This is a genomic window from Deinococcus sp. (assembly GCF_018260555.1).
In the GTDB taxonomy this organism is placed as follows: Bacteria; Deinococcota; Deinococci; order Deinococcales; family Deinococcaceae; genus Deinococcus.
Genome location: NZ_JAGLBB010000014.1, coordinates 1 through 49,756 on the forward strand (window position 1 = coordinate 1; position 49,756 = coordinate 49,756).

Here is a 49,756-nt window from a genome sequence, read left to right on the forward strand (position 1 = left end):
ATCGCGTTTGGACGCTGCGAGCGTGGCTGTCACGGCCTCAAGGCGTTTCCTGTCGGGCATAGTTCCAGCCAACTACCGGCGGTCAGGTCCAGCCCGCAGGTGTACCCGGCCACGTACGTCAGCGCGTCCGCCGGAGTCAGGTGGCGGGCCTGCTTGCCGATCACCAGGGCCAGCTCGCCCTCGTAATGAAAGTTCTGCGTCCATTCGGGGCGCTGCACGGTCCCGCCGGGTTCCGCCAGGGCGTTCGGGCCTTTCAGGAAGATGCCGGGCTCCTTGGGAAGATCACCGTGGTCGTTGCCCAGTTCGCGGATGTGATCCAGGTAATTGCGGCCCACGCAGACGATCTTGCTGGGTTCTGCCGGGGCCAGCAGCGCCGCGCGGTCCAGCGGCACCTGCTCGCCCGTGCGTGGGCCGCCCATGCCGCCCGTGAGGCGCAGCGTGTCGCCGTCCAGTTCGCCCCAGCGGGCCTGATCGCCGTGCATCATGCGTGCCAGTTTCATGCGCGCAGCATAGAGCAGGCGGCTTGCAGGCCGCGCACAGCCGGTGGAGGGCGGGCCGGGTACGGGCACGGGACGGGGCGGCCGTCATTCGGACTGCGCTCCATTCCGTCACAGTCGGAAAGGCATGGTCTGCGGCTCCGCACCGGGAAGGTTCGTACGTTACTCCCAGTCGCGTCCGCTCGGATTGAGTCAGGATTGCACCGGATCAACCGGAATCCGGATCAGTCAAGACTGTCAGGGTCGTCACGGGCCAGGTCGTCCAGACCGTCCGGGTCGATCAGGGTCACCTGCGCGCTGGTGTACGTCAGCAGGCCAGCCGTGTCGAGCTTCCGCATGACGCGTGACACGGTCTCGCGGCTGCTGGAGATGCGGGCCATGATGTCCTGCGTGGACAGCGGCAGCACTTGCGGCTCGGGCACGCCCGCCTGCACGCGCTGACGGTACAGGCTGGTGAACACGTGACTGAGGGCCGACTCGGTGGTCAGGCCGAAGGCGATCAGCTCATCGTTCAGGAACGTGACGCGCTGGACCAGCATGCTGCTGAGGTTCCACAGGACCTGCGGGTGCCGTTTGAGAAGCTGCTTGAAGTGGGAGCGGTACAGCATCAGGGTCGTGACGTCCGTCTGGGCGCGCACGGTGGCGCTGCGTTCACCGCCGCCCAGCACGGCGGTCTCGCCGATCACGCCCGGGGCGTACACGTCGCCCAGAACGCGTTCGCGTCTGCCCAGGCTGATGCGCGAGACGCGCACAACCCCGCCCGTGATCAGGTGCAGGGCCTCACCCTCGGCGTCCTGTTCGAGGATGACCTGACCGGCGCGGTAACGGCGTTCGGTGATGACCTGCATCGCCTCGTGCAGGGCCTCTGTGGGGACGTCGTGAAAAAGCGGAGAGCGTCTGAGGTCATCCATCCGGGCCATATGCCTCTCATCCTAGCCTGACACCCAACCGGATGACACGAACGCGAATGGCGCGGATGTTGCAGGCCCGTCAGACGGGGCTGACCTCCACAATGCCTCTTCCTGGTCACTATCTTCGGAGAAACGCTCTAGCATGCTCGCGTGACGACCCAGCCGCCCGCAGCCGATTCCCCCGCAGCCCCGGCCCCGGCGAATGAGCCTGCCCAGCCTAACGGGCCCGCCTCCGACGTGCCGGCCCTCGAAGCCCGCGATCTGCGCCAGACGTACGGCAGCCTGAAGGCCTTGCAGGGGGTTTCGCTGCGGGTCGTTCCGGGCGAGGTGGTCGCCGTGACCGGCCCGTCAGGCAGCGGCAAGAGCACGCTCCTGCACCTGCTGGGCGGCCTGGATGTCCCGCAGAGCGGCGAGGTCTGGTGGGCCGGGGAGCGCATCGATACCCTGAACACGCAGGTGCGGGCCACGCGCCGCGCCGGACGGGTCGGATTGGTGTTCCAGCATCACTACCTGCTCGACGACCTGACCGTCCTGGAGAACGTCCTGATTCCGTCCAGGCTGGCGGGCGCGCGCGACGAAGCCCGCGCCCGTGACCTGCTGGGCCGCGTGGGCCTGGGCGGCCGCGAGAACGACCTGCCCGGCGTCCTGAGCGGCGGCGAGCGTCAGCGGGTGGCCGTGGCCCGCGCCCTGGCGACCCGGCCCGCCGTGGTCCTGGCGGACGAACCCACCGGCAGCCTGGACCGCAGCAACGCGCACGCCGTGGCCGGACTGCTGGTCGGTCTGGCCCGCCAGGAACACTCGGGGGTTCTGTTCGTCACGCACGACGACCGCCTCGCTACCTTCGCGGACCGCACGCTGCACCTGCTGGACGGGCAGTTCACGGACCGTGTCCCGGCGTTCCTGTAATGGGTATGACAGACGCGTGGGGTCCGGTCAGGCACCGCGCCTGATCCGGTCTGTTGACTTGACAAGCTGGAATTGCACGGGCCGACCAACTCCGCGCCCGGACCCCGCCGTGCTCGGTTCGAGCGGTTTTGCAGCCCTTCCAACCGGGGTCAGTACGGTTCCCAGGTGCGGCCTTCGCAGTTGACCGGAGTTGTGGGGTTCAGCTGCTCGCGCTCGTGTAACTGCCGACCGCGCGCAGCCAGAATAGGCGGGTCGCCACGAACAATGCAGCGGCCACGACCGGCGAGGCCAGCGCCACACCCCAGGCCAGTTGGCCCGTCATGGCCTGCGCGGGGACGGTCGTGATGAACGCCACCGGCACCACGAAGGTCAGGAACGCCCGCACGGGCAGCGGGAAGGCGGACACCGGAAAGCGGGCCGCGCCGAACACGCTGTTGAAGAGTTCCGCGACGTTCTGCGTCTTGACGAACCAGAACGCCGTGGTGCTCAGGGCCAGCCAGATGCAGTACACGATCACGACCGCCGAGGCGTACAGGAGCGCCGCGCCCAGCACCCCCAGCAGCGTGACGCTCAGCCCCGACGCGGCGGACGTGATCAGGCCCAGGCCGATCAGCAGGTCCGGGACGCGCAGCACGTTCAGGTACCGGGTACTCACCCCGAACTGGGCGTCGATGGGCTTGAGCAACGTGAAGTCCATGCTGCCGGTGCGGATGGCGTCGGCGATTTTACTCATGTTCGGCTCGATGAACACATTGATGACGCCCTCGGTCAGCATGAAAAAGCCAGTGACCAGCAGCGCCTCCCGGAACGACCAGCCGCCCACACTGCTCATACCGGGCTGACCGAACACGATTCCCAGGCCCAGAAGCGCCACGCCCACCGCGCCCAGGCTGGCCAGCAGCGCCCCCACGAAGTTCGCGCGGTACTCCAGTTGCGCCGACAGGGTCGCGCCCGTGAAGATCCGCAGCAGCCGCAGGTACCGCGTCACGCGGCCCCCCAGAAGGCGGATGGTCGGTGGCTGAAGGCTGATGGAAGAACGCACCAGCCTCTTTCAACCATCAACCGTTCACCGTCAACCCTCATGCTCCCACCGCGCCGTACTTTTTCAGGCCGGCGCGCCAGACGGCCAGCCGCAGGAACCAGAACACGACCAGCCAGCCCAGCATGATGAGTGCGCCGCGCAGGGCGTCCTTGGGTCCGGCCTTGCCCGCCAGGAGTTGCGCCGGAAGGCCCAGCATGTACGGGAAGGGTGTCCAGACGGCCACGCTCTGCACCCAGGCGGGGTAGAAGTTCAGCGGGGCGAACATGCCGCCCAGCGCGGCGTACACCAGCCACGCGAGTTCCTGAAAACTGGTGCTGCTCTCGGTCCAGAAGGCCAGCAGGCCGATGGCGTACTCGTACAGGAACCGCGCCGTGAACCCCAGTGCCGCGAGGCCCAGCGCCGCCGGGTACGCCCACCACTGGGTCGTGAAGCGCGCGCCGGACAGCAGCGCGAAGATCGTGACCAGCACCAGCATGGGCACGATCCTGACCAGCCGCTCGGCGACGTGCGACGCGTAATGGGTCCACATGGGGTCGAGCGGGCGCAGCAGCTTGGCGGACAGGGTGCCCTGCCGGATCTCGAAGTCCAGTTCCCACGCCACCCACACGACCAGCAGTTGCGACACCAGCCAGGTACTCAGAAAGTATGTGGCGAACCCGGCGGCGTCGTAGCCGCGAATCTGCCCGCCGGGCGCCCCCTGCGCCTGCGCCATCCAGACCAGCATCATAACCAGGGACAGCGTGCCGGACAGCATCCAGATGACGACTTCGGCGCGGTACTCGGCCATCTCCGCCAGGCGCGTGGCGAACAGTACCCGCGCGGTATTCAGGGGGCCAGGACGGCTCATGCGCGCTCCAGTGTGGTCGGTGCGGGCGCGGGCGGGGTGCGGTGCCCGAACAGGTCGGCCATGACCGCCTCGATACTGGGGTCCTCGACCGTCAGGTCGGCCACGTCCAGGTCGGCCAGCAGGCGCGCGGCGCGTTCGCTGACCTGGGCGCGCGGCACGCTCAGCTGGGCGCTCAGGCCGTCCACGCTCACGTCCTGACCGTACCCGGCGAGCGCCTGCGCGGTCACGGGGGACCGCAGTTGCAGCCGGATGGTCTTCCCTGCCCGCGCCTGCCCGGCGAGGCTGCCCAGGTCGCCGTCGAACACCAGCGCGCCCTGATCGATCACCAGAATGCGGCGCGCCAGGGCCGTCACGTCCGCCATGTAGTGGCTCGTGAGGATCACGGTCGCGCCGTGGCGTTCGTTGTAGTCACGCACAAAGGCCCGCACGCTCTCCTGCATGTTCACGTCCAGCCCGATGGTCGGTTCGTCCAGGAACAGCACCCTGGGTCGGTGCAGCAGCGCGGCGGCCAGTTCGCACTTCATGCGTTCCCCCAGCGACAGCTTGCGCACCTGCTTTTTCAGGATGCCGTCCAGGCCCAGCACGTCCGTGTATTCACGCATGGTCGCGCGGTACTGATCGTCCGGGATCTCGTAGATCGCCTGGTTGACCAGAAACGAATCCAGCGCCGGGAGGTCCCAGATCAGCTGCTGCTTTTGCCCCATCACAAGCGTGATCTGGCGCAGGAACGCCGCCTCGCGCCGCCGGGGCTCGAAGCCCGCCACGCGCGCCTCGCCGCCCGAAGGGTGCAGCAGGCCCGAGAGCATCTTGAGGGTGGTGGTTTTTCCCGCCCCGTTCGGCCCGAGGAATCCCACGATCTCGCCGGGATGCAGGTCGAAGCTCACGCCGCGCACCGCCTCGACCAGCCGGGTCTGACGGCTCACGAAGGACCGCACGCTCCCCAGAAAGCCGGGTTCCTTCTCGTGGACGGCGTAGGCTTTGCGCAGGTCGCGAACGTGCACAGCGGCGTCCGGGGGTGAGGGGGTCATCGTGCCTGCCAGGATAAGCCACGAATGAATGCGGACAGAATCAGCCAGTTGGCGTAGTGCGGCACTATGTAGTGCGGCTCGGCGCAGCGCGGCTTGGTGCAGCGCGGCTCGGCGCAGTGTGGCTCGGCGCAGCGCGGCTCGGTGCAGTGTGGATTGGCACAGTGTGGATTGGCACAGAGGGGCTGGTCAGCAGGCGGCTCAGTACAACGCGGCGTGCGCGTTCCCCCGTCAGTGACGCCCGCTCGGCAGGGCCGGGAGTAGCCTCGGGCCATGGAACGGATTCCGACTGGTGCGCCCTTCCCCCGGCACCGCACCGGGGTGCCGACGCCACGCCCGGAATTCGCTCCTCTTCAGGGTGCGCAGCCCGGAGCCACTGCTCCCCACACCGCTCAGCCGGAGCTCGGGTGAGCGCCCCAGCCCCACCGCCCGCCCCGCACCTGCCTTCGCCGGTTGCGGTCACGCACACGGACCTGCTGCGCGTGTTCGCGGGCGTGGCGATGGCCGGGATCGGCGGTGGCCTGCCCGCCCACATGCGCCGCGCGGCGCTGGAACGCGCGTGGATGACCGAACTGGACTTTGCGGAATCGTTTACGCTGGCGCAACTGACACCCGGACCGAACGCCGTGAACCTGGCGGCCATGATCGGCGCGCGCCTGCGGGGCTGGACCGGCGCGCTTGCCACGGTCGTGGGCGTCCTGACACCCGGCCTGATCGCCATGCTGGGCATGACGGTCGTCACATTGGGCCTGCCCGGCGGGCTGCCCGCACCGCTCCAGAGTGGCCTGCGCGGCGCGGCCTGCGCGGCCCTGGCTGTCATGCTGACGGCGGCGCTGCCAGTTCTGCGGGTCGTGGGCGACCTGCGCGGCGGGTGGGTGCTGGCCCTGGCGACCTTCGCCGGGATTGGTCTGCTGCGCCTGAACCTGCTGCCGGTCGTGGCGGTCGTGGTGGGCGCGGGCCTGATCCTGCACCGCCCGGGACCGCAGGAGCGCCCGTGACCGATCCGGGCGCCAGCTGGCCGGAGATCCTGCTGACCTTCACGCGGCTGGGCCTGATCAGTTTCGGCGGCGCGAACCTCGCCGAGATCGAGCGTGTGCTCGTCGGGCAGCGGCACTGGATCACGTCTGAGACCCTGGCCAGCGGCTTTGCACTCGGGCAGATCATGCCGGGACCGAACATGCTGGCCATGACCCACTACGGCTTCGCGGCCGGCGGGTGGGCCGGAGCGGCGGCCGCCACGTTGGGCTTCTACGGCCCCACCGCCCTGCTGAGTGCCGCCGCCGCCCTCGCCTGGAGGGGGCTGCTGCGCTGGAAGCGGCTGCCCTCTATCCGCAGCGCCCTGCTGCCGTTAGGCGGGGGCGTGCTGCTGGCCGGGGTGCTGGTCCTGTCGCGCGGCAGCGTGCAGAACGTGACGGGGGCCGTCATCGGCGCGGCCGTGCTGGGCGCCCTGATCGGCCTGTAGGCGGGTACAGTTGCAGGCGGGTACACTGGCCGGATGCCGCACGCCCACCTTCCCTCCCGCCCAGATTCCCCCGGCCCAGATTCCCCCCGCCCAGGTTCCCCCCGCCCGGTGCGCGCTTGAAAGCCTGGGTGCCGCTGGGCTGCGCGCCGATTCCTGGCAGTCCCGATCAGCTGGAACTGTGGCAGCGGGAGAACGAGTTCAGCATCCGCATCAGCGGGTACGTGAGCGAACTCATGAACAGCCGCCAGCACGCCAGCGAGGAGGCGCTGGCCGGGTACGCCGTGCCGCAGGTGGCGGGCCGCGCCGCCGCGCACGTCCTGGTGGGCGGGCTGGGCATGGGGTTCACGCTGGCCGCCGCGCTGCGCAGCGCCGGGCCGGACGCGACCGTCACCGTCGCGGAACTCGTGGGGGCCGTCGTGGACTGGAACCGCGGGCCGCTCGGGCAGGCGGCCGGGTACCCGCTGACCGACCCTCGCACCCGGGTGCATGTGGGCGACGTGGCCGACCTGATCCGCGCTTCCAGGCGCACCTTCGACGCGGTCCTGCTCGACGTGGATAACGGCCCGGAAGGCATGACGCAACACGGCAACGACTGGCTGTACTCCCCGCGCGGGCTGGCCGCCATCCGCGCCGCCCTGACACCCGGCGGGCTGCTGGCCGTCTGGAGCGTGGAGGCCGTGCCGCGCTTCACGGCCGCGCTGGAAAGGGCCGGGTATCACACCGAGGTGCGCCGCGCCCGCGCCCGCGAGGGCCGGGGCGCGTGGCACACCATCTGGGTCGCCCGCTCGGACGGATAGGCCGTGGCTCGGGGGCATGGAGGTGAGCGGGAATGGGCTGCGCCTTCCCCGCTCCACGCGTACCGCCTCCCGCCTCTCCTTCACCCCCCGGTGAGGAAGCGTGCCGTTTCGCGGTAGAGCATATCCACGTGTTCCAGCGAGTCGAAGGTGTGGCCCGCGCCGGGAATGGCGACGGCCTCGCAGCGCAGCGCCAGGGCGTAGCGCACGCCGAATTCCGGGGGGCAGGTCTGGTCGGCGTCTCCGTGAAAGATGCGGGCCTCACCCTGCCACGCGGCGGCGGCTTCCAGGGGGCGCAGGCGGGTCATTTCCTGCAGGAACTCGCGGCCCAGCGGCCAGCCGCCGTAATCGGTGACGGTGGCGGGCAGAACGCCGCCGCGCAGGAACGGCAGCCACAGCTCCGGCAGGGCGGGAGCCCACAGCGCGAGGCGGTGCGGGCGCACCAGGGGCGCGCTGAGCGCAGCGACCAGCCCGCCCATGCTGAAGCCCAGCAGCATCACGCGTTCCGGGTCGATGCCGGTCTGGCGGCGCAGGTACTCGAAGGCGGCCTGCGTGTCCTGCACCTCGCGGCTGACGGTCATCTCACTGAAGTCACCGTGGCTCTCGCCGCTGCCCCGGAAGTCGAAGCGCAGGCTGGCCACGCCGCGCGCCGCGAGGAAGCGGGACAGCAGCGGCAGCAGGCGGTGGTCGCCGCCACGGTTGCCGGTGAAGCCGTGCAGGATGACCACGCTGGGCCAGCCCTGCGCGGGCGCGTCGCCCGTGGGGCGGTGCACCAGACCGTACAGGCGTTGCCCGTCCACGCTGAACCGCGCAAATTCCTCGTTCAGGGCCTGTTCGTTGCTACCTCGGGTGGGGTCGGTCATGCCGGGAATGGTAGCCCAGTCGCGGCGGGGACGCGTCAGCGGGTGTACTTCGTGAGGATCAGGGTGTACTGCGCGGACGGAATGGTCTGTTTGACCAGTCCGACGCCGCGCACGTACCACGCGGTGCTGCGGGTGTCGCCGCCCATCAGTTTGTTCAGGTCCATGCCGGGCGGCAGGTCCGTCCCGGCGGGCGGGGTCATGCTGGTGGTTGTGGTCGTCTCGACGCGCAGGGCGGTGAACGTCCCGGCGGGCGTGGTGACCTTCTCCTGCGCGGCGACGCGGCTGCGGGTGCGGCTCTGCATGCTCACGCCGCCGACGGCCTGCATCTTCCCGTCGCTGGTCCAGGCGTACCCGACCTTCCAGGCAGAGGTGGGCGGGTAGAACCCGGCGTCCAGCCGCAGGTCGCCCCGGCCCGCGCCGATGGTGGCGGTCATGCCCTTGCCCGTGCAGGTCCAGGTGCTGGGGGTGGTCTGGCCGCCCGTCGTGGTCTGGACGGTCACGGTGTTGCCCTTCACCTGGGTGCGGGAGGTGAAGGTGCTGCTCTGGCCCTGCGTGGTCGTGCGGTAGGCGCGGGTGCCGGGCGGCATGAAGCCGGCGGGGTCGCAGGCGGCCAGCGCGGAGGGGACGGCACTGCCCAGCAGCGCGGCGCCCAGGATCAGGGCGGGTCGGATGGCGGGTACACGCATGGGGGTTCCTCCAGGGCCGGGGGGCTGGGTGGATACCGGTCCATAGTAGACGCGCCCGGAAGGTGAAAACAAGCCCACCTGTCAAGGGGCGAGCCTGCTTATCAGCCATCAGCCATCGGCCATCGACCATCAGCCACGCCCCTCAGGGCGTCAGCCGGTGGCGGTCGCGGGGGAAGGCGCGGGCGTAGCGGACGTTGCTGATGCCCAGCAGTTTGGCGGTCAGGCGTTCCGCGCCGATGGCGAAGCCGCCGTGGGGGGGCATGCCGTACTTGAAGACCTCGGTGTAGCCTTCAAGCGACTCGGGTTTCAGTTTGTACGCGGCGATGGAGTCCATCAGCATGGCGTGATCGTGGATGCGCTGGCCGCCCGACGTGATCTCGATGCCACGGAACAGCAGATCGAAGCCGCGCGTGATGTCGCTGCTGAGACTGCCGTCGGGGTTGCTGTCCGGGTGCGCGTAGAAGGGCCGGGCGGCGCGCGGGTACTTGGTGACGAACACGAAGTCGCTGCCCTGGGTTTCAGCGTAGTGCTGGCATAGCAGGCGCTCGGCTTCCGGGTCGAGGTCCTTGCCGCCCACCGCGTGCCCGTACTTCTCGGTGACCAGGGCGCGGGCGTCGAACAGGGTGATGCGCGGAATGTGGGCGGGCACGTCTGGAATGGTGGCGCCCAGCAGGTCGAACTCGGCTTGCGAGGTGGCGCTCAGGCGGGTCATGATGCTCGCCAGCAGGCGGTTTTCCAGGCCCATGACGTCTTCTTCATCCTCGATGAAGCCCATCTCGACGTCCAGGCTCAGGTACTCGTTCAGGTGACGACTCGTGGCGTGCTCCTCGGCGCGGTACACGGGCGCGACCTCGAACACGCGCTCGAACACGCCGACCATGATCTGCTTGTACAGCTGCGGGCTCTGCGCGAGGAACGCGCCCTGCCCGAAGTAATCGATGGGGAACAGGTTCGCGCCGCCCTCGGCGCCCGCCGAGACGATTTTGGGTGTGCTGATCTCGGTGAAGCCCTCGGTCATCAGGTGGTCCCGGAAGGCCGCGACGAGTTCGGCCTGCACCTTCAGCGCGGCGCGTTCCTTCAGGCCGCGCACGGTCACGACGCGGTAGTCCAGCATGGTTTCCGGGTTGACGTTCCATTCCATCTTGGGAATCTCGACGGGGCTGGCCTCCACGGCGGCGCTGATCACGCGGAAGTCAGTGATCTGCACCTCGAACCCGCCGGGCGCCTTGGGGTGCGCCTTCACGGTGCCCGTGACCTCCACGCTGCTCTCCGGGAGCGGCAGGGTCAGGCCCTTGCCGACGCACTGCGTGACGCCGCTCACGTCGCGCAGCACCACGAACTGCACGCCGCCCAGATCGCGGCGGGCGTGCACGAAGCCCTGCAGGCGCACGGTCTGACCGTCGTGGGCGTTCAGGTCGCGGGTGAGGGTGCGGGGCAGGCGTTGCTGGGCGGTTTCCGGGGTGTGGGCTTCGGTGGTCATGGGCTCTCGTCTCCTTGTTCATGAAGAAGCCCCCGACTCCGGGGTGGGGTCGGGGGCGCGGTATGCGGCGTGACGGCCCCTAGCGGGGATCATCATTCACGTTGTTGCTCGCCGCGATCATGCCGGGAAGTGTACGCGCCGCGCCTGCACCCGGTCAATGCCGGAAACTAGGCAGGCACGGCCGGACGGAACCGCAGGATTCCGCCGGGAACCGCAGTCCGGATCAGCTGGCCCGGCGTCGGGTCGGAATGAACGTGAACAGCATCAGCAGGCTCAGCAGGGTCTGGGCAACGGTGATGAGGACCTTCACCCATAGGGCGGCTGGGCGGTCTCCTTCTGTAATGTACAGGACGTCGTCACTCACCCGGTAATCGCCACCCTCATTCTGAAAAAATAAAAAATAGAGCGGGAGACTATTTCTTAGTCTCCCGCTCTATTTAATCTAGTGAGTTGAGTCTTTCGTAGATATCTATGCTGTTAAAGTGTCTGCTATATAGCTGATTGCCGCCATCGTATTCGTTGATATCCTGTATTTTTAGAAATTCAACTGAGATAGTTTCCCCAGAGCTATTCTGATAGGACGTCTGCTCACGTTTGGCGGCCTCAGTTATAAGAGACTCTGCTACTTCGATACTGATTGCTTCCTGTAGTAGAAAGTCCTCTCTGTACAGAGTTTTTCTATCATCTAAAAGATTTTGTAATCTTACTACTACAAGCGCTATATAAAGTTTATTTTTTGAAACGATTGTCATTCAAGAGTTTCCAAGCGGTTTTCTGAGTCGCGTTACTTCCATTCTTGATGGACAGGACGGTATCCCTGTAGTGTTGACCAGGAAAGACTTGGCGAATAGAGGCTTTTCTGCATTCGCTGATAAAGCTGTCAGCAATCATACTGAGATTAACTGCGCTGCTTGCATTGCAATTTACTACCGCTTGTGCAGACAGATTGGGTTCCGTCGTATCACCAATTTCCGCATTTTGAGTAGGTACGGTTGCACCGCACGAAGCTAGCACCAAGCTTAAGAATCCGGCTCCTAAGAGTTTTCTCATATTTTCCTCTGCACTGATGGTACTGCATTTTTGGTCAGATATCGTCAGAATTGTTATTGAGACGCTTGAGGATGTCCATGACGGTGTTCTAGCTGAGCCGTAGCTCACCCGCAATATCTCTGTAGGACTTCCACTGTCCCCGTAGCTCCAACACTTTCGCTTCATAACGGTCTGATTTGGGTCTTTGTCCTTTTTGGCGACCAAACTTCACGCCCCGTTCTTGGGCCGCAGAAATTCCCGAACGCACCCGTTCGCGGAGTAAATCTCGCTCGCACTCTGCTAGTGCCGCCATGAGTGAGGCGAACAATTTCCCTTGTGGTGAGCGTAAATCAAACTGCAACCCAGTTTGGGCAATCACGCTGACCCCGCAGGATTCCGCCGGGAACCGCAGTCCGGATTAAGTACGGTGAAACTAACATGGCGAGATTCCGGGAAAGCGCCGGAACCTCTCCATTCGCGCTCCAACGTACTTTCTTCTGCTACGCGCTCCGCGCGGTTTATCTACAAGATAAACGCAGTGTACTTAGCTGGCCCGGCGTCGGGTCGGAATGAACGTGAACAGCATCAGCAGGCTCAGCAGGGTCAGGGCAACGGTGATGAGGACCGGCACCCACAGGGCGGCTGGGCGGTCTCCTTCCGTGATGTACAGGACGTTGTCACTCACCCGGTAATCGCCATCCTCATTGAACAGGTCCCGCGTCTCGCTGGTCAGTGCGTCCAGGCCAGTACGGACGATGCCCTCGATGGTGCGTTCGCCCAGGGTGAGGCATCCGTCGCCTCCTTCCTTCTTCTCTGTCTGGCAGCCGGGACTGACGCGGCTGTCACTCGCCATGATGCGGACGGGCGTGACGTGTGCCTCGCCAGTCAGGACAGCTTTCAGGCTGGCATCGAATTCCCGTTCCGGAAGCAGGGCGTACTCGATGCGGTTGACGGTGCGGGCCTTGTCACTGCTGTCCTTGTCAGGGGTCTGGTAGACATAGGTGCCGTCCGTGAACCCCGTGATGCGCACGTACCGGGCGCCGCCGACGCCGCTGTCGATGACCTGCTGGGCGGTGTACGTCTGCGGGGTGCGACCCTGGAGGCTGATGCGGATACCGTCGATTCCGTAGGTCCACAGACCGTACAGGGCTGCCAGCAGGATGATCAATCTGGTTATCATGTGTTGAATTTCTTACACTTGCCGGGAGTGTTCAAGCAGATGTGGCGCACCGCAAGCCGGGGGCAGATCCCGGAACCCGCCGGAGCCGCTATCCTTGGGTCATGTCAACGAACGTTCGTTTGTTTGCCGCTCCCGGCTGCGCCGCATGAGCGCCGCCCGACTGTCCCGCCCGCGCAGCCTACTGTTCGCGCCGGGCAACCGCGCCGACCTGATCGCCAAACTTCCCCGCGCACAGCCGGACGCCGTGGTGATCGACCTGGAAGACGCCATTCCCGGCACCCTGGAAGCCAAGACTGCCGCCCGCCCGGTGGCTCGGGACGCCGCGCGCAAGCTGATGGAGGCCGCGCCCGACCTGCCGGTGTTCTTGCGCGTGAACGCCCCGCACTCTCCGTACTTCGCAGGCGACCTGAACGTCCTGACCCCGCAGCTGGCCGGGGTGGTCGTCCCGAAACTGGAGAGCGCGGCCGACGTGCGCCTGGTCGTGAACGCGCTGGCCACGCACGGCCTGACCCTGCCGATCCTGGCAGGACTGGAAACCGGGGCCGGCGTGTGGAACGCGCACGCAATCCTGCGTGAGGACGCGGTGCGCTGGGCGTACTTCGGCGCGGAAGACTACACCACCGACCTGGGTGGCCGGCGTACCCGGGGCGGCCTGGAGGTGCTGTACGCCCGCTCGCAGGTGGCGCTGGCCGCCCGCCTGAGCGGCGTGCCGGTTCTGGACATCGTCGTGACCGCCCTGAACGACCCGGAGCTCTTCCGGGAAGACGCCACGCTGGGCCGCGCCCTCGGGTACGCCGGGAAGCTGTGCATTCACCCGGCTCAGGTCGCGCTGGCCCACGACCTGTTCGGCGCGACCGACGCCGAGAAGACCCGCGCGCACGCCCTGCTCGCCGCTGCGCACGAGGCCGCCGCGCACGGCCACGGAGCATTCAGTTTCGAGGGGCAGATGGTGGACGAACCCATGCTGGCCGCCGCGCGGGCCATTCTCGCGCAGGAAGGAGCGTAGGTCATGGGGCGCGGGCAGGCGGCACCGCCCACCGGCCCCTCGTCCCTTTCCCACGAGTTGCCCCGCTTAGTGGTGCTGACAAACCGTTGAACCGGAGTCTGTATCAGCCCACGTCCCGTCTCCCGGAGGCATCCCATGAATGAAGACCTGAACCGCCCGCAGGGGCGTTACCTGGAGGAACTGACGCCCGGCACCCTGATCCGGCACCGCGTGACGCGCACCGTGACAGAGGCCGACAACGTGTTCTTCACGACCATGACCATGAACCCGCAGCCGCTGCACCTGGATCACGAGTACGCCGCCGGAACCGAGTTCGGTCGGCCGCTGGTGAACAGCCTGCTCACCCTGAGTCTGCTCGTGGGCCTGAGCGTGCACGAGTTGACGCTGGGCACGCTGGTAGCAAACCTGGGCCTGACGGACGTGACCTTCCCGAAACCCGTGTTCCACGGGGACACCCTGCACGCCGAGTCCGAGGTCCTCGATGTCCGCGAGAGCCGCAGCCGCCCCGACGCGGGCATCGTGGTGGTGGAGCACCGCGCGGTCAACCAGCGCGGCGAGATCGTGGCGAAGTGCACACGCACGGCGCTGATGCAGCGCAGGCCCACCGGGGCGTAAGGGTCAGGGTGAGCCGTCCAGCCGGTCGGCCAGCGCGCGCAGTTGCGCCGCGGCGTCGCTGACCACGCCGCCGTGGTACGTGACGACCGTCTGAACGTCCTGCCGGGCGAGTCGGCGGACGGAGTCGTGCGCGGCGGGCAGGTCGGGCGTCGCGCGCGCCAGGGGTCCGTGCAGCGCGCCGTCCTGGGAGGTGAGGGCGTCGCCGCTGATCAGGATGTTCCCTGTGGGCACGAGCAGGCTCAGGTGGCCGGGGGTGTGGCCGGGCGTGGCGATCACGCGGACGTTGCCGGGCAGCAGATCACCGTCCCGCAGGGCGCGGCTGACGGGCACGCGGACGGGTTCACGGGTCAGCATGGCGCGCGTGACGGGGTTCAGGTCCGGGTCGCGCAGCATGACCTGCACCTGCTCGGGGCTGGGAAGTTTCTGTGCGCGCCGCTCGCCCGTCACGTACGGGACCTCGGGTTCCAGCGCCCAGACTTCCGCGCCAGTGGCCTGCACGACGGCTTCCAGGCTCCCGATGTGGTCGAGGTCATGGTGCGTGACGATCACGCGCCGCACCTGCCCGAGCGTGAAACCGGCGGCGCCCAGTTCGCGGGTCATGTCACCCAGCATGCCGGGCATCCCCGTGTCCACCAGGGTCAGGACGTGGTCCGGCCCGACCAGCGCGACCGGGTGAATGACGCCCGGCGTCCCCATCAGGATGGCCGGGAGTTCCAGGACGATCACGTCACCGAGGCGCATCATGCGCGCAGCGTACCTCGCGAGCAGACTCACCTGCCGGGGGTATCTGAAGCCTGTGGTCATGTGGACCCTGGCTGAAACCCAGTCTTCAGGCCCACACACCTGCCTGTGCACCGGCTTTCGGGCTGGTCCTGAAGTGCGGTGCGCGCCGCACGGGGACGCCGGTTCAGATTCCATGAATCCAGTCGAGCAGTCTTCGTGACCGCGCCGGGGGTAGCCTGCGCGGGTGAGTGCTCCCCCCACCCCGGCCCCGCCCCCCACCCTTTCCCCGCAGGTCCGGCAGCTCGCCACGGTGGGACTGGTCGTTGGCGTGTTCCTCGCGGCGCTGGAGGCCAGCGTGGTCGCCACGGCCATGCCCAGCGTGATCGCGGACCTGGGCGGTGAACGCCTGTACGCCCTGCCGTTCGCGGTGTACCTGCTGACCAGCACGGTATCCAGCCCCCTGTGGGGCCGCGCGAGCGACATTGTCGGCCGGCGCCGCCTGTACCTGTGGGGTGTGGCCATCTTCCTGGTCGGGTCGGCGCTGTGCGGCCTGAGCCACTCCATGACCGCGCTGATCCTGGCGCGGGCCGTGCAGGGTCTCGGTGCGGGGGCGCTGCTGCCCCTCACGCTGACCATGATCGGTGAACTGTACACGCTGGCCGAACGCACGCGGGTGCAGTCGTTCATCTCGGGCGTATGGGGCATCTCGGGGCTGGTGGGGCCGCTGCTGGGCGGCTGGTTGACCGAAAGCCTGTCGTGGCGCTGGACCTTCTACGCCAGCCTGCCCTTCGGCGTGGCGGCCCTGCTGCTGGCCCTGCGTTTCCTACCGGAGACGGGGCGGCCCCGTCCCGCGCGGCTCGACTGGCCGGGCGCCGTGCTGTTCACGGGCGGCAGCGGCCTGGTGGTGTGGGGGCTGGAGCAGCGGCAGTGGCTTCTGGTGGCGGGAGGCCTGCTGACCGTGCTGGCCGCCGTGCGGGTCGAGCGGCGGCACCCGGCGCCGCTGCTGCCCATGCGCGCCCTGCGCCAGCAGCTGCCGCGCGTCGCGTTCGCCGGGAACCTGCTGGGCGGCGCGGCGTACTTCGGCGTGATCGCGTACCTGCCGCTGTACGCGCAGGGAGTCAGTGGGGGCGGCGCGACCTCTGCCGGGGTGATCCTGACGCCCATGCTGGTCGGCTGGACCCTGACGGCCATCCTCACCGCGCGGCTGGTCAAGACCGTTCCCCTGGCCCGCATGGCGCAGGCCGGTTTCGCAGTGCTGGTCGTCATGTTCGGCGCGCTGACCCTGGCCGTTCACGCGCCGCTGTGGGTGACCAGCGCCCTGGGCTTCGCGGTCGGGACCGGCATGGGCTTTGCCATGCTCAGCCTGCTCCTGGCCGCGCAGGAAAGCAGCGCGCGCGAGGACCTCGGCGCCGTTACGAGCGGCGTGCTGTTCGCCCGGCAGATGGGCGGGGCACTCGGCGTGGCCCTGATGGCCCTGCTGATCGGCCCGGCCGCCATCGAAAGCGGCGGGTACCAGCTCGGCGAGGGACTGCGGCGAGCGTACATCCTGGCCCTGACGCTGGTCTCCGTGGCCCTCGCGCTGAGCCTGCTGCTGCGGGCCGCGACGGCCGTTCCGGATCAAGCCCACTCCCATTGAATGGTTCACACCGCCTAACGAGCGCGGACCGAGGAGGGTTCCGGGCGCTGAGTTGAGAGCCTGCTGATGTCCCGGGCTGCCAACAGAGCAGACGGCCGTCCGTCATAGCTCACAGCACCAGGCCATTCAGTCTGCAATCGGTCATTCTGGAATACCGCCTCTCTCACGGACACCGCCGCGCACGCTCTGCTAGCCTGAGCGCGCATGGCGACTGTGGCGGAACTGCGGGAGAAATTGCGGCGGCCCCTGAACGCCGAACTGGCGGGCGGCTGCCAGAACCGCGTCGTGGCGGGCGGCGTGGAGCGCCTGCTGGCCTCGCCCCTGGGCAATCCGTTCCCAAAGGTGCGCGAGGCCCTGCGCGGCTACGCGGAGCTCGGCGCCCAGGAGCGTGAGGCGGCCCTGCGGGGGGCGCTGTCATTGCTGGCCGACCCGGACGCCACGAAACCAGCCGCGCCGGGGGCAGCGACCCGCGCGGCCCCCCCGACCGCCGCGCCTGGCGAGCGCCTCCCACTGGACGCGGAGATCGCCCGGCTGGACACCGGCCCCGGCGGGGCGCGCAAACTGCAATCACTGGGCCTGCACACTGTGCGGGACATTCTGCACGCGTACCCGCACCGCCACGAGGACCGCCGCGCCCTCCCGGACCTCGCGGAGGTTGAGGACGGCCAGAAGGTCACGGTGGAGGGCCGGGTGGTTGCCCGGTCGCGCCGCAGCCCCAAGCCCGGCATGCAGATTCTGGACGTGACGCTGGAAACCCCGTCGGGCGGGCGCGTGAAGGCCACGTGGTTCAACCAGCCGTGGGTGGAAAAGCAACTGCGGGAGGGCGCGCGGCTGGTCCTGACGGGCCGCGTGAAACGCTTCGGGCGCAGCGTGCAACTGGGCGTGGAACACCTGGAAACGGTGGACGGCGCGCAGGACTCGCTCTCGACCGGGCGGATCGTGGGCGTGTACGACAGCAAAGACGGCGTCTCGCAGGAGTTCCTGCGCCGGGCCGCGCACCGCGCGCTGCTGGCCGCCCCGCTGGACGATTACCTGCCCGCGCACTGGCGGCAGAAGTACGCCCTGACCGACCTCGCGGACGCCCTGTGGGGCATGCACTACCCGGCCGACGAGGCGCAACTGGCCCGCGCGAACCACCGCCTGCGCTTCGACGAATACCTGTTCCTGGAACTGCGCATGCTGCTTCAGGGTGAGGACGCCGTGCTGGAAGGCAAACGCTTCGGCGCCCGGAGTGAGGACATCCACACCTTCGAGGGCGCGCTGCCGTTCCGGTTCACGAACGCGCAGCGGCGCGTGCTGCTGGAAATCACGGATGACATGCGCAGCGACCGCCAGATGGCCCGGCTCGTGCAGGGCGACGTGGGCAGCGGCAAGACTGCCGTGGCCGCCTGCGCGCTGTACCTCGCCGTGCGTGACGGCTACCAAGGCGCGCTGATGGCCCCCACCGAGATTCTCGCCCGGCAGCACTACGCCAACCTCGTCGGGTACCTGGGCAAACTGGATGTGCGCGTGGGCCTCCTGATCGGCGCGATGACCCCCAAGGGGAAACTACAGATGCAGACCCGCATCGCCGAGGGCGATGTGGATATCGTCGTGGGCACGCAGGCGCTCATTCAGGAGAACGTTCGCTTCGACAACCTCGGCCTGGCCGTCGTGGACGAGGAGCACCGTTTCGGCGTGCAGCAGCGGCGCCGACTCCTGACCGGGCGTCCCGACGTGCTCGTCATGAGCGCCACGCCCATCCCTCGCTCGCTGGCCCTGACTGCGTACGGCGACCTGGAACTCTCGGTGATCGACGAACTTCCCCCCGGCCGCACGCCCATCGAAACGAAACTGATTCAGGACACCGCCCGCCAGCAGGCCTACGGCTTTGTCATGGGACAGATCCGCGAGGGGCGCCAGGCGTTCGTCGTCACGGCCCTCATCGAGGAAAGCGACACCCTGGAACTGCTGGCTGCCACGCAACTCGCCGACGACCTGAAGACCATCCTTCCGGAAGCGCGCATTGACCTGCTGCACGGCAAGATGAGCGCCGCCGAGAAGGACCATGTGATGGACCGTTTCCGCGCACACGAATTCGACCTGCTCGTCTCCACCACCGTCATCGAGGTCGGCGTGGACGTCCCCAACGCCTCCGTGATGGTTATCGAGAACGCCGAACGCTTCGGTCTGGCCCAGTTGCACCAGTTGCGTGGCCGCGTCGGCCGGGGCAGTGCCCAGTCCTACTGCGTGCTGATCGCCGGAGAACACAGCAAAAAAACCCGCCAGCGCCTGAAAATTATCGAAGGCAGCACCGACGGCTTTGTGATCGCAGAAGCGGACCTGAAACTGCGCGGCCCCGGCGAGATCCGCGGCACCCGCCAGAGCGGCATCCCGGACCTGCGCCTCGCCGACCTCGCCAACGATACCCAGATCATTGAACAGGCCCGCGAACTGGCAAAACACATCCTGGCCCATGACCCCAGACTGGAACACCCCCGCCTGCAATACCTGCGCAGCGAGTTGCAGAACCGCAGCCAGAGCGTGGCCTTCCGCGAGGTGATCTGACCGCGCCTTCCCCGCTGATCGTGTCCCGGCGAGACGGTGGAGTCGCACCGGGCGGCCCTCGAGAGTGGGCGCGCGCCACGCTGAAACGGGTGCGCCGCGCCCGGAGCCCGGTGGTGGGCGTGGCGCGGCGGTGGTACGGGGCAGCTGTAAGAGGTGACAGTAAGAGGTGGCTTATACGGATTCCGCTAAATTCCACCACAGTCGGAAAGGCGCCGCCTGCGGCTCCATACCGCGAAACCCGTCTGCTGTTCCTACTCGCGTCCGCTCGGATTGATTCAGAACTGCACCGAATCAATCGGAATCCGCATTAGCCCACGTCGGTGATGATGGGTGAGCGGAAGTTGTTGTCCGGGGTGTACACCCAGCGGCGGCCGAGAAGCGCGGCGGCCAGGGCGACGGCGGTCACCACGGCCATGCGGCCCATGAAGGTCCAGTACTGGCCCTCGTAGGCGCCGAACATCGCGCTGCGCAGGGCGTTGATCACGTCGGTGACAGGAATGACGGTGTGGATCAACCGGAAGAAGGGGCTGGAGAGTTCAATGGGGTAGCTGCCGCCGCTGGCTGCGAGTTGCACGATCAGCAGGATCAGCGCCAGGACGCGCCCGGCTGGACCGAACACCAGGTTCAGGGCGAGGATCACAGCCATGAAGGTGACGCTGCCTGCCACGGCGGTCAGGATGACCTGCGCGGGGTTCAGGAAGGGCACGGCCATGAGGTGCACGCCGAGCACCACGACGAGCGCCTGAATGATGACGATGCCCAGCGGTTGCGTGAGTTTGCGCAGAACGCGGGCGGCCTGGCTGGTGCTGCGGCCGCTTTCCGGCAGGAGCAGGAACGGGAAGATGAAGGTGGTCAGGGTCGCGCCGACCCACAGGGCCAGGGCAATAAAGTACGGGGCGAAGGCGCTGCCGTTGTTGGGAACGTCGGCGGTGGCGCGGGTCTGCACGGTGACGCTCTGGGCGAGGCCGCTGGGATCACCGCCGAGCTGCAAGGCGGTGTCGGTGGGAATCTTGTCGCGCAGTTCGTTCAGGCCGTCGCGGAGTTTCACGGCGCCGCTGCGCAGGTCGCCGACGCCGCCTTGCAGCTCGGCGGCGCCGCTGGCGAGCGTGGCGGCTCCGGTGGCGAGCTTGGCGCTGTTGATGGCCAGGGATTTCCCGCCGGTGTTCAGGGTGTTCAGGTCCGTCTGGGCGGGCAGCTGGGCGTTGATGTCGTCAAGGGCCTTCTTGATCTTGATGTTCCCGTCGGCCAGGGCGGTGACCCCGCCTTGCAGGTCGCGGGCTCCGGCGGCCAGCTGGGCGGCGCCGGTGGCGGCTTTGCGGGTGTTGGCGGACAGGGTGGCGGCTCCGGTATTCAGTTGCTGCGCGCCGGTTTGCACCTGGGCGGTACCGGCGGCGAGTTGTTTTGCTCCGGCGGCGGCCTTCTGCGCGCCGGTCTGGGCGCTGGCGGCGCCGCTGGCGAGCCGGTTCGCGCCGCTTTGCAGTTCGGCCGCTCCGCCCTGGATGGATTTCAGACCGCTGCCGACCCCGGCGTTGAGTTGATCGGCACCGGTCTGCAAGCGGGCAGCGCCGGTTTTCAGATCGGCCAGCCCGCCGCTCAGGGTCGGGAGTTGCGCGGCGAGGCTCTGCGCGCCCCGGCTGGCGGCGGTGGCGGCCTCCTGGGATTGTTGCAGTCCGGCCGAGAGTTGCGCCGCGCCGCTCTGCACGTTCTGGGCAGCGGTGGCGGCGGGCGTGCCTTTCAGGCTGGCGCCGAGGGCCGCGCTGCCGCTGCTGAGACCCTGCGCGCCTCCCCGCAAGGTCTCCAGACCGCTTTCCAGTCGGGTCAATCCGGCCGAGAGTTGCGCGGCGCCCTCGGCGGCCTGTTCGGCGCCGGTCTGGGCCTTGCCGAGCCCGCCACTGAGGCTGGCGGCGCCCTCGCTGAGCTGGGCGGCCCCGGTAGCGACGGGTTTCAGGCCGTCTGTGACGCCCGCGCTCAGGGTTCCGGCTCCGGCGGCCAGTTGCCGGGCGCCGGTGTTCAGGTCGCCCAGGCCGCTGGCAAGGGCCGGCAGTTGCGCGGCGAGCTGTCCGGTGCCCGTGTTGACCTGCGTGGCGCCGCCGCCAAGTTTCTTCGCTCCGGCGGCCAGCTGGTCGCTGCCGGCCGCGAGTTTGTTCAGTCCGCCGGACAGCTGCTCGGCGCTGGTGGCGAGCTTGGCGCTGCCGCTGCGCAGGGGCGCGAGTTGCGGTTCGCCGGGCGCGGCCGCTCCGAGTTGTTTCAGGCCGCCGCTCAGTTTCGTGACGCCGCCCGCGAGGCGACTGACGCCGCCGCTGAGGCTGCTGGCACCGCCCGCGAGCTTGTCTGCGCCGGCGGCCAGGGTGCCGGCGCCGCTGGCGAGTGTGCCCGCGCCGTCCTGGAGTTTCTCGGTGCCGCCGAGCAGGGCCTGCGCGCCGTCCGCGAGTTTCGCGGTGGCGTCGTGAATGTCAGAAAAGCCCTGCTGCACGTCCTTGAGGCTGGCCTGCACGACTTCCCAGCGGTTCTTGCCCAGCGTGGCGTTCAGGTCCTCGGCGATGGCGCTGGTGACGCGGTCGGCGACGGTACTGGCGTAGTAGTTCAGGCCGGGGGCGCGGTACAGCTGGAGCAGGCCGTGCTGGCTGCTGTCCCCGCTGATGGCCTTGCGGCTGAAGTCCGCGGGGATGGTCAGCGCGAAGTAGACCTCGCCGCGGCGCACGGCCTGCTCGGCGGCGGCCTGGGTGGGGTAGCGGATGAAGCGCACGGGGGGGTCTTTCTGAAATTCCTCGCTCAGGTCCTGCCCGGCGTTAACCTTCTTGCCGCGTGAAACGGTGCCCGTATCCAGGTTGACCAGGGCGGCAGGCAAGTCCGGGAGGTTACGGACGGGGTCCCAGACGCTCATGAGGTACACGCCGGCGTAGATCATGGGCACGAACAGGAAGGCGGCCGCGGCGGCCCACATGATCGGGTAGCGCCACAGGCTGCGTTCGGCTGGGGTCAGGCGGCGGTACGATTCTTTCAGGCTGGGGCGGGCGGGTGTGGGGGGTGCGTCGTTCATGGTCGCCTCGGGAGTGAACAGAGTACGTGACACTCTGTCAGGTGGGTGACAGCATGCATGATTGCCGACAATATGTCAAGTGACAATCTGTCAGTAATGGTGTAGACTGATCGACATGTCCCTCTCCCCCCCCACCGGAGGCCGACGACGCCTGCCCTCGGCTGACCGGCGGCAGCAGATTCTCGACAGCAGCGAGGACCTGTTTACCACCCACGGATTCGAGGCCGTGAACATGGGCGACGTGGCCCGGCACGTCGGCGTCTCCAGACCCACCATCTACGCGTACTTCACGTCCACCACCGAGATCCTCGCCGAACTGCTCGCCCTGCGCCTGGGCGAATTCGAGCGGCGCCTCGCCCCGCTGCTGGCCGAAATCCACAGCGGCCAGCGCCAGCGTCCCTTCGCGGCCATCTACATGCACCTCGTACAGGAACGCTCGCTGCTGACCCTGCTCCAGAGCGGCAGCGGACCCGCCTTCACGCACCGCCGCCAGCAGGTTTTCGCGGACCTCGAAGGCCGCCTGCAGGCGCACCTGCCTGGCAGCGGCCCCCGCATCCCATTTTTGCTGACCTGCGTCACCCTGCTCATTCACAGCGCCGCCTCGCACGCCGTCAGCGCCAACCTGGACGGCGCCCAGAACCGTCAGGTCGCCGCGACACTCGACCGCCTACTGAACGCCGGGGTGCAGGCCTTCAGTACCCCCGAGACCCCGGCGTCACCAGCCACAAGCGGCTGACCGGTCCCCTCCCGGCGCCGCCGGGCGCACGGTTGGCCTTTATGCTTGAGCCCCGGCACGCGCCCGGCTCCTATGCTACGGGGCATGACTCCCAGCACCCCCACCCCTACCGCCCCGCTGCACGGACAGCACGTGCTGATCACCGGCGCAACCGGCGGCATCGGTCTGGTGACCGCCCGTGAGCTCACCGCGCGCGGCGCACACGTGACCATCATGGGCCGCAACCCCGGCAAGACCCAGGAGGCCGCCCGCCAGACCGGAGCCGCCGGCGCCCTGCTGGCCGACCTGAGCGAACTGGCCCAGGTGCGCCGCGCCGCCCGCGAGTACACCGAACGGTTCGGGAAGCTGGACGTGCTGATCAACAATGCCGGAGCGTTCAACGCCCGCCGGCAGGAAACGAGCGAGGGAACCGAACAGACCTGGGCTCTGAATCACCTCGCGCCGTTCGTGCTGACCCACGAACTCCTGCCCCTGCTGCGCCAGAGCGCCGCACCCAGGGTTGTGACAGTGGCCTCGGCCGCGCACGCCATGGGCCGTATCCGCTTCGACGACCCGGAATTCCGGCGTGGGTACGGCGGGTGGGCCGCGTACTCGCAGAGCAAACTAGCCAACATCCTGTTCGCGCGGGAACTGGCGCGGCGTGAGAGCCGCGTCCAGAGTAATAGCCTCCACCCGGGCATGGTCGCGACCGGATTCGCGCACAACAACGGCGGCCTCGTCAGCCAGTTGTACCGGGTCGTGGACCTGTTCGCCATCACACCCGAACAGGGCGCGCAGACCAGCATTCACCTCGCCGCCGATCCCATCGGGGTCACGGGGCGGTACTTCAGCAATTCACGCGAAACCACGCCCGCCCCACAGGCGCAGGACGACGGCGCGGCCCTGCGCCTGTGGGTGCTCAGCGAAGGCTATCTCGACTGACGGCCTGCGCGGGACAGCCCCCGTAGGAGTTCATGTCCGGGGGTGACGCCGGGCCGCTTCAGATTTCGCGGATATACCCGCTCGTCAGGAACTCCTGCACCATCGCTTCCAGGTCATGCAGGGCCACGTCCGAGCGCAGGGCGTACTCGGCGGGCGACAGCGATTCGCTCAGGGCGCGCAGGAAGGCCAGTCCCGGCACGCCGTGCCGGGCGCGGAAGGTCTGGTGCAGCCCCGTGATGGCGTTCGTGGCGTCCCGGCCGCGCAGCGTCATGGCGTAGTGGTGGTGCGCCCACCCGGCCAGACTGCGCGGCAGGATCAGTGTCTGCGGGCGCAGGGGCGCGGGGAACGCTCCCTCGTACGGCAGGGTGGCGGCCAGGGTCGCCATGATCTGACCGCGCAGGTAGTAGATCGCGCCGGTCGGCCGGGCGTGCAGGCCCGTGAAGTCCTCGGTCAGGTTGAACTTCCAGGCGCGCGAGCCGACGCCGCTCAGTACGTGCGCCAGGTCTGCCGGCAACGGGTGCGCGCTGAGCGACGCGCCCTGCTCGTACAGGTTCAGCAGTTCACCCAGCGCCTGCTCGCCCGTGCTGCTCGCGGCGGCGGCCGTGACGGCGCGGCCGTCGAACAGCAGCACGAAGGCGCTCTGCTCGCCCAGCGCGGCGTGCAGATACCCGTACCAGCCCCGCTCGTGCAGGTATTTCAAAAAGGCGTGCAGGTCGCAGAAGTGATGCGTGAGGCCCGTGTGGCTGGGTTCCGAGTGAGGCAGGAACCGCGCCAGAAACGGGGCCGCGCCAGGAAACATGGGCGTCAGTTCCGGAACCAGGTCGCTCAGGTCACTGCCGTGCGCGTCGTCTGCCGGGGCAGCGGGCAGCGGGTCGCCCGCCAAGTGGCCGTCAAGTTCAGTCATGGAATCCACCGCAGGTTCAGGTCGGGAGGCGAAAGGCTGGTCAGCGAACGGAGAGAGCGGAGGGTCCGGTAAGGCGCCAGAGTCCAGGGCACCTGGTTCCAGCGGGTCGGGTTGCTGGGTATGAGAACGGGCATTCACTGCGGGCGCGCTGTCCAGGGGCGCAGGCCCGAGCGGCGCTGTATCCCCTGCTACGGGGTGAGGTATTGCGGGATCAGGTACGGCGGGATCAGGTACGGCGGGATCAGGCGCTGCGGGATCAGGTGGGGCGCCGCCAGGAGCCACCGTGCCGGGAAGGTGAGCGACCGCCTGATCAGCGGGCACGCCCGTGCCGGGAGAGGCCGGGGCGGTCCCGTCGCGGCGCTGGGCCTGCTTCTGGTCGGCTTTCTGGTCGGCTTTCAGGTCGGCTTTCAGGTCGGCTTTCCGGGCGGCGGCGCGGGCAGCGCGGGCCACGCGGGCAATCGCGGCGGCCTCGCGGGCCTCCGGCGAGTCCGGGGGGCGGGGCGTGCGCGGGCGGCGCTCCTTCATGCGGCGCGTCCTCTGGCGGGGCCGAACGGGCCGCGCGGCGTGGTCGGATCGATTGGGGCGACCCCGCGCAGCGCCGCGCGGCGTGGGCTCACAGGCCGTCCACGCGGGCCAGAGCGTCCTGGGCAGGGTCGGTACTGGCCTGCAGGTCGGCGTCCAGCCGGGTCAGGCCCTCGCGGAAGCGCGCGCGATTCTGCACGTAGCGGGTGGCGTTGCCGCCAGTGGCGGCGGGACGCACCACCCGCGCCGGAATGCCGACGGCCAGCATGCCGTCCGGCACGTGCACTCCCTCTGGCAGCACGGCGCCGGCTCCCAGCACGGCCCCCGCTCCCAGGCTGGAGCCGCTGAGCATCACGGCGCCCATCCCGACCAGACTGCCCGGCCCGCAAACAGCGCCGTGCACGATGGCGCGGTGACCGACGGTCACGTGATCGGTCAGGATGCACGGCCAACCGGCGTCCGTGTGCAGCACCGCGCCGTCCTGCACGTTGCAGGCGGGGCCGACCGTGATGGATTCCAGGTCGCCGCGCAGCACGGCTCCGAACCACACGCTGGCGTGCTCGCTGACGGTCACCTGCCCGATCAGGTCTGCGCTGGGGGCGATGAAGGCAGTGGGGTGAATGTCTGGGACGTGCCCGTCCAGGGCGTAGCGCGGCATGCCTTTCCTCCGAAAGTCCGGGCGTGGCTCCGGGAGTGGGCCGCGCGGGTGTGCGCCGCTTTCCCTGTGATCACGCGCGGTGAGTCTTGACCTGCCTGCCAGCCTAGCATGAAGGGCCGCGCCGTCCGGCGGTACCGGCGCCTGCACGGCCGGAGCCTGGGCGTGCCGCCCCGGACGGAACGCCCAGGCTCCCAACGGCCAACCGTGTCGCTCACACCCCAGAACGGAACCCGCAGTGGTGGGCGATCCATTCCCCATTCGCCTCCTTGGCTGGTCAGCACGGCCTTCCCGGTAGTGACCTCAGGCACAGTCAGCCCTGTCCCCCATCTGAGGAAGCGGGCCGCCCCGCTGACCCGTAGCATGGACCGCATGACCGATCCCGCGCCGCCCGCCGCGCCCGACCCCGCCGTTCCTGGACCCCCTGATCTTGGCCACACTGCCGGGCAGGCCGGTTCGTTCCCAACCTCCGCGCTCAGTCCTGTGGTGACCACGTACCCGGTGTCATTTACGGGGTCGGCCGGGGAGTATTTCCGGCTGTGGATCGTGAACGCGGCGCTGTCGGTGGTGACGCTCGGCATCTACCTGCCGTGGGCGCGGGTGCGCAACCGGCAGTACTTCTACGGGCATACCTGGTTGGACGGGCATAACTTCGAGTACCGGGCCAATCCACTTAAGCTGCTGCGGTCGTACCTGGTGGTGGGGGCGCTGTTCGGGGCATCTACCCTGAGCCAGCAGAGTGAACGGTGGGGGTGGCTGTCGCTGTTGCTCGCGCTGGCGTTCGCGCTGCTGTACCCGTGGCTGGTGGCGCAGTCCATGCGTTTTCAGGCGGTGAATACCACGCACCGGGGGCTTCGCTTTCGCTTCGACGGCAGTGTGAAAGGCGCGTACGTGGCCTACGGCGCGGCGAACGTGGCGGCCACTCTCAGTGGGGGGCTGGCGCTGCCCTGGGCGTGGTTCATGCAGCGCCGGTATCAGGTGAACAACCTGTTGTACGGTTCGGCGCGCGGGAATTTTAGGGGGGACGTGGCGCCCATGTACCTGATCGCCCTGAGAGGCGTGGGCCTGCTGGTCGGGGCGGGGCTGCTGCTGGGCGTGCCCGCAGTGGTGGCGCTGGTGGCGTGGCTGGCAGGCAACGGCTCAGATCTGGACAGCATGGACTGGGAGATTCTGGCCACTTCAGGAGTGGCCCTGTTGTTCGTTGCGGTGGCGTACGTGATCCTGATCGCGCTGAACGGCGTGGCGTGGCAGTACGTGCGGGCGGCGACCATGCGCTATGTGCTGAACAACGCGGAACTGGGCGGCGTGGTCCGCGTGGGCGCGGCCTTCAACCCGTGGCGGGTGGTGTGGATCACCGTGTCGAACGGCGCGGCGCAATTGCTGACGCTGGGACTGGCGACCCCCTGGGCGGACATCCGCCGCAACCGCTACCTGCTGGAGGGTATGAGCGTGCGGGCCATCGCGTCCCTGGATGGGTTCGCGGGCGCCCCGGGCGGCCCGGAGTCGGCGCTGGGTGAGGCGGCCACCGAACTGCTCGATATCGGGCTGGGGTTCTGACGTGCCGGGTCTGAACGGGCCGGATCAGGCCGCGACGGACGGCCTGAGCGCACAGGGCGTGTTCTTCGATGGGCGCAGCAGCCGCGACCACCCGGCCACGCTGCTACTGGACGGTGATCAGGTGCGCGTGCGGCTGGGCGCGCAGACCGAGCATCACTGGCGCGCGGATCAGGTGACGCTGGAAGCGGCGCTGCCCGGCGTGCGCCGTAGCCTGAGCTTTCCGGACGGCAGCCGCTTCGAGACGCCGGACGACGTGGTCATCCGCGCCTGGGAGCGCAGGCACGGCCGCAACCGCCTGCTAGGCGGCGTGCGCAGGCTGGAGGGCAGCTGGGGCACGGCGCTGGGCGCGGTGGCCGTGACAGGCGCGGTCCTGTGGGGCACCGTGACGTTCGGCATTCCGGCGCTGGCGCGGCAGGCGGCGGCCGTGACGCCCGTGGGCGTGCTGGCAACCTTCGACCGCGAGACCCTCCAGGTGCTGGAGGATCAGAACCTGATCGCGCCGAGTGGACTGAGCGCGGCGCGGCAGGCGCAGTTGCAATCGGCGTTCCGGGACGTGAGCGGCTGGGCCGGCGGCCCCTACCGGTACCGGCTGCTGCTGCGCGACGGTGAACCGGCAGGAGGCGGGGGGATGGGCGCCAACGCGTTCGCGCTGCCGAACGGCACGGTTGTCATGACCGATCAGCTCGTCGCGCTGGCCAGCAGTGACCGGGAACTGACCGGCGTGCTGGCGCACGAGGTGGGGCACGTCACGCACCGGCACGGGCTGGCCGGCGTGTATCAGGCGCTGGGATTGTCGCTGATCGTCACGGCGCTGACCGGGGACGTTGTGAGCGGCGCGACCTTCGCGGCGGCGGTGCCGGTCGCGCTGGTGCAGGGCGGGTACTCGCGGGCGGCCGAGACGCAGTCCGATACGGTGGCCGCCCGCTTCATGCTGGAACGCTACCGGACCACGCGGCCCCTTCAGGCTATCCTGGCGCGGCTGGAGGCCCAGGAGGGAGGCGCGGGCGGCGGGCCGGACCTGCTGAGCACGCACCCCGGCACGGAGGCCCGCATCGAGCACCTGAGGCAGCTGGAGGACGCCGCCCGCTGACCTGAACGCCCCACCAGGATGCAGCCGGGATGCAGCCGGGATGCAGCCGGGATGCACTACGCTCTGGGGCGTGAAGTTCACGGTTGTGTCTACCAGTCTCGATCCGGAGAGTCGCAGTGCGTGGCTGTGCACGCTGGCCGCCGCGCAGTTGCGCGCGCAGGAGCATGAGGTCACGTTCCTCGATCTGCGCGCGCAGCCGCTGCCGCCCTTCGATAACGTGCAGGGGCCGGGCGGCTGTTACGCGCACCCGCACGCGGCGCTGTACCACGCGGCGGTTGCCGGGGCGGACGGCGTGTTCCTGGGCGTGCCCGTGTACAACTGGGGACTGGGGTCGGGCGCAAAGGCGCTGGTGGAACTGACGGGCAGCAGCGACGCGGCGCGCGGCCTACACGGCGCCTGGTTCGATAAGCCGGTCACGTTCCTGGTGTCGGGTGGGCTGGATCACGGGTACCTGAGTCACGGGGCGTTCGCGTTCGGGTTGATGGTGGATTTCCGCTGCGTGGTGAACCCGCACTTCGTGTACGCCACGTCGGCTCACTGGGACGCGCCGGAGGTTCCGGGCGAGTGGCTGCGGGCGCGGCTGGCGCGCACGGTGGCGCGGGGCGTGGACCTGTCGGCGCGCCTCTCGGGGCGGGACTACGCCAGCGTGTGGGAACTGTGACGGACCCGGGTCTGCCCGGGCGCACGCCGCGGCCGCCCACCGAGCGGCCGCGCGTGATCCTGGAGCACCCGGATTTTTATGTGGTGCACAAGCCCGCGCTGTGGCTCACGCACCCGGTGCGCGCGCGGGTGGAGGTGCCGGATGTGCTGACGTTCATGCAGCGCGCGACCGGCGAGGCCACCCTCGCGCCGCCGCACCGCCTGGACCGCGAAACCAGCGGCGCGCAGCTCCTGACCCGGGACCGGGAGGCCGCGCAGCGTTTTTTCACGCTGTTCAAGACGCATCTGGTCGGCAAGACGTACCTGGCGCTCGTGCACGGGACGCCCGACTGGGAGCGCCGCACGCTGGACGGCCCGCTGGGCGACCTGGGGCTGGGCGGCGCTAACCGGATCGCCATGAGGCAGGCGGTCGTGCCGGACGGAAAACCGGCCGTGACGGACTTCCGGGTCGTGGATCGACGCGCCGGACACGCCCTGATCGAGGCGTACCCGCGCAGTGGCCGCCTTCACCAGATTCGCGCGCACCTGTCTCACCTGGGTCTGCCGATGGTCGGGGACAAGATCTATGGCCGGGACCCGGACGTGTTCCTGGCGTTCATGGAGACCGGGCAGACGCCGGAACTCACGGCGCGGCTGGGGCTGGCGCGGCAGGCGCTCCACGCGGCGCGTGTGGCGTTCCCCTGGGCCGGGGCGCAGGTTGTGGCCGAGGTGCCCTTGGCCCCGGACCTCCAGGCGTACTGGGACGCGCTGCCCGAGACGCCCTGAAGACCCCGCGGCGCGGCGTGACCGTGGACTCTTGCCAAACGCATTAATCCGAGTATCCTGATCGGGTATGACCCTCTGGGGTCGGAGGCGCCCGATGGAAGAACGAACCCTTGATCAACTCAACCCCGGTGACGCCGCGCACGTTGTGTCCCTCGACCCCCGCCACCCGCTGCGCCGCCGCCTGCTGGAACTGGGGTTCGTGCGGGGCGCGCCCGTGACAGTGGTGCGCCGCGCCCCGATGGGTGATCCGCTGGAACTCCGGGTAAACGGCACGGACCTCGCGCTGCGCCTCGCGGACCTCCGGGGCATCCGGGTACGGCGGTGACGGCCCCGCTGCTTCCCCCGAGCGTGCCTGACCTGGGGGGACTGCGCCTCCCGGACGCCGCTGCCTGCGCCGTCACGGTCGCCCGCCTTCAGGGGGCGCGTGAGCCGCGCGTGGTCGTGGTGGGAAACCCGAACGTCGGGAAGACCACGCTGATCAACGCGGTCGCCGGGACGCGCCTGAAAGTCGGGAACTGGTCGGGCGTGACGGTCGAGAAACGCGAGGCGCACCTGAGTCACGCGGGCCGCCGCGTGCACCTGCTTGACCTGCCCGGCGCATACTCGCTGAGCCCGCACACGCCCGAGGAACTGATCGCCCGCACGGCCCTGATGGACGAGGCCCCGGACGCCGTGATGAACGTACTGGACGCCGGGAACCTGGAACGCAACCTGTACCTGACGCTGCAACTGATGGATTTCGGGCTGCCGGTGGCGGTCGCCCTGAACCTGGTGGACGAGGCGCGCGACAAGGGCCTGACCGTGGACGCCCCGGCGCTGTCGCGGGCGCTGGGCGTGCCGGTCATCGAGACGGTTGCCAGCCGCAGCGTGGGCACGGCAGACCTGATGAGCGGCGTGCTGGACCGGGCGACACTGGGCGTGGCCGTGCGCTACCCGGCAGCCATCGAGGAGGCCGCGCAGGACCTCACCTCCTGCATGTCGGGCCTGAGTACCCTGCCGCCGCACGCACACCGCTACCTGGCGCTGGCGCTGCTGGAGGGCGACCCGAGCGTGCGGGGTCGGCTGGCCGCGACCGGGCATCAGCCGCTGCTGGAGGCCGCCGACGCGCACCTCGCGGCGCTGGAGGCACGTGGCCTGGACCCGCTGATCGAGATCGCCGAGGCCCGGTACGCCCGCGCGGGCGACCTGGCCCGCGTGGCCGTGCCGCAGGCGCAGGCCCGCCGGACCTTCAGCGAGCGGCTCGACCGCCTGACCCTTCACCCGCTGCTGGGCATTCCCCTGTTCCTGGGGCTGGTCCTGCTGGTGTTCCGCCTGACCTTCAGCGTGGCCTCGCCGTTCGTGGACCTGATCGGCGGGCCATTGCAGGACATTCTGAGCGGGTGGGCGTCGGCTGGACTGGCGTGGTTCCCGCTGGCGCGTGACCTGGTGGTCGGGGCGATCATTCCGGGCGTGGGCACGGTCCTGAGCTTCCTGCCGACCCTGCTGGTGCTCTACCTCGCCATGAGTTTCCTGGAGGACAGCGGGTACATGGCCCGCGCCGCCTTCCTGATGGACCGCGCCATGCGCTCGGTGGGCCTGGACGGCCGGGCGTTCATTCCGCTGATCCTGGGCTTCGGCTGCAACGTGCCCGCCGTGTACGCCACCCGCACCCTGGAGCGGCGCAGTGACCGGGTACTGGTCAGCATGATCCTGCCGTTCATGAGCTGCTCGGCGCGCCTGCCGGTGTACGTGGTGTTCGCCGCTGCGCTGTTCCCGCGTTCCGGCAGCTGGCTGGTGTGGGGCCTGTACGTGCTGGGCATGGCCGTGGCGTTCCTGTTCGCGCTGGTGCTGCGCCGCACGTCCCTGCCGGCCGAGGGGGGCGGCGTGCTGCTGGAACTGCCGCCGTACCGCTTCCCGGCGTGGCGGGTGCTCTGGAAGCACGCCTGGCGGCGCACCGCGAGTTTCGCGCGCCGCGCGCGCACCACCGTCATGGGAACCGTGGCCGTGGTGTGGCTGCTGCTGGCCCTGCCTGCCGTGAGCGGCCAGCGCTTCGCGACCGTGCCGCCGCAGCAGAGTCTGTTCGGGGTGGTCAGTCAGGCCGTGTCGCCCATCTTTGCGCCGCTGGGCTTTGGGAACTGGCAGGCGACCGGGGCGCTCGTGCCGGGCTTCATTGCCAAGGAGGTCGTCGTGGGTACCCTGGGGCAGATCTACCTGGGTGAGCAGGCCGCCGCGCCCGCACCGCTGGGCCTCGTGGCTGGGATCACGCAGACACTGGGCGCTGCCTGGGACGCCGTGAAGGCCAGCGTGTCGGCCCTGCCGACCGTGCTGGCCCTGCCCAGCCTGAGCGCCGGGCCCAGCGCCGATACGCAGACGCCGCTGGCCGCCGCGCTGGCCCGCGCGTTCACGCCCGCCAGCGGACTGGCATACCTGGTGTTCGTGCTGCTATACACGCCATGCATCGCCACGGTCGGGGCCATGGCGCAGGAGCACGGGCGGCGCGTCGCGTGGGTGACAGTCGCGTACCAGCTGGCCACCGCCTGGGTCGTGGGCCTGATCGTGTACCAGATCGCGTCGAGGGTCCTGTGACCCGCACTCCGCTTAAGTGGCTTGCAAGGCCGCTGGGTCCGAGCAGAGCGAGCAGGAGCGAAACGGGTTCCGGGCGTAGGGTTGGTAACCCGGTGCCGTCCCGGGTTGACCACGAAACAGACGGATTCCGGGCGACACGGGTACGTACCTCCGTGGCGGCGTCCGCATGAGCGCCTCGCCGCTGGCAGGCATCCTGAACGCCATTGCCCGGCAACCGCGCACGCCCGCCGAACTGGCCCGCGACCTGGGCAGCAGCGAAGGCGCCCTGAGCGGCATGCTGCGCACCCTACAGGGCGGCGGCTACGTGCAGGAGGCCACGCAGACCACGGACGGCTGCGAGTGCGGCCCCTGCGCCCTGAAAAGCATGTGCCGCAACGCCGATCAGGACGCCCCGCCCCTGCACCTGCTGCGGCTCACGCCACGCGGCGAGGCGTACCTGCGCCGCCTTCTGCCCATGACCAACTGAGGGCTAAGTACACTGCGTTTATCCTGTAGATACACCGCGCGGAGCGCGGAGCAGAAGAACGTACGTTGGAGCGGAGATGGAGAGGTTCCGGTGCTTTCCCGGCATGGCGCCATGTGAGCTTCAAGGTCCTTAGTCCCTCGCCCGCCACCTTTTCCCGCCCTCCCCTGCCCCGCGCAGGCCAGGGCCGGGAGCCGCCTGGGTCCAGCCTTCACGCCCGCCGGGCGTTGCAAGGTGGTCACTCCTGACAGGTCGGCCGCCTGGCCGCCCCTATACTCGCCGCATCATGACTGCCCACCCTTCTTCCGCCCCGCGCGTCAGTCCGTGGGTGCTGTCCGCGTTCTGGTTCGGCACGGCGTTCCACTGGCTGCTGCTGCTGCTGGTCCTGATGCCCGCCAACGTGGAATCGTTCGTGGGTTCGTCCCTGAAAGGCACGTACTCGGGGGCGCTTGTGGCCATCGGCGCGGTCATGGCCTTGGTGATCCCGCCGCTGGTCGGGGCCCACAGTGACCGCACGGGGCGGCGCGTGCCGTACCTGCGCGTGGGCGTGGGTGTGAACCTCGCCGGACTGGCCGTCATGGCGGCCGCCGTGACCCTGCTCGGCGGCATGGCGGGCTTCTGGGTGTACGTGCTGGGGTTCGTGCTGGTGCAGTTCGGGAACAATTTCGCTACCGCGCCGTACTCGGCCCTGATTCCGCAACTCGTTCCGCCCGAGCAGCGCGGCCGCTACAGCGGCGTGATGGGCATGCTTCAGGCGGCCGGGCAACTGCTGGGCGCCGTGAGTGCCTTCGTGGTGGGCAGCCTGCACCTTCCGGCGCTTATCTCTTTCGTGCTGATCGGCCTGTTTCTGCTCGTCCCGGCGCTGGTGACCATGCGCGGCGTGCCGGACGATCACGCGCCGCCCGCCGCGGGACAGCGCCCGGCGCCGTGGCGCACGCTGTTCGCGTACCAGCCGTTCCTGTGGGTGTTCATCACGCGCGTGCTGTTCGCGCTGGGGCAGTACTCGGTGCAGCCGTTCTTGCAGTACTACAACGCCGACGTGCTCAACCAGAAGGACCCGGTGACCTCCAACTCGATCATGCTGGCGTGCATCATCGTGGCCAGCATCGTCTCGGCCCTGATCGGCGGGCGGGTCAGCGACCGGGTGGGCCGCAAACCCGTCATTTACGTGGCGGGGACCACCATGGCGGCCGCTGCGCTGCTGCTGCTGGTCGTGCCGGGCTTCGGCGCGGCGCTGCCCCTGGCCGTGGTGTTCGGCCTGGGCTTCGGGGCGTTCACCAGTGTGGACTGGGCGCTGGGCAGCGACGCCATGCCCAGTGACAGCAGTTTCGCGCGTGACATGGGCATCTGGCACGTGGCATTCGTGGCCCCGCAGTTCATCGGTGGGCCGCAGGGCGCGCTGCTCGACTGGGGGAACGCGCGCGGCGACAACCTGGGCTACACGCTGGTGTTCGGCATTGCGGCCGCGTTCTTTATTCTCGGTGTACTGCTGGTGCGCAACGTCCCCGACACCCGCCCGAAGGGCGTACACCGACCCGCCTGAGCGTCGTGTACCGCCTTTACGCAGGCCATGACCGTGATCCTCACGCGGTGTGCAGCGTTCCTTCAGGACGGGTTACGGAGCTGTTCACACGGTGCGCCGCCTCCCAGTCCGGCGTGGCCGGGGCGTGGCAGGGTAAACCCATGACGCAACCCGATTCCACCCGCAAGGACCCCGTCAAGACGCTCGCCAGCCTGATCAAGGAAGTGCATTTCGCCATGCTGACCGTGCAGACCGCCGAGGGGCACCTGCACGCGCACCCCATGACCACCCAGCAGGTCGAGTTCGACGGTGACATCTGGTTCATCGGAGGCAAGGATACCGAGCAGGTGCGCGACATGGCGGCCCGCCCGCAGGTGAACGTCAGTTACTCCAGCCCCGACAAGGGCGTGTACGTCAGCGTCACCGGGACGGCCCAGCTCGTCGAGAACCGCGCGAAACTCGATGAACTCTGGAGCGACTTCTACCAAGCGTACTTCCCGCAAGGCAAAGAAGACCCGAACATTCAGCTCATTCAGATTCACGCCAGCGGCGCCGAGTACTGGGAAGGCAACGGCAAGGTCCGCAGTCTGCTGGAATTCGCCAAGAGCTTGGTGGGCGGCAAACCCGACATGGGCGAAAACGAAACCATCCGCCTCTGAGCCCAGGCCGAAAGCCGCGCAGAAGGATAGACACCGATATGAGGGGATGCCCGTTCAGGTCAGACGGGCAACCCCTCATATTGATGTCAGCTTGAGCGGCAACGAGTCGGTGCAGGGATCTGTCTGGCCCTCTCGTTCACAGCCCAAAACAGGTGTGAATTGTGAACGAGAGGGCCAGAAACCCTCCTACTTGAGTTCCTTGATGACGGCGGTGTTCAGGCTGGTGGCGGCTTGGTTCACATACACGGCCAGTCTGGTCTGCGCGGCGACTTTCTCGTCGAGCACCACGGTGTATCCGTTGGCCCTGGCAACCTTGGCCACGGCGGCATTGATCTTCTTGCTCAGCGGCTGAAAGGCCCCGTCGATCCGCTTGGCGTAGCTGGTGCGGGCGGCCGCGTAGGCCTGCTGGGCCTTGGTCAGCGCGGCGCGGTTGGCGGTCGTGTTCGACTTCGCAGCCAGCGCCTGAAGGGCTTTCTGCCGGGCGCCCAGGTCAGCCGTGGCCTTGGCGTTCAGGTCCAGGTAGGGTTTGCTGCCGGGCATGGCCTTGATGACCGTCTGCACGTTCAGGGTACCGACGCGGCTCCGACTCTGCTGCGCGTGAGGAACGGTCGTCAGGAGGGCCAGCGGTAGGATCATCATGAATTTGTTCAAGGGTGGTGTCTCCTGGCAGGTGGGCGGCGTGCCTGATACGAATTCAGATGGATTCAGAACTGCACTGAATCAATCCGAGCGGACGAGAGTAGGAACAGCAGACGCCCCTTCGTGGTATGGAGCCGCAGACGGCGCTTTTCCGAATGTGGCGGAATGGAGCGCAGTTCGTACGAACACTTGCTCATGGAATGGCGCGGCCCCGCCAGCATTCTGCCTGCGGGGCCTAGCCTCACCATCAGCCTGTCAGGAATGGGACTCTATGGGCTGGCGTCCGTCTGGTAGATCGCCCGCCCGGGGTCCGGATAGCCGACCCCAGGCCCAGCCATGCCTGCGCTGCTCGATGGGCGGCGCGGGAGCACAGGGCGGCTCGGGCCGAAGGGGTGTGCGAGCCCGTCAACCGGAGTAGGCCTTACTGGATTACTTGACGGCCTTGGCGACGGCGTCGGTCAGTTCGGTGCTGCTGTCGGCGTAGATGACCAGTCCGCTCTTGGCGGCCACGTCACGGTCCATGATGATGGAGAACCCGTTGCTCTTGGCGGTGGTGTTGATGGCGCTGTCCACGGCCTTCTCGACCTCGGCGATCTTGGGGGCCAGCTGCTTGTCGTAGGCGTCGGCTTTGCTCTTGATGGTGGTGACGAGCGCCTCACGGTTCTGCTTCTCGGCGGCGGATGCGGCGGCACCCTTGGCATCAATAGCCTTAACCTGCTTGTCGAGCGCCGAGAGTTCTTCGTCGGCTTTTTTCTGGATGGCCTGGATGTCCTTGTCGCTGGGGTGGGCGGCCAGCAGCTTGGATACGTTCACGAACCCGACCTTCTGGGCGGGGGTCTGGGCGTGCGGGGCGACCGTACCGAGGCCGTACGCGGCGACGAGGGCCAGGGGAGCGAGAATCTTGGCGTTGATCTTCATGAGTGGAACCGTAGCACGGCCTTTTCTGAGCCGAATGAAGGCCCGCTGACGCCCCGCATATGCAGCGCTGTTTTGGCCGCACATGTAGAATACGCGCATGCTCGTTCGTGACTGGATGACCCCCCACCCGACCACCGTGACCCCCGAAACGCCCGTCATGGAAGCCCTGAAACTGCTCAAGGAAGGTGGGTTCCGGCGCCTGCCGGTCATGGATGGGGAGCGGCTGGTGGGCATCACGACCCGCAAGGACCTGAAAGACGCCATGCCCAGCAAGGCCACGACCCTCAGCGTCTGGGAACTGAACTACCTGCTGAGCAAATTGACAGTCAAGGAGATGATGGCCCGTCCGGTCATCACGGCCGCCGAGGGCGAGTACATGGAGGACGCGGCGCTGCGCATGCAGGAGCATCACGTGGGGGGCCTGCCGGTCCTGAACGACGCGGGCCGCCTGAGTGGAATTATCACCACCATGGATGTCCTTCGGGCGTTCACGGGCATCCTGGGCATGCGCGAGGGCGGCCAGCGCCTGACGCTGGACATGCCGGACGTGCCGGGCAGCCTGGAACGTGCGACCAGGGCGATCCTGCCGAGCAACATCATCAGTGTCGCCACGTACGGAGGCGAGAACGGTCGGCGGCGCTTCGTGATGCGCGTCAATGGCGAGGGAATGAACGACGTGCGCGAGCGGGTGCGCGCCACGGGCATCAACGTGCTGGACTGAAGCACCCATAGCAGCACCCATAGCAACGTGCTGGCCTGAAGGGCACACAGGAAGGCACCGCCAGAGAAAGGGGGGCCCGGTGTTCGGAACACCGGGCCCCCCTTTCTCGTTGCAGGCGGTTACAGCAGGCTGACGGCGTATTCGCCCATCAGGCGCGGGATGTTCACGCCGGTGGTCGCCACGGAGTTCTTGAATTCCATGGTGTGGTTGATCTCGATGATCTTCAGCCCCCCCCACTCGTTCTGCGCGGCGGGGTCCTCGACAAGGTCAATGGCGACGATCTGCCCATGCACGGCAGCGGCGGCCCGCACGGCCAGGTCGGCCATCTCGGGCGTGACGGGGCAGTTGCTGGCCTTCGCGCCGCGCGCAGTGTTGGTGATCCAGTGTTCGCTGGTGCGGTAGATCGCGCCGATGCACTCGCCACCCACCACGAAGGCGCGGATGTCCCGGCCGGGTTTGTTGATAAGTTCCTGCACGTAGAAGATTCCGTGCTGGGGACCGCCCAGGACTTCCTTGTGTTCGATCACGGCCTCAGCAGCGGCGCGGTCGTTCAGGCGGCTGACCATGCGGCCCCACGAACCGACGGTGGGTTTCAGGACGACCGGGTAGCCCATGGTTTCGATCAGTTGCAGGGCCGTGTCGCCGTCGAAGGCCACGCCGGTGCGGGGGGTGGGCAGGCCGTGGGCGTGCAGGGCGGCGTTCGTGGCGAGTTTATCGCCGCACAGTTCGATCACGTGCGCGGGGTTGATGACTTTCACGCCGAAGCCTTCGAGGGCGCGCGTGACGCCGTGGCCGCGGCTCTGGCTGACGCAGCGTTCAATGGCGACCCGCCAGGGAACGCCAGCGCGGCCCTGGTCGTCGAAGGTGACGGTCAGTTGTGGCGTGTAGACCTTGTCGTAGGGAACGCCGAGGTCGTCGAGGGCCTCGAAGAGCATTTTCTCGTCGGGGCGGATGCGGTCGTACAGGACGGCGAGGTCTGCCATGAAAATGTCCGGGGTTGGTGGCCTTGCAAGGCAGCGCGGTCAGGTGTTCCGGTGGAACGGCCTGACCGCGTGCCCTGGCGGGCTCACTCTCCCCAGTCCTCCGCTTCCTGCGGGGCAGCTTCGAGGCGGGGGGGTTCGACGGAGACGACCTCGTACTCCACGCCGGTTTCGTCGTCGGTGACGAGTTCGCCGAGTTCTGGGTTGGTGAGTTCGATCAGTGCGCCGGTATCGGGGTTTTCAAATTGAACGGTAGCCATATGTACTCCTTACGCTTGATAGGTTATTACGCCAGAATTATTGCGTTCGCAATTGCCTAGGCAGGTTCGCCAGCCCCTTTGTCAACTGACGTCCGCGTCCTCCATCCATTCCAGCGCCACGAGACCCTGGCAATGCGGGCACGACACCACACTGACCTCCGCGCCCTCCAGTACCTGCACCGGCGCGGCCGCCAGCAGATCTTCGGTGACCTCAAACTCCTCACCGCAATTCGGGCAGGTTGTCATCTCACCCAGCAACTCCAGATCGAAGTCCTCTCCTTCACCGTTGCGGGTCACCTCCATCTCCGAATGGCAGGAATCGCATACGATCACGTCCCCCACCATCAGCTCGGCGCGGTCCTCATCGGTCAACTCCAGCACTTGAGCACACACGGGGCATTCAATCTCCAGGATCGCCATACGCCCAGTCTAGGCGGGCTCACCCGGAAAGCGCCCGTGCTTCTTGAAAAACGCCAGGATGCTCCCCTCCGCCAGCGCCTCACGCAGGAACTCCGGCGGCGGCGGCAACTGCACCGTCCCGGCCGCATGCGTCAGCACCCCAGTCTGAACGTCCAGCGACACCTGTGCGCCGTCCTCCAGCAGACCCGTCAGATCGAACTCGAAAGCCGGGATGCCCAGATTCAGGAGGTTGCGGTAGTGAATGCGCGCGAAACTCGGCGCGACGATCCCGCCCACCTGCAACGTCTTCAGCGCCTGCGGGGCGTACTCGCGGCTGCTGCCCAGGCCCCAGTTGCGCCCCCCGATCAGCACGTCGCCGGGCTGCACAGACGCGGCGAACTCCGGGCGGATGTAATGGAACGCGAAGGTCTGGAACACGTCCTCGCCCGCCATGAACGGCGCGAACTTGCCCGGCAGGATGTCGTCCGTGTTCACGCTGTCGCCAAATTTCCAGATTCTCGGCATGCTGGGTTACTCCTGGCCCGAAAGGCCTGATTGGATGACGGTGGACGAGGTCGGGCGCGGGATCACCACGCAGCCGAACGAGCCCGGCCAGGACAGGAACGCCTGCACCGATTGCCCCTGCTCTGGCGTGCAGTCCAGCAGCAGTTTGAGTTCCGTGTCGCGCTTGCGGGCGTCCACGGTGGCGACCACACCCGTCACGCCGCGGGCGCCGGGGCGGCCCAGGAACACATCGATCTCCGCGCCGTCGCCGGAAGTCGTGCCGCGTAGCGACCCGTAATCGAGGGGATAGCGGGTGTCCGGGAAGCGCGGGTGGGCCGATCCGGCGGGCCGCTCGACGAGCACCTCGGCGCCTGCCATGAGGGTGTCGAGAACCGCCCAGAAGTTCGCGTCGTTCACGCGGGGACCGGTGTGTTCAGGACGTCCTCGGGCAGCGCGACGCGGCCCATGACGGCGGTCGCGGCGGCCACGGCGGGCGACGCGAGGTAGATGCGGGCGTCCTTGTCACCCATCCGCCCGATGAAGTTGCGGTTACTGGTGCTGACGCAGACCTCTCCGGGCGCCAGCACGCCCTGGTGGCGGCCCATGCACGGCCCGCAGCCGGGCGTGCCCAGCACCGCCCCGGCGCGTTGCAGGGTCAGGAGGGTGCCGTCGGCCATCGCGTCCTCCATGACCTGACTGCTGGCCGGGATGACCAGCAGGCGGGTGCCGGGCGCGACGCGCCGCCCGCGCAGCACGTCGGCGGCGGCGTGCAGGTCCTCGATGCGTCCGTTCGTGCAGGTGCCGATGAACACCTGATCCACGGGCACGTCGCGGAGCGCCCCGCGCAGGTCGGCCACGTCGAACACGTTATCCACCTCGCTGGGGGCGCTCATGCGGGGGTTCAGGGTGGCGAGATTGATCTCGATGCTCTGAACGTACGCAGCGCCGTCGTCGGGGTAGACCCACTCGGGAATGTCGTAGCCGTACGCGGTGAGGATCTCGCCGCCCGGGACGACCAGTCCGGCCTTCGCGCCCGCCTCCACGCACAGGTTCGCCAGGGTCATGCGTTCGCCGCGCGTGAAACGGTCCCCGGCGTGCATCTCGATGCTCTGGTACGTGGCGCCGTCCGCGCCGAGGCGGCGGATCATTTCCAGGGCGACGTCCTTGGCACTCACGCCCCGCCTGAGATCGCCGGTGAACGTGACCTTCACGCTCTCGGGGACTTTCAGCCAGGTCTTGCCGCTCGCGGCGGCCAGGGCGATGTCGGTGGCGCCCATGCCGCTGCCGAACGCGGCGACCGCGCCGTACGTGGTGGAGTGGCTGTCGCTGCCCAGCACAATCCAGCCGGGCCGGGCCAGTCCTTCCTCCATCAGCACCTGATGGCAGATGCCGCGCCCCACGTCGAAGAGGCGCACGCCGGTCCGCGCGGCGTACTCGCGGGCTTCCTTCTGCGCCTGCGCGACGCTGACGGTGCTGGCCGGGGCGACGTGATCGATCACGATACTGACCCGCTCCGGGTACCTGGGCGTGGCGTTCAGGTCCTGCCCCATGCGCTGGATGAAGCTCTGAGCGATGGAATCCACGACCATGACCTGATCGACCTCGACGACCGCGAGGTCCCCGGCGTACACGACCTGCGTACCGCGCCGGGAGAGGATCTTTTCCGCCATGGTCTGCGGGCGGGGGGTGGGGTTCGTCATGCGCTCCATCATGCCGCATCCGGCCCGGTGCGGCGTGAGATTGACTGGATTTGCGCCAGAATTAGTTACGAATGACAGGCGCGGCGGCTGGCCTGTGCCACAGCTTCCCCGGAAGGCAGGTCAGCTCCTTCGGCCGCAGTCCCTCTGAGTACGGAACATCCGTCTGGGACACGATCTACTGCTGAACGCTCCACCGGACTCAGGTGATCAGTCTAAAAATGGACTCGGGTCAAGTAAATGCCTTCCCCGGTGTGTCACTGTGCTGGACGTACTTACAACCAGTTGCCACCTGCGGCAGAACCGTCCGTGCCAGCGTGTCCGGACGCCAGCAGTCTCTACCCCCGCAACAGGGATGGGCCTGCAACCGCCCGTGGCCCAGGAGCCGTCATGTCACAGCCTGCCCCACACCGTACGCCTGCCCGCACCCCGATGCTCGTCGCCCTGAGCGCCGCGCTGCTCCTCGCCTCGTGCGGAGCGCCCAGTCGCCCGGACGCGGTGGCCCCGCCCGCGTCCACGGTGGCAGGCGTACCCACCTCGCCCGAAGCGACCGCGACCCCCCGCATGACCGACCTGCGCGACACCGCCCTCCCCACACCGCTGAACGCCCAGGCACTGGACCGGAGCACGCCGCTGATCCTGCTTCACGGCGTGGCCGGATTCGGGCGGGACGAAGCGCTGGGCCTGCGGTACTGGGGCGGCCTGAACGACGTGCAGGAGGACCTGCGTGGTCTGGGGTACAGCGTGTTCACGGCCAGCATGGGGCCGGTCAGCAGCAACTGGGACCGCGCCGCCGAACTGTACGCTCAGATCAAGGGCGGATGCGTGGACTACGGCGCGGCACACGCCGCCGAGCACGGGCACACCCGCACGGACGCCGCCAAGTGCTACCCCGGCTTCTACCCGCAGTGGGACGCACAGCACCCGGTCAACCTGCTGGGTCACTCCATGGGCGGCCAGACCGCGCGGCTCCTCGTGAAACTGCTGGATGACGGGGACACCGCCGACCGCGCCAGCGGCGGCCTGTACGCCGGGGGACGCGCCGGGTGGGTCCGGAACGTCATGACCGTCAGCAGCCCCCACAACGGCAGTCCCGCCACCGAGACCCTGCAAGACGCCATCCCCATGTTCAAGAACCTGATTCTGGGATTTGCGGGGAGTCTCGGCGCGATCAGCCCCGAGAACTTCGTGTACAACTTCGACCTGGGCCAGTGGGGCCTGAACCGCGCCCCGGGCGAGAGTTTCACCACGTACAACAACCGCATGTTCAACTCCGGCATCTGGAAGACCCTCGATCAGGCGGCCTACGACGTGAGCGTGGACGGCGCAGCCGCCTTTAACCGGCGGGTGGGCCGCAGCGCCCACACCCGCTACTTCTCCTGGGAGACCAACGCCACCATCACCGGTCTGATCAGCGGCTGGCAGTACCCCACCCCCACCATGAACACTCTGCTGCAAGCCGTCGCTTACCCCTACGCGTGGCCGCTGAAACCCGGGCTGGGCAACATCACCGGCCGTAGCCCCGGCGGAACCGTCACGTACAGCAGCGCGTGGTGGGCGAACGACGGGCTGGTCCCGAATTCCTCCATGAACGCCCCCACCGGCCAGGAAAGCGCCGCGTACACTGGGCAGGCCACCACGCCCGGCCACTGGTACCGCCTGGGCCGCGTCAACGGGTACGATCACCTCGACATCACCGGGAACCTGTCGTTCCGGGACGTGAAGACCTTCTACCGTAATCAAGCGGCGTTCCTGGCTTCGCAGAACTGATACGGATTCCGTTTGCTGCACTGACAACCCGGAACATCACCGGGTTGCCGACTCCACGCTCGGAACCCGTTTCGGCTTCCACTCGCTTTGCTCGGATTGATTCGGTGCAGTCCAAAATCAGACGGAATCCGTCTCAGATGGAGAGGCCCTGGGCGTGGGCGCTGACGTCCTGGCTCTCGTACTGGCCGGGCGGCAGGTCGATGGCGGGGGCGTTCGTTTCGAATTCGTCGCTCCAGCCGACGTCCGCCAGGGCTTTTTTCCACGCGCCGATGCTCTCGCTGCGGTAGATCTGGTAGGCGGCCATGCCGACCTCGGGACCGCCGCGCGCGATGACCGATTCCACCCACGCCCACTTGGCGGACACGTTACGCAGTTCGGCGGTGGTCCGCAGTTCCTTCTGAATGCGTTTCATACGCTTCTCGATGACCTGCACGCCCGCAAACGGGTCCGCGAAGTGAGGCGTGTGGCGTTTGGGCACGAAGGGACTGATGCCCAGCGCGATACGGTTAATCCCGGCGAGTTCCTTGGTGAATGAGATCAATTCCGTGATGTCGTCGTCGTTTTCCGGGCCGAGGCCGATCATCATGTACACCTTGACGCCTTTGAACCCCAGGTCGCGGCTGATGTGCGCGGTCTTGATCAGGTCCTCGGTGGTGATGCCTTTTTTCAGCCAGCGGCGTAGGCGTTCGCTGGGGGCGTCGCTGGCGACCGTGAAGGTGCGCAGTCCGCCGGCCTTGAGGATCTCTGCCAGTTCGGTGTCTACCGTGTCGGCGCGGATGGAACTGACGCCCAGCTTCACGCCCCGGTCGGTCAGGGTGCGGCCCACGAACTTGGTGTGCGGGAAGTCGCTGAGGGCCGCGCCGACCAGCCCGACCTTGGTGGCCCAGTCGGGGATGACGTCCAGCAGTTCCTGCGCCTGGTTGTTGCGGTTCGGGCCGTACATGGTCCTCGCCAGGCAGAAGGTGCAGGGGCGGGGGCAGCCGCGCTGCGCCTCGACCAGGAACATGTTGCTCAGTTCGCTGTGCGGCGTGACGATCTGGCTGTACGCGGGCAGCAGTTCCTTGGGCGCGGTCGCCCACTTGGGTTCGTGGGTGTGCCGCGCCGGGAGGAACACGCCGGGCATGCCGTCCACGAGGTCGTAGAAGTCCTCGCGGCTCCCGGCCTCGCGCAGGGCCTCACTGACGACGGGAATGATCTGCTCGCCGTCCCCGATAATGATCACGTCCGCGAACGGAGCGAGCGGGTAGGGGTTGGAACTGGTGAACGGCCCGCCGATCATGACGATGGCGTCGCTGTCGTCGCGTTCCTCGCGCAGGGGGCGCAGGCCCGTCAGGTCCAGCAGTCGGATGATGTTCGTCAGGTCCAGCTCGAACGACACGCTGATCGCCAGCAACTGGCAGTCCCCGGCGTCGCGGCCCGTCTCGACGGTGGGAAGGGCCTGCCCGGTCTTCTCGAAGGCTTCGACGTCGTCGGGCAGGAAGGCGCGCTCGCAGGCGACACCCTGCTCGTCGTTGAACATGCGGTAGATGACCTGATAACCCAGCGAGGCCATGCCGACCGAGTAGCGGTTGGGGAAGGCCAGGGTCACGCGGACAGGAGCCTGCTTGAACAGCGTACCGGTCTCGTCGTCCAGCAGGGGTTTGATGGTGTTGCGCCAGTAACTCAAAAGTCCTCCGGGAGCGTGGGCCGCGCCGGAGGGGACCAGAGCGGTCTCAGCGCAGGGGCTGGGCTCGGGGATTGGGCTCGGGCGGCGGCGCGCGTCACAATCCGCCATTCTACGGGATTACACGCACCCAACTGAAGTGTGCGTTACGACGCAAGCACGTCCCTACAGGTCCGGGGTGGGGAGTGGGGCCTCCGGCAGGGCGCGTGCCTGCGGGTACAGCCAACGCAGGAAGACCAGGAACAGGCCAATCACGGTGGCGGTGCTGGTCGTCAGGAATGCCACGAGCACGCTGCTCTCCAGCCGGAATGGACGACCCGCCAGTTCACCCCACCCGGCCGCCAGGGTCAGGACCACGTCGGCGGCCAGCCACGCGCCGGACAGCAGGAACACGATGACCTCCACATCCAGGCGCAGCCAGCGTTCATCCCCGGCCTCACGGTACCGCAGCGCAGGTGCGTGTGCATCCACTCGCGCCCCTCGAACCCGCCGGGCATGAACAGCGACAGGTCATCCTCCGGCACCCGGATCTGAAGGGGATCGTCGTCCGTGAACGCCCGCACGACCTCACCGTACGCGCGGTTGAACGGCGCGCTTTCCTGTGCGGCCCGCCAGTCGTTCCAGACGAACAGCACCCGCCCGCCCGGCCTCAGCACCCGCCGGAACTCGTGTGTCGTGCGCGCCGGGTCGAACCAGTGGGCCGCCTGCGCCGCCGTGATCAGCCCCACCGACGCGCCCGCCAACCCGGTCGCCTCGGACGTTCCGGCCTGCAGGGTCAGGCCCGGCACGCCACGCAACCCCCCGGCCAGCGCGGCGCGCATGTCCGGGTTGGGTTCCACGGCCGTCACGGTCGCCCCGTGCGCCAGCAGCAGCCGCGTGAACAGCCCGGTCCCCGCGCCGATATCCGCGACCCGTGCGTTCAGCAGCCCCAGGTCCCGCAACCACGCGCCCAGCGCGTCCGGGTAACCTGGCCGGGCCTGCGCGTACACGTCGGCGCGGCCCAGGAACCGGGCCGGGTTCACCACACTGGAATCGGCCGTCTGTTCGGGCGTCAGGTCAGACATACCCTCATCCTGCCATGATGACCCACACGCCGCGGGAGCACCTGTGCAGCCTCAGGCAGAGGTGTCCGGTGAGACCGGGGGTTTCTCCAGGCGAACCGGAGTGGCGCTGGCCGGGCGGGCAACGGCACCGGGCCGCGCAGATTCACTGGGCCGCGCAGGTTCGCTGCCGCCACGCGCCCGTAGCGCCGGACGCCACGCACTGGCCACGAAGTACACCAGTCCCGCCAGCAGACCCGTCACCAACAGGAACCACAGCAGGCGGCCCAGCACACCCGCCGCACCCACCACGAACGCACCCACACCCACCAGGACCTGACCGATCAGCCACACCAGAGCCAGCGCCGTGACCGCCAGGAGAATCACGCCCGCCAGGGCCAGCAGCAGTCGCGTCATGCCGCGCAGTCTAGCAAGCGTGTAGATGGGTGCGGGCGCGCCCGTGTCAACCCTGCCAAATCCTTCCGTGCCGTTCCCTGTCTGGTGGGAGGCTGCTGTCTGCTGGGAGGGGTGGCGAGTGTGTGACTGCCCGGAGTGACCGGGCGAAGGTGACGCTGGCCTAGCAAGCCGCCGCTGACAGGCGGCTGGACCCGCTGGGTGCAGGGTAAGAGTGCGGTTCTTCTGGCGGTGGGGGCACACGCGCTCAAGACCCTGCTTTTCACCGGGGACACCCGCCACACTCTTTCAAGCCGAGCAGGCTCGGGGCGCCGCGCCGCACAGCTATAAGCAGCCGTCGTTGAAATCCACTTCACCGGAGTCCCTCTCACCTGCGCGTCCCGGCAGACGGGAGGCCCGGAACGCACAGGCGTCCGGGCCTCGGTTGACCTGTCTGCGGCTTATGCCTTGCGGGCTTTCATGTTCTCGATGATCTTGTCACCGAACTGGCTGGTCTTGACTTCGGTGGCGCCTTCCATGTTGCGGGCAAAGTCGTACGTGACGACGCGCTGCTGGATGGTGTCGTCCAGGCCCTTGAGGATCAGGTCGGCGGCTTCGGTCCAGCCCATGTAGCGCAGCATCATCTCGCCCGAGAGGATCACGGAGCTGGGGTTGATGACGTCCTTCCCGGCGTACTTGGGGGCGGTGCCGTGCGTGGCTTCGAAGATGGCGTGGCCGGTCACGTAGTTGATGTTCGCGCCGGGGGCGATGCCGATCCCGCCCACCTGCGCGGCGAGCGCGTCGCTGACGTAGTCGCCGTTGAGGTTCAAGGTGGCGATCACGTCGTACTCGGTGGGGCGCAGCAGGATCTGCTGGAGGAAGTTGTCGGCGATGACGTCCTTGATGACGATGCCGTTCGGAAGCTGGCACCAGGGGCCGCCGTCGATCTCGACCGCGCCGAATTCACGTTTGGCGAGTTCGTAGCCCCAGTCGCGGAAGCCGCCTTCCGTGAACTTCATGATGTTGCCCTTGTGGACGATGGCGACGCTCTTGCGGCCGTTGTCGATGGCGAACTGGATGGCGGCGCGCACGAGGCGCTCGGTGCCTTCGCGGCTGACGGGCTTGATGCCGAACGAGCTGGTGTCGGGGAAGCGGATTTTGGTGACGCCCATCTCGCGCATCAGGAAGCCGCGGACCTTGTCGGCTTCGGGCGTGCCGGCCTTGTACTCGATGCCAGCGTAGATGTCCTCGGTGTTCTCGCGGAAGATGACCATGTCCACGTCTTCGGGGCGCTTGACGGGGCTGGGCACGCCCTTGAAGTACTGGACGGGCCGCACGCAGGCGTACAGGTCGAGTTCCTGGCGCAACGCGACGTTAATGGAGCGGATGCCAGTACCGACGGGCGTGGTCAGCGGGCCCTTGATACCGAACAGGTACTCGTTGAAGGCGTCCAGGGTGCCCTGGGGCAGCCACTCGTTGGCGCCATACACCTGCAGGCTCTTCTCACCGGCATAGACTTCCATCCACTCGATCTTCTTCTCGCCGCCGTAGGCGATCTCGACGGCGGCGTCGAGGACGCGCACGCTGGCTTTCCAGATGTCCGGGCCGGTGCCGTCGCCCTCGACGAAGGGAATGATGGGGTGGTTCGGCACGTTGAGTTTGCCGCCTTGCATCGTGATCTTCTCGCCCTGCGCGGGCACCTTGATGTGGTTATCCATGACGGGAACCACTGTACCCCAGTCGCGTGAGCGGTGAATTGGTGTCCGTGTTACCCGAAAGGTTCAGGGCGCGGTCTGGACGCAGTTCAAGGTTTCATACGGATTCCGTTTGTTTCCCACTCGCAGCTTCGACCGGCGGATGCTGGAGGCCCGCGCGGATGAACTGGGCGTGTGGGAGCGGCTGGACGTGTACCCGGGTGCGGACGAGGTGCCCTGCGCGCTGCTGGCCCGCGCGCTGCGCCCGGAGACGGTGCCGGTGTGGGTGCGGTACAGCGGCGTGGGCGGGGCGGGCGCGGAGATGCTCTACGAGGACCGCCCGGCGGGCGAACTGGTGCGCGCGCACCTGCGGGCGGCCGGGTGCGTGCTGGCGGACGGTCCGGCAGACGCGGCGTTCATTCTGGCCGTGAACACGCCGGGGACACGGCAGGTGCACCGGCAACCGGATTTCGGGACGGTGGACACCCCGCACCGGCACCTGCCGGCCTTCGTGGACGCCGTGCGGGCTGACCTGCGGGCCGGGCGGCCGGTCAGCGTGGCCGACATCGCGTACCCGAACGGGGCCGAGGCGCGCCTGTGGACGCTGATGCAGGGGCTGCCGCTGGCGGAACTGGCGGGATTCAGTGCGTGGAACACGGCCGGGAACACGCTCGGGTCGGCCGTTGCCTTCGGGAAACTGGCCGCGCTGGTCACGGACCGGGCCGGACACGCCGGAACGCTGCTCTCACGCCTCGTGGACGACGTGCTGTACCAGGGCGAGGTGCGTTCCCTGCTGCGCGCCGAGCTGGGGCAGCCCAGCCCCTTCGATCTGGGGCCACAACTTCACGCTGCCAACCGGCGACTCCCGCAGCTCATGAACCCGAGGGTGCAGGCCGTGTGGGAGCGCCACTTCGCGGGGCGCGGTCTGAGCCTGGAACTGGGCGAGGCGCGGCTGGCGTGGCCGCGACTGTTCACCGGGGTGTTCCCGATGAGCGTGCGTTCCGCGAGCGGGGACGGCGCGCCGCCTTCCCCGGGTGATCGTCCAAAGGGCTGACGCGGCGCAGAAGAAGTCCTGACACGCTGAGAGGCATGAGCGCCCCAGTGCCGCAGCTGTCCCCCGTCACCCGGCCCGCACCGGCGCGTTTCGGTGCCGCCGCCCCGGCGCTGACGGTCGTGCTGGCGGCCGTGACGCTGGGCGCGTGGGCGCAGGCGTTGTTCGGGGCCGGGGCGGGACTGCGCATCGGGAACCGCTCGGGCGAGGTCGTGTCGGGGGTGCGGGTGTGCCTGCCGGGCGGCGAGTGCCTGGAACGCGCCTCGCTGTGGCCGCACGAGTCGTGGCGGGTGCCGCTGCCTAGGGGCGTCACGAGCGCCGAGGTCAGCGTGCAGGCGCAGGGTCAGCGGCAGGGGCGACCCGTGACGCTGGATTCCGACCGTCCGGCGCAGCTGATCGTCACGCAGGGCGGCCAGATCGAGCGGCAGTGAACGCCGGTTTCCGCGTGCGGCGGGGCGTGACAGAATGCGCCGGTGTCTGGTCAGTCCAATTCCGTGCATTCCCTGACGGCCTCTTCCCTGCTGGCGCTTGATATCGGTGGAACGGGCCTGCGCGCGGCGCTGCTCACGTACGACGGTCGGGTGCTCGAACGCCTGGAAGCCCGTACGCCCCGCCCGGCCACCCCGGACGCGGTCCTGGAGGCCGTGGGAGAGCTGGCCGCGCCGCTGGCCGGGCGGGCAGGCGCGGTGGGCGTCGCTTGCGCGGGCGCGGTGGCCGGT

General features: G+C 68.4%; 53 protein-coding genes and 1 pseudogene. 24 read left to right on the forward strand and 30 right to left on the reverse strand.

Annotated elements, in window-relative coordinates; all coding sequences use genetic code 11:
• Positions 1-77 precede the first annotated feature (77 nt).
• Both QZ271_RS04310 and QZ271_RS04315 read right to left on the reverse strand, forming a co-directional pair.
• Positions 78-500, reverse strand: a pseudogene (locus QZ271_RS04310) (fumarylacetoacetate hydrolase family protein); the annotation flags it as partial.
• 221 nt (positions 501-721) lie between these two features.
• Complete coding sequence (locus tag QZ271_RS04315; protein WP_291429321.1) at positions 722-1,408, reverse strand: Crp/Fnr family transcriptional regulator; 687 nt, start codon at positions 1,406-1,408, stop codon at positions 722-724.
• A 237-nt stretch (positions 1,409-1,645) separates the two neighbouring features.
• Between QZ271_RS04315 and QZ271_RS04320 the strand changes: the two genes are divergently transcribed.
• Positions 1,646-2,314, forward strand: a complete 669-nt coding sequence (locus tag QZ271_RS04320; protein WP_291429414.1) for an ABC transporter ATP-binding protein — start codon at positions 1,646-1,648, stop codon at positions 2,312-2,314.
• A gap of 199 nt (positions 2,315-2,513) precedes the next feature.
• Here QZ271_RS04320 and QZ271_RS04325 read toward each other — a convergent pair whose 3' ends face one another.
• The 3 genes from QZ271_RS04325 to QZ271_RS04335 form a co-directional block, all read right to left on the reverse strand.
• Complete coding sequence (locus QZ271_RS04325; RefSeq protein WP_291429415.1) at positions 2,514-3,302, reverse strand: ABC-2 family transporter protein; 789 nt, start codon at positions 3,300-3,302, stop codon at positions 2,514-2,516.
• A gap of 91 nt (positions 3,303-3,393) precedes the next feature.
• Positions 3,394-4,203 (reverse strand): ABC-2 family transporter protein, encoded by an 810-nt coding sequence (locus tag QZ271_RS04330; protein ID WP_291429323.1) that lies wholly within the window; start codon positions 4,201-4,203, stop codon positions 3,394-3,396.
• Entirely contained in the window at positions 4,200-5,231 is a 1,032-nt protein-coding gene (locus QZ271_RS04335) for an ATP-binding cassette domain-containing protein (protein WP_291429325.1), read from the reverse strand. The genes QZ271_RS04330 and QZ271_RS04335 overlap by 4 nt, the downstream gene beginning before the upstream one ends.
• Positions 5,232-5,635: 404 nt before the next feature.
• On the opposite strand from QZ271_RS04335, the gene QZ271_RS04340 reads away from it, so the two are divergent.
• The 3 genes from QZ271_RS04340 to QZ271_RS04350 all read left to right on the forward strand — a co-directional run bounded on the left by QZ271_RS04340 (position 5,636) and on the right by QZ271_RS04350 (position 7,487).
• The gene (locus tag QZ271_RS04340) at positions 5,636-6,226 is read left to right on the forward strand and encodes a chromate transporter (protein WP_291429327.1); all 591 of its coding nucleotides are present in this window, start codon (positions 5,636-5,638) and stop codon (positions 6,224-6,226) included.
• On the forward strand, positions 6,223-6,690 hold the full coding sequence (locus tag QZ271_RS04345; RefSeq protein WP_291429329.1) for a chromate transporter: 468 nt from the start codon (positions 6,223-6,225) through the stop codon (positions 6,688-6,690). Before QZ271_RS04340 ends, QZ271_RS04345 begins: the two co-directional genes overlap by 4 nt.
• 116 nt (positions 6,691-6,806) lie before the next feature.
• A complete protein-coding gene (locus QZ271_RS04350) occupies positions 6,807-7,487 on the forward strand; it encodes a hypothetical protein (protein WP_291429332.1) in 681 nt (226 codons plus the stop codon).
• 80 nt (positions 7,488-7,567) lie between these two features.
• Here the strand turns inward: QZ271_RS04350 and QZ271_RS04355 are convergent, their stop codons facing one another.
• From QZ271_RS04355 to QZ271_RS04385, 8 genes are all read right to left on the reverse strand, one after another.
• Entirely contained in the window at positions 7,568-8,347 is a 780-nt protein-coding gene (locus QZ271_RS04355) for an alpha/beta fold hydrolase (protein WP_291429334.1), read from the reverse strand.
• 35 nt (positions 8,348-8,382) lie between these two features.
• Complete coding sequence (locus tag QZ271_RS04360) at positions 8,383-9,033, reverse strand: hypothetical protein (protein WP_291429336.1); 651 nt, start codon at positions 9,031-9,033, stop codon at positions 8,383-8,385.
• Positions 9,034-9,175: 142 nt separating this feature from the next.
• Positions 9,176-10,513: an aspartate--tRNA(Asn) ligase gene (gene aspS, locus QZ271_RS04365; RefSeq protein WP_291429338.1), complete on the reverse strand. Its 1,338-nt coding sequence runs from the start codon at positions 10,511-10,513 to the stop codon at positions 9,176-9,178.
• 223 nt (positions 10,514-10,736) lie between these two features.
• A complete protein-coding gene (locus tag QZ271_RS04370; protein WP_291429340.1) occupies positions 10,737-10,877 on the reverse strand; it encodes a hypothetical protein in 141 nt (46 codons plus the stop codon).
• 73 nt (positions 10,878-10,950) lie between these two features.
• Positions 10,951-11,265 carry a DUF4288 domain-containing protein gene (locus QZ271_RS14515; RefSeq protein ID WP_367114301.1) on the reverse strand — a complete coding sequence of 105 codons (315 nt, stop codon included), beginning with the start codon at positions 11,263-11,265 and terminating at the stop codon, positions 10,951-10,953.
• Complete coding sequence (locus QZ271_RS04375) at positions 11,243-11,563, reverse strand: hypothetical protein (RefSeq protein ID WP_291429341.1); 321 nt, start codon at positions 11,561-11,563, stop codon at positions 11,243-11,245. The genes QZ271_RS14515 and QZ271_RS04375 overlap by 23 nt, the downstream gene beginning before the upstream one ends.
• An 88-nt stretch (positions 11,564-11,651) precedes the next feature.
• Complete coding sequence (locus QZ271_RS04380) at positions 11,652-11,921, reverse strand: recombinase family protein (protein WP_291429343.1); 270 nt, start codon at positions 11,919-11,921, stop codon at positions 11,652-11,654.
• A gap of 165 nt (positions 11,922-12,086) precedes the next feature.
• Complete coding sequence (locus QZ271_RS04385; protein WP_291429344.1) at positions 12,087-12,722, reverse strand: hypothetical protein; 636 nt, start codon at positions 12,720-12,722, stop codon at positions 12,087-12,089.
• Between the two features lie 145 nt (positions 12,723-12,867).
• Here QZ271_RS04385 and QZ271_RS04390 point away from each other — a divergent pair, with 145 nt between their 5' ends.
• Together QZ271_RS04390 and QZ271_RS04395 are read left to right on the forward strand one after the other, a co-directional pair.
• Positions 12,868-13,728 carry an aldolase/citrate lyase family protein gene (locus tag QZ271_RS04390; protein ID WP_291429346.1) on the forward strand — a complete coding sequence of 287 codons (861 nt, stop codon included), beginning with the start codon at positions 12,868-12,870 and terminating at the stop codon, positions 13,726-13,728.
• Positions 13,729-13,863: 135 nt separating this feature from the next.
• Complete coding sequence (locus QZ271_RS04395) at positions 13,864-14,343, forward strand: MaoC family dehydratase (protein WP_291429348.1); 480 nt, start codon at positions 13,864-13,866, stop codon at positions 14,341-14,343.
• 3 nt (positions 14,344-14,346) lie between these two features.
• Here the strand turns inward: QZ271_RS04395 and QZ271_RS04400 are convergent, their stop codons facing one another.
• Positions 14,347-15,087: an MBL fold metallo-hydrolase gene (locus QZ271_RS04400; RefSeq protein WP_291429350.1), complete on the reverse strand. Its 741-nt coding sequence runs from the start codon at positions 15,085-15,087 to the stop codon at positions 14,347-14,349.
• Between the two features lie 223 nt (positions 15,088-15,310).
• On the opposite strand from QZ271_RS04400, the gene QZ271_RS04405 reads away from it, so the two are divergent.
• Positions 15,311-16,702, forward strand: coding sequence for an MDR family MFS transporter (locus QZ271_RS04405; protein ID WP_291429352.1), 1,392 nt, complete (start codon positions 15,311-15,313; stop codon positions 16,700-16,702).
• Positions 16,703-16,906: 204 nt separating this feature from the next.
• Positions 16,907-19,249: an ATP-dependent DNA helicase RecG gene (gene recG, locus QZ271_RS04410; RefSeq protein WP_291429354.1), complete on the forward strand. Its 2,343-nt coding sequence runs from the start codon at positions 16,907-16,909 to the stop codon at positions 19,247-19,249.
• Positions 19,250-19,556: 307 nt separating this feature from the next.
• On the opposite strand, the gene QZ271_RS04415 is transcribed toward recG, so the two are convergent.
• Entirely contained in the window at positions 19,557-22,289 is a 2,733-nt protein-coding gene (locus QZ271_RS04415; RefSeq protein WP_291429356.1) for a YhgE/Pip domain-containing protein, read from the reverse strand.
• A gap of 115 nt (positions 22,290-22,404) precedes the next feature.
• On the opposite strand from QZ271_RS04415, the gene QZ271_RS04420 reads away from it, so the two are divergent.
• Both QZ271_RS04420 and QZ271_RS04425 read left to right on the forward strand, forming a co-directional pair.
• Positions 22,405-23,025, forward strand: a complete 621-nt coding sequence (locus QZ271_RS04420) for a TetR/AcrR family transcriptional regulator (protein WP_291429358.1) — start codon at positions 22,405-22,407, stop codon at positions 23,023-23,025.
• An 84-nt stretch (positions 23,026-23,109) separates the two neighbouring features.
• The gene (locus QZ271_RS04425; protein ID WP_291429360.1) at positions 23,110-23,946 is read left to right on the forward strand and encodes an SDR family oxidoreductase; all 837 of its coding nucleotides are present in this window, start codon (positions 23,110-23,112) and stop codon (positions 23,944-23,946) included.
• A gap of 58 nt (positions 23,947-24,004) precedes the next feature.
• On the opposite strand, the gene QZ271_RS04430 is transcribed toward QZ271_RS04425, so the two are convergent.
• Both QZ271_RS04430 and QZ271_RS04435 read right to left on the reverse strand, forming a co-directional pair.
• A complete protein-coding gene (locus tag QZ271_RS04430; protein ID WP_291429362.1) occupies positions 24,005-25,375 on the reverse strand; it encodes a hypothetical protein in 1,371 nt (456 codons plus the stop codon).
• Between the two features lie 88 nt (positions 25,376-25,463).
• Entirely contained in the window at positions 25,464-26,030 is a 567-nt protein-coding gene (locus QZ271_RS04435; protein WP_291429364.1) for a gamma carbonic anhydrase family protein, read from the reverse strand.
• Between the two features lie 369 nt (positions 26,031-26,399).
• On the opposite strand from QZ271_RS04435, the gene QZ271_RS04440 reads away from it, so the two are divergent.
• The 9 genes from QZ271_RS04440 to QZ271_RS04480 all read left to right on the forward strand — a co-directional run bounded on the left by QZ271_RS04440 (position 26,400) and on the right by QZ271_RS04480 (position 35,308).
• Positions 26,400-27,584, forward strand: a complete 1,185-nt coding sequence (locus QZ271_RS04440; RefSeq protein ID WP_291429366.1) for a YjgN family protein — start codon at positions 26,400-26,402, stop codon at positions 27,582-27,584.
• A 1-nt stretch (position 27,585) separates the two neighbouring features.
• Positions 27,586-28,674 (forward strand): M48 family metallopeptidase, encoded by a 1,089-nt coding sequence (locus QZ271_RS04445; RefSeq protein WP_291429367.1) that lies wholly within the window; start codon positions 27,586-27,588, stop codon positions 28,672-28,674.
• Between the two features lie 70 nt (positions 28,675-28,744).
• Positions 28,745-29,335 (forward strand): NADPH-dependent FMN reductase, encoded by a 591-nt coding sequence (locus QZ271_RS04450; RefSeq protein WP_291429369.1) that lies wholly within the window; start codon positions 28,745-28,747, stop codon positions 29,333-29,335.
• Positions 29,332-30,099: an RluA family pseudouridine synthase gene (locus QZ271_RS04455; protein ID WP_291429371.1), complete on the forward strand. Its 768-nt coding sequence runs from the start codon at positions 29,332-29,334 to the stop codon at positions 30,097-30,099. Before QZ271_RS04450 ends, QZ271_RS04455 begins: the two co-directional genes overlap by 4 nt.
• A 94-nt stretch (positions 30,100-30,193) precedes the next feature.
• Positions 30,194-30,424 (forward strand): ferrous iron transport protein A, encoded by a 231-nt coding sequence (locus QZ271_RS04460; RefSeq protein ID WP_291429373.1) that lies wholly within the window; start codon positions 30,194-30,196, stop codon positions 30,422-30,424.
• Positions 30,421-32,664: a ferrous iron transport protein B gene (feoB, locus tag QZ271_RS04465; protein WP_291429374.1), complete on the forward strand. Its 2,244-nt coding sequence runs from the start codon at positions 30,421-30,423 to the stop codon at positions 32,662-32,664. The genes QZ271_RS04460 and feoB overlap by 4 nt, the downstream gene beginning before the upstream one ends.
• A gap of 166 nt (positions 32,665-32,830) precedes the next feature.
• Positions 32,831-33,130, forward strand: coding sequence for a MarR family transcriptional regulator (locus tag QZ271_RS04470; RefSeq protein WP_291429376.1), 300 nt, complete (start codon positions 32,831-32,833; stop codon positions 33,128-33,130).
• A 241-nt stretch (positions 33,131-33,371) separates the two neighbouring features.
• Positions 33,372-34,670: an MFS transporter gene (locus QZ271_RS04475; protein ID WP_367114303.1), complete on the forward strand. Its 1,299-nt coding sequence runs from the start codon at positions 33,372-33,374 to the stop codon at positions 34,668-34,670.
• A gap of 140 nt (positions 34,671-34,810) precedes the next feature.
• Positions 34,811-35,308 (forward strand): pyridoxamine 5'-phosphate oxidase family protein, encoded by a 498-nt coding sequence (locus tag QZ271_RS04480; RefSeq protein WP_291429380.1) that lies wholly within the window; start codon positions 34,811-34,813, stop codon positions 35,306-35,308.
• 186 nt (positions 35,309-35,494) lie between these two features.
• On the opposite strand, the gene QZ271_RS04485 is transcribed toward QZ271_RS04480, so the two are convergent.
• Together QZ271_RS04485 and QZ271_RS04490 are read right to left on the reverse strand one after the other, a co-directional pair.
• Entirely contained in the window at positions 35,495-35,959 is a 465-nt protein-coding gene (locus tag QZ271_RS04485) for an OmpH family outer membrane protein (protein WP_291429382.1), read from the reverse strand.
• A gap of 417 nt (positions 35,960-36,376) precedes the next feature.
• Positions 36,377-36,865, reverse strand: a complete 489-nt coding sequence (locus tag QZ271_RS04490; protein WP_291429385.1) for an OmpH family outer membrane protein — start codon at positions 36,863-36,865, stop codon at positions 36,377-36,379.
• Positions 36,866-36,962: 97 nt separating this feature from the next.
• On the opposite strand from QZ271_RS04490, the gene QZ271_RS04495 reads away from it, so the two are divergent.
• Positions 36,963-37,586, forward strand: coding sequence for a CBS and ACT domain-containing protein (locus tag QZ271_RS04495; protein ID WP_291429386.1), 624 nt, complete (start codon positions 36,963-36,965; stop codon positions 37,584-37,586).
• Between the two features lie 119 nt (positions 37,587-37,705).
• Here the strand turns inward: QZ271_RS04495 and lysX are convergent, their stop codons facing one another.
• The 6 genes from lysX to QZ271_RS04525 all read right to left on the reverse strand — a co-directional run bounded on the left by lysX (position 37,706) and on the right by QZ271_RS04525 (position 41,429).
• Positions 37,706-38,569, reverse strand: coding sequence for a lysine biosynthesis protein LysX (gene lysX / locus QZ271_RS04500; protein WP_291429387.1), 864 nt, complete (start codon positions 38,567-38,569; stop codon positions 37,706-37,708).
• Between the two features lie 83 nt (positions 38,570-38,652).
• On the reverse strand, positions 38,653-38,826 hold the full coding sequence (gene lysW, locus QZ271_RS04505) for a lysine biosynthesis protein LysW (RefSeq protein WP_291429389.1): 174 nt from the start codon (positions 38,824-38,826) through the stop codon (positions 38,653-38,655).
• A gap of 81 nt (positions 38,827-38,907) precedes the next feature.
• Entirely contained in the window at positions 38,908-39,246 is a 339-nt protein-coding gene (locus tag QZ271_RS04510) for a hypothetical protein (RefSeq protein WP_291429391.1), read from the reverse strand.
• Positions 39,247-39,255: 9 nt separating this feature from the next.
• Positions 39,256-39,750 (reverse strand): homoaconitate hydratase, encoded by a 495-nt coding sequence (locus QZ271_RS04515; RefSeq protein ID WP_291429393.1) that lies wholly within the window; start codon positions 39,748-39,750, stop codon positions 39,256-39,258.
• Positions 39,751-39,756: 6 nt separating this feature from the next.
• On the reverse strand, positions 39,757-40,146 hold the full coding sequence (locus QZ271_RS04520) for an inorganic pyrophosphatase (RefSeq protein WP_291429395.1): 390 nt from the start codon (positions 40,144-40,146) through the stop codon (positions 39,757-39,759).
• Positions 40,143-41,429 carry a homoaconitate hydratase family protein gene (locus QZ271_RS04525; RefSeq protein ID WP_291429397.1) on the reverse strand — a complete coding sequence of 429 codons (1,287 nt, stop codon included), beginning with the start codon at positions 41,427-41,429 and terminating at the stop codon, positions 40,143-40,145. The genes QZ271_RS04520 and QZ271_RS04525 overlap by 4 nt, the downstream gene beginning before the upstream one ends.
• Before the next feature lie 387 nt (positions 41,430-41,816).
• Here QZ271_RS04525 and QZ271_RS04530 point away from each other — a divergent pair, with 387 nt between their 5' ends.
• Complete coding sequence (locus QZ271_RS04530; RefSeq protein WP_291429398.1) at positions 41,817-43,196, forward strand: triacylglycerol lipase; 1,380 nt, start codon at positions 41,817-41,819, stop codon at positions 43,194-43,196.
• Between the two features lie 133 nt (positions 43,197-43,329).
• Here QZ271_RS04530 and QZ271_RS04535 read toward each other — a convergent pair whose 3' ends face one another.
• The 5 genes from QZ271_RS04535 to icd all read right to left on the reverse strand — a co-directional run bounded on the left by QZ271_RS04535 (position 43,330) and on the right by icd (position 48,010).
• Positions 43,330-44,862, reverse strand: a complete 1,533-nt coding sequence (locus tag QZ271_RS04535; RefSeq protein ID WP_291429399.1) for a radical SAM protein — start codon at positions 44,860-44,862, stop codon at positions 43,330-43,332.
• Between the two features lie 162 nt (positions 44,863-45,024).
• On the reverse strand, positions 45,025-45,252 hold the full coding sequence (locus tag QZ271_RS04540) for a hypothetical protein (RefSeq protein ID WP_291429401.1): 228 nt from the start codon (positions 45,250-45,252) through the stop codon (positions 45,025-45,027).
• Entirely contained in the window at positions 45,207-45,923 is a 717-nt protein-coding gene (locus QZ271_RS04545; protein WP_291429404.1) for a class I SAM-dependent methyltransferase, read from the reverse strand. The genes QZ271_RS04540 and QZ271_RS04545 overlap by 46 nt, the downstream gene beginning before the upstream one ends.
• 51 nt (positions 45,924-45,974) lie before the next feature.
• Positions 45,975-46,316 carry a hypothetical protein gene (locus QZ271_RS04550; protein ID WP_291429406.1) on the reverse strand — a complete coding sequence of 114 codons (342 nt, stop codon included), beginning with the start codon at positions 46,314-46,316 and terminating at the stop codon, positions 45,975-45,977.
• A gap of 437 nt (positions 46,317-46,753) precedes the next feature.
• The gene (gene icd, locus QZ271_RS04555) at positions 46,754-48,010 is read right to left on the reverse strand and encodes an NADP-dependent isocitrate dehydrogenase (RefSeq protein ID WP_291429407.1); all 1,257 of its coding nucleotides are present in this window, start codon (positions 48,008-48,010) and stop codon (positions 46,754-46,756) included.
• A 109-nt stretch (positions 48,011-48,119) separates the two neighbouring features.
• Between icd and QZ271_RS04560 the strand changes: the two genes are divergently transcribed.
• The 3 genes from QZ271_RS04560 to QZ271_RS04570 form a co-directional block, all read left to right on the forward strand.
• A complete protein-coding gene (locus QZ271_RS04560; protein ID WP_291429409.1) occupies positions 48,120-49,040 on the forward strand; it encodes a DUF4127 family protein in 921 nt (306 codons plus the stop codon).
• 35 nt (positions 49,041-49,075) lie between these two features.
• Positions 49,076-49,468 carry a hypothetical protein gene (locus QZ271_RS04565; RefSeq protein WP_291429411.1) on the forward strand — a complete coding sequence of 131 codons (393 nt, stop codon included), beginning with the start codon at positions 49,076-49,078 and terminating at the stop codon, positions 49,466-49,468.
• A gap of 42 nt (positions 49,469-49,510) precedes the next feature.
• A partial coding sequence (locus QZ271_RS04570; protein WP_291429412.1) for an ROK family protein occupies positions 49,511-49,756 on the forward strand: 246 nt, incomplete at its 3' end.

Coding starts and splice junctions, on each gene's coding strand:
- QZ271_RS04315 (WP_291429321.1), bottom strand. CDS start 1,408: ATGGATGACCTCAGACGCTCTCCGCTTTTTCACGACGTCCCCACAGAG.
- QZ271_RS04330 (WP_291429323.1), bottom strand. CDS start 4,203: ATGAGCCGTCCTGGCCCCCTGAATACCGCGCGGGTACTGTTCGCCACG.
- QZ271_RS04335 (WP_291429325.1), bottom strand. CDS start 5,231: ATGACCCCCTCACCCCCGGACGCCGCTGTGCACGTTCGCGACCTGCGC.
- QZ271_RS04355 (WP_291429334.1), bottom strand. CDS start 8,347: ATGACCGACCCCACCCGAGGTAGCAACGAACAGGCCCTGAACGAGGAA.
- QZ271_RS04360 (WP_291429336.1), bottom strand. CDS start 9,033: ATGCGTGTACCCGCCATCCGACCCGCCCTGATCCTGGGCGCCGCGCTG.
- aspS (WP_291429338.1), bottom strand. CDS start 10,513: ATGACCACCGAAGCCCACACCCCGGAAACCGCCCAGCAACGCCTGCCC.
- QZ271_RS14515 (WP_367114301.1), bottom strand. CDS start 11,265: ATGACAATCGTTTCAAAAAATAAACTTTATATAGCGCTTGTAGTAGTA.
- QZ271_RS04375 (WP_291429341.1), bottom strand. CDS start 11,563: ATGAGAAAACTCTTAGGAGCCGGATTCTTAAGCTTGGTGCTAGCTTCG.
- QZ271_RS04385 (WP_291429344.1), bottom strand. CDS start 12,722: ATGATAACCAGATTGATCATCCTGCTGGCAGCCCTGTACGGTCTGTGG.
- QZ271_RS04390 (WP_291429346.1), top strand. CDS start 12,868: ATGAGCGCCGCCCGACTGTCCCGCCCGCGCAGCCTACTGTTCGCGCCG.
- QZ271_RS04395 (WP_291429348.1), top strand. CDS start 13,864: ATGAATGAAGACCTGAACCGCCCGCAGGGGCGTTACCTGGAGGAACTG.
- QZ271_RS04400 (WP_291429350.1), bottom strand. CDS start 15,087: ATGATGCGCCTCGGTGACGTGATCGTCCTGGAACTCCCGGCCATCCTG.
- recG (WP_291429354.1), top strand. CDS start 16,907: ATGGCGACTGTGGCGGAACTGCGGGAGAAATTGCGGCGGCCCCTGAAC.
- QZ271_RS04415 (WP_291429356.1), bottom strand. CDS start 22,289: ATGAACGACGCACCCCCCACACCCGCCCGCCCCAGCCTGAAAGAATCG.
- QZ271_RS04420 (WP_291429358.1), top strand. CDS start 22,405: ATGTCCCTCTCCCCCCCCACCGGAGGCCGACGACGCCTGCCCTCGGCT.
- QZ271_RS04425 (WP_291429360.1), top strand. CDS start 23,110: ATGACTCCCAGCACCCCCACCCCTACCGCCCCGCTGCACGGACAGCAC.
- QZ271_RS04430 (WP_291429362.1), bottom strand. CDS start 25,375: ATGAAGGAGCGCCGCCCGCGCACGCCCCGCCCCCCGGACTCGCCGGAG.
- QZ271_RS04435 (WP_291429364.1), bottom strand. CDS start 26,030: ATGCCGCGCTACGCCCTGGACGGGCACGTCCCAGACATTCACCCCACT.
- QZ271_RS04440 (WP_291429366.1), top strand. CDS start 26,400: ATGACCGATCCCGCGCCGCCCGCCGCGCCCGACCCCGCCGTTCCTGGA.
- QZ271_RS04460 (WP_291429373.1), top strand. CDS start 30,194: ATGGAAGAACGAACCCTTGATCAACTCAACCCCGGTGACGCCGCGCAC.
- QZ271_RS04470 (WP_291429376.1), top strand. CDS start 32,831: ATGAGCGCCTCGCCGCTGGCAGGCATCCTGAACGCCATTGCCCGGCAA.
- QZ271_RS04480 (WP_291429380.1), top strand. CDS start 34,811: ATGACGCAACCCGATTCCACCCGCAAGGACCCCGTCAAGACGCTCGCC.
- QZ271_RS04490 (WP_291429385.1), bottom strand. CDS start 36,865: ATGAAGATCAACGCCAAGATTCTCGCTCCCCTGGCCCTCGTCGCCGCG.
- QZ271_RS04495 (WP_291429386.1), top strand. CDS start 36,963: ATGCTCGTTCGTGACTGGATGACCCCCCACCCGACCACCGTGACCCCC.
- lysX (WP_291429387.1), bottom strand. CDS start 38,569: ATGGCAGACCTCGCCGTCCTGTACGACCGCATCCGCCCCGACGAGAAA.
- lysW (WP_291429389.1), bottom strand. CDS start 38,826: ATGGCTACCGTTCAATTTGAAAACCCCGATACCGGCGCACTGATCGAA.
- QZ271_RS04510 (WP_291429391.1), bottom strand. CDS start 39,246: ATGGCGATCCTGGAGATTGAATGCCCCGTGTGTGCTCAAGTGCTGGAG.
- QZ271_RS04515 (WP_291429393.1), bottom strand. CDS start 39,750: ATGCCGAGAATCTGGAAATTTGGCGACAGCGTGAACACGGACGACATC.
- QZ271_RS04525 (WP_291429397.1), bottom strand. CDS start 41,429: ATGACGAACCCCACCCCCCGCCCGCAGACCATGGCGGAAAAGATCCTC.
- QZ271_RS04530 (WP_291429398.1), top strand. CDS start 41,817: ATGTCACAGCCTGCCCCACACCGTACGCCTGCCCGCACCCCGATGCTC.
- QZ271_RS04545 (WP_291429404.1), bottom strand. CDS start 45,923: ATGTCTGACCTGACGCCCGAACAGACGGCCGATTCCAGTGTGGTGAAC.
- QZ271_RS04550 (WP_291429406.1), bottom strand. CDS start 46,316: ATGACGCGACTGCTGCTGGCCCTGGCGGGCGTGATTCTCCTGGCGGTC.
- icd (WP_291429407.1), bottom strand. CDS start 48,010: ATGGATAACCACATCAAGGTGCCCGCGCAGGGCGAGAAGATCACGATG.
- QZ271_RS04565 (WP_291429411.1), top strand. CDS start 49,076: ATGAGCGCCCCAGTGCCGCAGCTGTCCCCCGTCACCCGGCCCGCACCG.